Origin of the sequence: Kitasatospora sp. NPDC051853, from assembly GCF_044452665.1 — a bacterium.
GTDB lineage: Bacteria > Actinomycetota > Actinomycetes > Streptomycetales > Streptomycetaceae > Kitasatospora.
In genome coordinates this window covers 173,638-231,308 of record NZ_JBITBY010000009.1, presented here as the reverse complement: position 1 = coordinate 231,308, position 57,671 = coordinate 173,638, and the positions used below count along the sequence as shown (strand labels likewise).

39 protein-coding genes (1 of these 39 running past the window's edge) are annotated in these 57,671 nt (G+C 73.9%); 19 read left to right on the top strand and 20 right to left on the bottom strand.

What is annotated here, in order from left to right; genetic code table 11:
* Nucleotides 1-1,965 precede the first annotated feature (1,965 nt).
* Both ACIA8O_RS25745 and ACIA8O_RS25740 read right to left on the bottom strand, forming a co-directional pair.
* On the bottom strand, nt 1,966-3,669 hold the full coding sequence (locus ACIA8O_RS25745; RefSeq protein WP_396296331.1) for a sacsin N-terminal ATP-binding-like domain-containing protein: 1,704 nt from the start codon (nt 3,667-3,669) through the stop codon (nt 1,966-1,968).
* 100 nt (nt 3,670-3,769) lie between these two features.
* The gene (locus ACIA8O_RS25740) at nt 3,770-4,489 is read right to left on the bottom strand and encodes a flavodoxin family protein (protein ID WP_396296330.1); all 720 of its coding nucleotides are present in this window, start codon (nt 4,487-4,489) and stop codon (nt 3,770-3,772) included.
* 288 nt (nt 4,490-4,777) lie between these two features.
* Here ACIA8O_RS25740 and ACIA8O_RS25735 point away from each other — a divergent pair, with 288 nt between their 5' ends.
* Together ACIA8O_RS25735 and ACIA8O_RS25730 are read left to right on the top strand one after the other, a co-directional pair.
* Nucleotides 4,778-5,803 (top strand): Dyp-type peroxidase, encoded by a 1,026-nt coding sequence (locus ACIA8O_RS25735; protein WP_396296329.1) that lies wholly within the window; start codon nt 4,778-4,780, stop codon nt 5,801-5,803.
* A gap of 33 nt (nt 5,804-5,836) precedes the next feature.
* A complete protein-coding gene (locus ACIA8O_RS25730; RefSeq protein ID WP_396296328.1) occupies nt 5,837-6,631 on the top strand; it encodes a family 1 encapsulin nanocompartment shell protein in 795 nt (264 codons plus the stop codon).
* 43 nt (nt 6,632-6,674) lie between these two features.
* Here the strand turns inward: ACIA8O_RS25730 and ACIA8O_RS25725 are convergent, their stop codons facing one another.
* The 4 genes from ACIA8O_RS25725 to ACIA8O_RS25710 form a co-directional block, all read right to left on the bottom strand.
* Nucleotides 6,675-8,138, bottom strand: a complete 1,464-nt coding sequence (locus ACIA8O_RS25725) for an MFS transporter (RefSeq protein ID WP_396296327.1) — start codon at nt 8,136-8,138, stop codon at nt 6,675-6,677.
* A 175-nt stretch (nt 8,139-8,313) separates the two neighbouring features.
* Entirely contained in the window at nt 8,314-8,943 is a 630-nt protein-coding gene (locus ACIA8O_RS25720; protein WP_396296326.1) for a hypothetical protein, read from the bottom strand.
* Between the two features lie 82 nt (nt 8,944-9,025).
* Nucleotides 9,026-9,514, bottom strand: coding sequence for a DUF5709 domain-containing protein (locus tag ACIA8O_RS25715; RefSeq protein ID WP_396296325.1), 489 nt, complete (start codon nt 9,512-9,514; stop codon nt 9,026-9,028).
* 184 nt (nt 9,515-9,698) lie between these two features.
* A complete protein-coding gene (locus ACIA8O_RS25710) occupies nt 9,699-13,310 on the bottom strand; it encodes an SdrD B-like domain-containing protein (RefSeq protein ID WP_396296324.1) in 3,612 nt (1,203 codons plus the stop codon).
* A 444-nt stretch (nt 13,311-13,754) separates the two neighbouring features.
* Between ACIA8O_RS25710 and ACIA8O_RS25705 the strand changes: the two genes are divergently transcribed.
* Together ACIA8O_RS25705 and ACIA8O_RS25700 are read left to right on the top strand one after the other, a co-directional pair.
* On the top strand, nt 13,755-15,440 hold the full coding sequence (locus ACIA8O_RS25705; RefSeq protein WP_396296323.1) for a glycosyltransferase family 2 protein: 1,686 nt from the start codon (nt 13,755-13,757) through the stop codon (nt 15,438-15,440).
* A 15-nt stretch (nt 15,441-15,455) separates the two neighbouring features.
* A complete protein-coding gene (locus ACIA8O_RS25700; protein WP_396296322.1) occupies nt 15,456-18,452 on the top strand; it encodes an acyltransferase family protein in 2,997 nt (998 codons plus the stop codon).
* Nucleotides 18,453-18,505: 53 nt separating this feature from the next.
* Here ACIA8O_RS25700 and ACIA8O_RS25695 read toward each other — a convergent pair whose 3' ends face one another.
* Both ACIA8O_RS25695 and ACIA8O_RS25690 read right to left on the bottom strand, forming a co-directional pair.
* Nucleotides 18,506-19,486 (bottom strand): hypothetical protein, encoded by a 981-nt coding sequence (locus tag ACIA8O_RS25695; RefSeq protein WP_396296321.1) that lies wholly within the window; start codon nt 19,484-19,486, stop codon nt 18,506-18,508.
* 51 nt (nt 19,487-19,537) lie between these two features.
* Entirely contained in the window at nt 19,538-20,047 is a 510-nt protein-coding gene (locus tag ACIA8O_RS25690; RefSeq protein ID WP_396296320.1) for a SigE family RNA polymerase sigma factor, read from the bottom strand.
* A gap of 263 nt (nt 20,048-20,310) precedes the next feature.
* Here ACIA8O_RS25690 and ACIA8O_RS25685 point away from each other — a divergent pair, with 263 nt between their 5' ends.
* Together ACIA8O_RS25685 and ACIA8O_RS25680 are read left to right on the top strand one after the other, a co-directional pair.
* Complete coding sequence (locus tag ACIA8O_RS25685) at nt 20,311-21,540, top strand: transglycosylase family protein (protein WP_396296319.1); 1,230 nt, start codon at nt 20,311-20,313, stop codon at nt 21,538-21,540.
* Nucleotides 21,541-21,674: 134 nt separating this feature from the next.
* Nucleotides 21,675-23,324 (top strand): GDSL-type esterase/lipase family protein, encoded by a 1,650-nt coding sequence (locus ACIA8O_RS25680; RefSeq protein ID WP_396296318.1) that lies wholly within the window; start codon nt 21,675-21,677, stop codon nt 23,322-23,324.
* Nucleotides 23,325-23,393: 69 nt separating this feature from the next.
* Here the strand turns inward: ACIA8O_RS25680 and ACIA8O_RS25675 are convergent, their stop codons facing one another.
* From ACIA8O_RS25675 to ACIA8O_RS25665, 3 genes are all read right to left on the bottom strand, one after another.
* The gene (locus tag ACIA8O_RS25675) at nt 23,394-24,359 is read right to left on the bottom strand and encodes a serine protein kinase RIO (protein ID WP_396296317.1); all 966 of its coding nucleotides are present in this window, start codon (nt 24,357-24,359) and stop codon (nt 23,394-23,396) included.
* Between the two features lie 218 nt (nt 24,360-24,577).
* Nucleotides 24,578-25,267, bottom strand: a complete 690-nt coding sequence (locus tag ACIA8O_RS25670; protein ID WP_396296316.1) for a 2-phosphosulfolactate phosphatase — start codon at nt 25,265-25,267, stop codon at nt 24,578-24,580.
* Nucleotides 25,268-25,369: 102 nt separating this feature from the next.
* A complete protein-coding gene (locus ACIA8O_RS25665; RefSeq protein WP_396296315.1) occupies nt 25,370-26,143 on the bottom strand; it encodes a DUF2278 family protein in 774 nt (257 codons plus the stop codon).
* 415 nt (nt 26,144-26,558) lie between these two features.
* On the opposite strand from ACIA8O_RS25665, the gene ACIA8O_RS25660 reads away from it, so the two are divergent.
* From ACIA8O_RS25660 to meaB, 10 genes are all read left to right on the top strand, one after another.
* Nucleotides 26,559-27,833, top strand: a complete 1,275-nt coding sequence (locus ACIA8O_RS25660; protein WP_396296314.1) for an MFS transporter — start codon at nt 26,559-26,561, stop codon at nt 27,831-27,833.
* A gap of 30 nt (nt 27,834-27,863) precedes the next feature.
* Nucleotides 27,864-29,207, top strand: a complete 1,344-nt coding sequence (locus ACIA8O_RS25655) for a condensation domain-containing protein (protein WP_396296313.1) — start codon at nt 27,864-27,866, stop codon at nt 29,205-29,207.
* A 152-nt stretch (nt 29,208-29,359) separates the two neighbouring features.
* Nucleotides 29,360-32,494 (top strand): amino acid adenylation domain-containing protein, encoded by a 3,135-nt coding sequence (locus ACIA8O_RS25650; protein ID WP_396296312.1) that lies wholly within the window; start codon nt 29,360-29,362, stop codon nt 32,492-32,494.
* A gap of 11 nt (nt 32,495-32,505) precedes the next feature.
* Nucleotides 32,506-33,711, top strand: a complete 1,206-nt coding sequence (locus tag ACIA8O_RS25645; RefSeq protein ID WP_396296311.1) for an acyl-CoA dehydrogenase family protein — start codon at nt 32,506-32,508, stop codon at nt 33,709-33,711.
* Nucleotides 33,712-33,743: 32 nt separating this feature from the next.
* On the top strand, nt 33,744-35,633 hold the full coding sequence (locus tag ACIA8O_RS25640; RefSeq protein ID WP_396296310.1) for a non-ribosomal peptide synthetase: 1,890 nt from the start codon (nt 33,744-33,746) through the stop codon (nt 35,631-35,633).
* Between the two features lie 80 nt (nt 35,634-35,713).
* A complete protein-coding gene (locus ACIA8O_RS25635; RefSeq protein ID WP_396296309.1) occupies nt 35,714-37,525 on the top strand; it encodes an amino acid adenylation domain-containing protein in 1,812 nt (603 codons plus the stop codon).
* The gene (locus tag ACIA8O_RS25630) at nt 37,522-40,401 is read left to right on the top strand and encodes a condensation domain-containing protein (RefSeq protein WP_396296308.1); all 2,880 of its coding nucleotides are present in this window, start codon (nt 37,522-37,524) and stop codon (nt 40,399-40,401) included. The genes ACIA8O_RS25635 and ACIA8O_RS25630 overlap by 4 nt, the downstream gene beginning before the upstream one ends.
* Nucleotides 40,402-40,680: 279 nt before the next feature.
* Nucleotides 40,681-42,564, top strand: a complete 1,884-nt coding sequence (locus ACIA8O_RS25625) for a methylmalonyl-CoA mutase family protein (protein WP_396296307.1) — start codon at nt 40,681-40,683, stop codon at nt 42,562-42,564.
* Nucleotides 42,561-44,777 carry a methylmalonyl-CoA mutase gene (scpA, locus tag ACIA8O_RS25620; RefSeq protein WP_396296306.1) on the top strand — a complete coding sequence of 739 codons (2,217 nt, stop codon included), beginning with the start codon at nt 42,561-42,563 and terminating at the stop codon, nt 44,775-44,777. Before ACIA8O_RS25625 ends, scpA begins: the two co-directional genes overlap by 4 nt.
* A 33-nt stretch (nt 44,778-44,810) precedes the next feature.
* Entirely contained in the window at nt 44,811-45,812 is a 1,002-nt protein-coding gene (gene meaB, locus ACIA8O_RS25615) for a methylmalonyl Co-A mutase-associated GTPase MeaB (protein WP_396296305.1), read from the top strand.
* 93 nt (nt 45,813-45,905) lie between these two features.
* Here meaB and ACIA8O_RS25610 read toward each other — a convergent pair whose 3' ends face one another.
* The 9 genes from ACIA8O_RS25610 to ACIA8O_RS25570 form a co-directional block, all read right to left on the bottom strand.
* Entirely contained in the window at nt 45,906-46,562 is a 657-nt protein-coding gene (locus ACIA8O_RS25610) for a class F sortase (protein ID WP_396296304.1), read from the bottom strand.
* A gap of 28 nt (nt 46,563-46,590) precedes the next feature.
* The gene (locus ACIA8O_RS25605; RefSeq protein ID WP_396296303.1) at nt 46,591-47,139 is read right to left on the bottom strand and encodes a hypothetical protein; all 549 of its coding nucleotides are present in this window, start codon (nt 47,137-47,139) and stop codon (nt 46,591-46,593) included.
* A 660-nt stretch (nt 47,140-47,799) separates the two neighbouring features.
* Nucleotides 47,800-48,051 (bottom strand): hypothetical protein, encoded by a 252-nt coding sequence (locus tag ACIA8O_RS25600; protein WP_396296302.1) that lies wholly within the window; start codon nt 48,049-48,051, stop codon nt 47,800-47,802.
* Between the two features lie 195 nt (nt 48,052-48,246).
* Complete coding sequence (locus ACIA8O_RS25595) at nt 48,247-48,726, bottom strand: hypothetical protein (RefSeq protein WP_396296301.1); 480 nt, start codon at nt 48,724-48,726, stop codon at nt 48,247-48,249.
* Nucleotides 48,723-52,628 carry an RHS repeat-associated core domain-containing protein gene (locus ACIA8O_RS25590; RefSeq protein WP_396296300.1) on the bottom strand — a complete coding sequence of 1,302 codons (3,906 nt, stop codon included), beginning with the start codon at nt 52,626-52,628 and terminating at the stop codon, nt 48,723-48,725. Before ACIA8O_RS25590 ends, ACIA8O_RS25595 begins: the two co-directional genes overlap by 4 nt.
* Entirely contained in the window at nt 52,625-53,224 is a 600-nt protein-coding gene (locus ACIA8O_RS25585; protein ID WP_396296299.1) for a hypothetical protein, read from the bottom strand. The genes ACIA8O_RS25590 and ACIA8O_RS25585 overlap by 4 nt, the downstream gene beginning before the upstream one ends.
* A 99-nt stretch (nt 53,225-53,323) precedes the next feature.
* Nucleotides 53,324-53,701 carry a hypothetical protein gene (locus tag ACIA8O_RS25580; RefSeq protein ID WP_396296298.1) on the bottom strand — a complete coding sequence of 126 codons (378 nt, stop codon included), beginning with the start codon at nt 53,699-53,701 and terminating at the stop codon, nt 53,324-53,326.
* A gap of 72 nt (nt 53,702-53,773) precedes the next feature.
* Entirely contained in the window at nt 53,774-54,481 is a 708-nt protein-coding gene (locus ACIA8O_RS25575) for a DUF4230 domain-containing protein (RefSeq protein ID WP_396296297.1), read from the bottom strand.
* Between the two features lie 120 nt (nt 54,482-54,601).
* Nucleotides 54,602-55,318 (bottom strand): class F sortase, encoded by a 717-nt coding sequence (locus ACIA8O_RS25570; protein ID WP_396296296.1) that lies wholly within the window; start codon nt 55,316-55,318, stop codon nt 54,602-54,604.
* Between the two features lie 85 nt (nt 55,319-55,403).
* Here ACIA8O_RS25570 and ACIA8O_RS25565 point away from each other — a divergent pair, with 85 nt between their 5' ends.
* From ACIA8O_RS25565 to ACIA8O_RS25555, 3 genes are all read left to right on the top strand, one after another.
* Nucleotides 55,404-55,535 carry a hypothetical protein gene (locus ACIA8O_RS25565; protein ID WP_396296295.1) on the top strand — a complete coding sequence of 44 codons (132 nt, stop codon included), beginning with the start codon at nt 55,404-55,406 and terminating at the stop codon, nt 55,533-55,535.
* Nucleotides 55,535-56,047 (top strand): hypothetical protein, encoded by a 513-nt coding sequence (locus tag ACIA8O_RS25560; RefSeq protein WP_396296294.1) that lies wholly within the window; start codon nt 55,535-55,537, stop codon nt 56,045-56,047. Before ACIA8O_RS25565 ends, ACIA8O_RS25560 begins: the two co-directional genes overlap by 1 nt.
* A gap of 524 nt (nt 56,048-56,571) precedes the next feature.
* A protein-coding gene (locus tag ACIA8O_RS25555; protein WP_396296293.1) for an MFS transporter crosses the window boundary here: on the top strand, nt 56,572-57,671 show its 5' portion. 133 nt of this gene lie beyond the right edge of the window; only the first 1,100 of its 1,233 coding nucleotides appear in the window; the start codon lies at nt 56,572-56,574; its stop codon lies off the right edge, out of view.

Genomic DNA, 57,671 nt, shown 5'->3' with positions numbered 1-57,671 from the left:
AACGGCCCCGACGCCTCCCAACCGGGCTGCTGCAGGAGCGCCTTCGGAGCCAGGACCAGCGGCCGGCGCGGGTCGAGCACCGGCAGCACACCGGAGAGGTGCTCGGGCAGGTCGATCGGCAGGTCGCCGATCGAGAGGGCGAGGCTTCGGTAGCCGTGCACCCGGAGCGTCCGGACAGCCGCGACCAGCGCCGTCAGGGCCGTGTCGGTCGGGCGGATGCCGCCGTCGGCGTGGTCGGCCAGGGCGGCGACGGCGAGGGGCAGCCAGGGCAGGGTACCGACCACCGGCACGCCCAGGCCCGTGAGGTCATCGGTGGTGCCGTCGACCACGACGGACGGCCTCGTCCGGTCGACCAGGCGGACCGAGCCCGGGAAGATCGTTCGCAGCAGCCCGAAGACCTGCCGGGCCACGCCCGGCACCACGAGCAGGTGGTGCTCCGTCTCGCGGAGCAGACGGGCCGTCAGCGAGTCACGGTCCCCGGTGACGTAGAGGGTCCGGTCGCCCTTGCGCAGCGCTTCGAAGCCGGCAGTGGTCAGGCGCTCGCCCGACTCGACCAGCAGCTCCGCTCCGGTCAGTCGCCCGGCCACCAGGCGCGGGGCGCGGTCGCCTTCGGGGAGGGAGACCAGACCGCGCCAGGCACGCTGGTTGGCCCGCTGGGCCGTGGGCCAGTCCTCCGCCCCGACCGCCCCGGAGGCGACCTGTCGGCCCAGGTGGGCGATGAGCCGCAGACTGTCCTCCGCGCGGTCCCAGGTGGGCAGGCCCAGTGCGCGGAGCCGGATGAGCGTGTTCCCGGCATCGAGGAGACCCCGGAACCGGGGGGCCACGCTCTGCAGGAAGGCCGGCTCCTCCTCCGGCGGGCCCTGGTAGTGCCAGGCCTCCCCGGGGCGGACGAAGACGGTGTGCCGGTCCCGACCGCGCACCGGGAGCCAGGGCTGCTCGCGGACGAACGCGGCCAGCGGGGTCGGCACCAGCTGCGGGTCCGCGTCGCCGGTCCTGTCACGGGTCCACCGGCTGGTGAACTTCCGCTCGTCCCAGTGCGACAGGCCCTGCAGGACCAACCGTGCGTAGGCCAGGCGCCCGGCTTCGCCGAGGCCGTCGACGACGTCCTGCCCCGGCAGCCGGAGCGCACCCGTCCCGACGTAGGGCGTCTGCGGGTAGGACGCGGGACTGTGCGGGCGGCGGACGAGCGGTGTCCACTGCTCGGCGATCCGCGCCGACACCTTGGCCGCTCGGACCAACCAGGACGTGTGCAACTGATTCCCCTGCCCGCGCTCCAGGGCTCCGCCCGAGCGCACGGGTATCAGCCCGTCCGTGACCCCGAGCGCGACGAGGAAGTCACGCCACTCCTCCTGGCTCTCCTTGCGGCCGACGAACTCCTCGGGCGGCGCGATCAGCCGGTCCACCAGCCACTTCAAGTCCGAGGAGACCGACCGGCCCTCCTCGACCACGGCGGCCAGGTCGTCCCCGCAGGTGCCCTGCCAGCCGGCGCCGAACGCCGCACCGGCGGCCCGGATCATCGGTCCGGCGGCCGATGGAAGGTACAGCCCAAGCCCGCTGACCTCCAGCGGGCGGCCGGAGCGGTGCGAGCGGTGGAGCCGGAAGACGAACTTCAGTGCCTGGTCCCGCAGCCTCTGCGAGCTGCTCGCCGCGAGCGCCTTCCGCACGTGTCCGAGCAACTGCTGCACGTCGAACTGCTTGACCAGCCCGTGGGTTTCGAGGAAGTGCCGCACGATCGGATCCCGGCCGCCGCCCGCCCCCGCACAGGCGAGGCCGTCGTGGAGGTGGAAGAGCCGTCTGCGCAGCACGTCCGGGACGACGAGGGCGGTGTCCCGCTGCGCCGGCTGGAAGAACGCCTCACGGCGGGCCTTGCCCTCCTTGGCAGGACCGGGCTCACCGTCCCCGTTGCAACGGCCGAGCTTCCCGTCGTCCGTCAACAGCAGCTTCCGGCCCCGAAGTGACCACCCGTCAGCCGCGAAGAGCACCGCGAGGTCGGCGTAGACGCCGTCCCAGGTCCCGACCGGCTCGCCGGGGCCGGGCAGGGGCAGCAGCTCGACGATCCTCTCGACGTACTCGGCCCGCTCCGTCGACGTCGGCTCCAGGGAGCACCTCAGCGAGGTGCACACCCGTGCCAGCCGCCGCAGCCGACCGCCGCCGGGAGGGGTCCGCCACCGGGATCCCGGCCGCACCGGCGGCCTCGGCCGACAGCGCGGCGAACTCCCCCGTCGGCCAGAGCACCGCCCGCTGCGGCGTGGTCCAGGCCGCAGCCCCCTCCTCCAGGACCGGCACCAACGGCACCTCGGCGAAGGCACACCCGTGGACCCGCTCCGCGGCCGCGGCCAGCAGGCCACCCGCCCGTGCACCGGTCTCCCAGGCGACGACGTCGACGGCGGCGGCGCGGTGCCCGGCTCCGGGCAGGCTCCGCCAGCGCTCGGCGGCGAGCAGACAGGTCTCGGCCAGGGCGTCGAACAGCATCGCGTTGAGCGGGTGTTCGCGGTCGAGGTCGGTGCGGTCCATCTTCGTGAAGAACGGTGCGTTGACGTGCCCTCTCAGCGGAGCGGCCACGTCACCCCCGAGCGGGAGGAAGGTGTAGAGCTGCCCGCGCTGCGACGCCTCGGCCCCCGTCGGCAGGGCCGCCTCCACCTCGGCCACCTCCCGCCAGTCCAGCCAGGACTCGTCGAGGCTCCCCTCCGCCACGGCCTCGTCGAGGGTGGCTCGCAGCCGGAGCCCGGGCAGCGTTCCGCGGGCCACCAGGAACTCGCCCGCGGCGCCCAGGTCCACCCTGACCACCGAGACGGCCGGAGCCGACGGCCGCTCCCCCGTCCCCGGGACTTCCGGCCGGTCCCGGGCCACGGGCCGCTCCTCCCGCACCAGGTCGACCCGGTCGGTGGAGCCGTCGGCGGTGCGGTGCTCCAGCACCAGCCCACCGAGACGGCGGAGGAACAGCATGACCGGTGTCCTGGCCCCCGCCAGTTCCTCGAGCCGCCGCACCGCAGCCTGGTGGGCGACATCGCTCCGGAGCCCCAGGCGGACCACGGTGACGTGCCCGAGCGCACTCAACTCCGCGCATGTCGGCGGCAGTTCATCCACCGGAAAGGGAAGCTGGAGCGGCGGGAACTCCTTGGCGGCCCGCTCCGCCAGGGCATCGTCACCGAGCAGCACCCGCAGGTCCTCCGGCGTGGCGAAGCGGAAGCGGTAGCCGTCCAGCCCGCCCCCGCTCCGACTCCCGGGGCCGTCCGGGCCGTCGCTGTAGACCTCCGGCGACTCCGCGATCTCCAGGACGCTGCGGAAGCCCAGCCCCTTGTTGCCGATCCCGTCGCCGACCCGCTTGTCGCTCTGCGCCAACTTGCAGATCCGCTCGACCTGTTGCCACCCGAAGGGCCGGCCGCCGTTCGCCACGTACAGGGTGCCGTGCGGCCCCTCCGTCTCGTCGAGCAGGACGTGCACCTGCCCGTCGGTGCGGTCGGCGGGGTGGGCGTCGTGGCCGTTCTGCAGGAGTTCGAGCAGGAACCGGCCCGCGTAGTCCCGGGAGCTCATCAGGGAGACCGCCCGGAGCTGCTCACCCGGCTTCCAGGTGCTCGTCCCCTGCCACTCCCGGAGGATCTGCTCCGAGTACCCGCGCAGCTCACGCGCGTACCGCTCCGCCGCCCCGGCCCCGTCCCGCCCCTGCACCACGCGTCCCCTTCGGTCCCCGGTGGCATCGTTCCCTTACGCACCACACGGCTGCGGGGTCACGCTAGCCCAGGCCGGGGACAGGCGGCCTGTCGGTCCGTCAGCGGTGTTCGGGGTTCTCGAAGTCGTAGCGGCAGCCGGCGTCCCAGCCGGAGCGCTGGTTGCCGTGGGCCGGGATGCCACCGGCGTCCTTCAGCATCCGGGCAAGATGCAGGAGGTTCCAGGTCATGAAGGTGGTGTTGCGGTTGGTGAAGTCGTTCTCCGGGCCGCCGGAGCCCTCGTCGAGGTAGGACGGGCCGGGGCCGGCCGGGCCGACCCAGCCGGCGTCGGCCTGGGGCGGGATGGTGTAGCCGAGGTGCTGGAGGCTGTAGAGGACGTTCATCGCGCAGTGCTTGGCGCCGTCCTCGTTGCCGGTGATCAGGCAGCCGCCGACCCGGCCGTAGTAGGCGTACTGGCCCTGGGAGTTGAGGACGGAGGAGCAGGCGTAGAGCCGCTCGATGGTCCGCTTCATCACCGAGGAGTTGTCCCCCAGCCAGATCGGCCCGGCCAGGATCAGGATGTCGGCGGACATCACCTGGCTGTAGACCACCGGCCACTCGTCGGTCTCCCAGCCGTGCTCGGTCATGTCCGGCCAGACCCCGGTGGCGATGTCCAGGTCCACCGGCCGCAGCACCTCGACGGAGACGCCCTGCCGCTCCATGATCCCGGTGCTGACGTCGATCAGGCCCTGGGTGTGGCTGCGCTCCGGGGAGCGTTTGAGCGTGCAGTTGAGCACGATCGCCCGCAGGTCGGCGTACGAGGTCCCGGGTTCGGTGGTCATCACGTGCTCCTGGTGAACGGTCGGGGCCTGGCGGACGGTCGGTGGGCCCAGCTCACCACGCCGGGGGCCGATCACCGCTGAGGACACGCCGCCGAGGTCACGGAGTGCGGGTGGGGCAGGTGACGGAGCGCGGTCGGGGGCCGGGGGCGGGGCCGAGGATCCGTCAGGGTGGCACGGGGACTGGGCCGTTCGGGGTACCTGTCCGCCTGCCGTCGTGGGATCGGGCGGGGGCGCGGTCAAGCTTGGACGGGCCGCCCGTCGGGGGTGGCCGATGGAGGGGAGTCGGACGTGGGTGGGAAGTCGCCGAATCTGCAGCCGGTGCTGGCGGGGCCGAGCCGGGCCGCGCTGTTCCTGGTGATGACCGTGGAGGCCGGCGGTGAGCCGGTGGTGCGGGAGTTGCTGGGGGATCTGGCGGGGTTGGTGCGGTCGGTGGGGTTCCGCCGGCCGGAGGACCGGTTGAGCTGTGTGGCGGGGATCGGGTCGCAGGCCTGGGACCGGCTGTTCGACGGGCCGCGGCCGGCCGGGCTGCACCCGTTCGTGCCGCTGCGCGGCGCGCGGCACACCGCCCCCTCGACCCCGGGCGACCTGGTGTTCCACGTCCGGGCGCAGCAGGCCGATCTCTGCTTCGAGCTGGGCACCCTGATCACCCGTCGGATGGCGGGCGCCGTCCGGGTGGTGGACGAGGTGCAGGGCTTCACCTACTTCGACCAGCGCGACCTGCTGGGTTTCGTGGACGGCACCGAGAACCCGGAGGGGAACCCGGCCGTCGAGGCGGTGTACGTCGGCGAGGAGGACCCGGCGTTCGCCGGGGGCAGCTACCTGATCGTGCAGAAGTACCTGCACGACCTGGACGGTTGGGACCGGATCGGCTCGGACGAGCAGGAGCGGGTGATCGGCCGGACCAAGCTCTCGGACGTCGAGCTGCCGGACGGCGTGCAGGCCCCGGACTCCCACGTGGCGGTCAACCAGGTGCTGGACGAGGACGGCGAGGAGCGGCAGATCCACCGGGCGAACATGCCGTTCGGCTCGCCGGGGCGGGGTGAGTACGGGACGTACTTCGCCGGGTACTGCCGCACGCCCGAGGTCACCGAGCAGATGCTGCGGAACATGTTCCTCGGTACCGACGAAGCCTCGCACGACCGGATCCTGGACTTCTCCACCGCCGTCACCGGCAGCCTGTTCCACGTCCCGACCGCCGACTTCCTGGAGGACGGCCCGAGCGAGGCCGTCGCCCCCTCGGAGCGCCGACAGCCGGAGAAGAACGGCTCGTTGGGCATCGGCAGCCTCAAGTCCGCTCCCGTTCAAGCCGATTGACCGCCCAGCCCCCAGTGAAAGCACCGTGAGCACGTGGACAACCTGCACCGCGAACTGGCCCCGATCAGCGAGGCCGCCTGGGCCGAGATCGAGGAGGAGGCCCGCCGGACCTTCGTCCTGCACCTGGCCGGGCGCCGGGTGGTGGACCTCTCCGGTCCGGCCGGCCCGGCACTGGCCGCAGTCGGCACCGGGCACCTGACCCCGCTGCCGCCGCCCGCCGAGGGGCTGCGGGCCCGGGCCCACCAGGTGCGCCCGGTGGTGGAGTTGAGGACCCGCTTCACGCTCAGCCGGGACGCGGTGGACGACGTGGAGCGCGGGTCGGCGGACAGCGACTGGCAGCCGGTCAAGGACGCGGCCCGGACCATGGCCATGGCCGAGGACCGGGCGGTCTTCGACGGCTGGCCGGAGGCCGGGATCTCCGGGCTGCGGGCCGCCGCCGAGAACCCGCCGGTGGCGCTGCCGGAGGACGTCACCGCCTACCCCGACACCGTCAGCCACGCGCTCACCACGCTGCGGCTGGCGGGGGTCGGCGGCCCGTACGCGCTGCTGCTGGGCGCGGACGCCTACACCGCCGTCAACGAGACCTCCGACCACGGCTACCCGATCCGCCAGCACATCGCCCGCGCGCTGGACTGTCCGCTGATCTGGGCACCGGCGCTGAGCGGCGGAGTGCTGCTCTCCACCCGGGGCGGCGACTTCGAGCTGCACCTGGGCCAGGACCTCTCGATCGGCTACCTGCGGCACGACGCGGACACGGTGGAGCTCTACCTCCAGCAGGCGCTGACCTTCAGCCTGTACTCGCCCGAGGCGGCCGTCCCGCTGGTCTGAGCGATCGCCGGGGCGCGCGGCGGCATCAGGACCCGAGGCGGCGTCAGGCCGGGGCGGAAGCGGCGGCGCGCCGGCGGCGGCGGAGGTCGGCCAGGGCGCCGGCCATCGCCGCCGCCTCGAAGCCGAGTGCCACCAGCACGCCCACCTGGAAGGCCCCCGCCCAGGAGCCGGTGCCCGCGAGGTGGGCGAAGAACGCCGCTCCGACGCAGGCCACGCCGATCGCGGTGCCGAGCCGCTGCGCGGTCTGGATCACCCCGCCGGCCGTCCCGGCCCGGGCCAGCGGGACCTCGGCCAGTGCCAGCGCCAGGTTCGGCGCGATCACCAGGCCCGAGCCGACCCCGGCCAGCAGCAGCGGCCCGGCCGTCGCCCATCCGGCGTTCTCGCCGGGCACCAGGTGGACGGCCAGGGCGGCCAGGCCCGTTCCCGCGATGACCAGGGCCAGCCCGCCGACGATCAGGGCCCGCCCCCGCGTGGTCACCAGCCGACCGCCCACCGCCGCCGAGACCGCCGAGCCGGCGGCGAACGGGGTGACGGCCAGTCCGGCCGTGAGGGCGCTGTAGCCGAGCCCGTTCTGGAGGTAGAGGGTGAAGATGAAGAAGATCGTCGAGAAGCCCGCGAAGTAGAGCATCCCGAGCACCGCGCCCCAGACGTACGAGGCGGTGCGGAACAGCGCGAGGTCCACCAGCGGGACGCCGCCGCCACGGGCGGTCCGCCGCTCCCAGGCGGCGAAGGCGGCCAGCAGGGCCAGGCCGAGCGGGATCAGCCACCACTTCGCCGGGCCCTTCCACTGCTGCTCCTGGATCAGCGGCAGCAGCACCGCGACCAGGCCGAGGCCGAGCAGCAGCACCCCGACGCCGTCGACCCGGCGTCCCAGGGTGCCCTGGGAGGAGCCGCAGCCGGCCCGGCCGGGGATCAGCCGCAGGGCGAGGGCGAAGGCCAGGACGCCGATCGGCACGTTGACGAAGAACACCCAGCGCCAGCCGTCCGCCGGGCCCGCCGCCTCGATCAGCAGGCCGCCGGCCAGCGGGCCGACCGCCGTGGCCAGGCCGACGGTGGTGCCGAAGTACCCGAAGGCGCGGCTCCGTTCGGGGCCGGTGAACAGCTCCTGGATCAGGCCGGAGATCTGCGGGCCGATCAGGCCGGAGGCCACCCCCTGGAGGAGGCGGAACAGCACCAGGGTCAGGGCGGTCGGGGCCAGCCCGCAGGCCGCCGAGGCGACGGTGAACGAGACCAGGCCGGTCAGGAAGGCCGTCCGGCGCCCCCACATGTCGCCGAGCACCCCGGCCGGGATCAGGGTCAGGCCGAAGGTCAGGGCGTAGCCGGAGAGCACCCAGGAGAGCTCGGCCGGTCCGGCGTCCAGGCCCCGGTCGATCGAGGGCAGGGCGACGTTGACGATCGAGACGTCCAGCAGGCTCATGAACCCGACCAGCAGGCAGACCCCGAGCGCCTTCCAGTGGCGGCTCCCGTCGGGCACCGGGCCCGTGACTCCCGTCGGTGGCCTGGTCATTGACGGGTCGCCACCTCTCGGGCGGTCGGGGCCGGACGGCCGGGGCGGACCCTGCGAGTCTGCGTCCCGGCCGGGGCCCGGGCCCGTACGCCATGCCGACGCTCCCCCGGACGGCCCATCGGACGGCTCCTCGGACGGCTCGTCGGACGTCGGCCGGGCCCGGACGGCCCATCGGTCAGCACCCGGGGCGGAACCAGCTGCTGCGCCGTCGGTCGTACAGCGGGGAGGCGGTGAGGTCCGCCGTCGGGGTCGAGGCGGGCGCCTGCGCCCGGAGGGCGTGGAACAGCTCGACGGCCGGGTACGGGGTGGCCGCGGACTCGAAGGCCAGACCGTCCGCCGACGGATCGCCGCCGGTGAGGTCGACCAGGCGCGCGAAGCACCGCCGCTGCCTGGTGTTGCGCCAGCTGAACGGAAGGGCCGCCGCCACCTCCACCACCAGCACCTGCTGCTCCCCGTGCCCGGTGCGGAAGGTGATGACGTCCAGCCGCCGCATCCGGTCCCAGGTCACGACCCCGGCCCGGCGCAGCGGCAGCTTCACGCCGAGCCCGTGCGGACCGACCGTCAGGACGACCGGGCGGTACAGATCGGCCAGCACCCCGACGGCGGTCGGCACGGGCAGGAGGGCGACCAGCAGCAGGCCGTAGTCGAACCCCGGGCCACCGAAGGCGCCGCCGGGACCGCCCTCCGTGAGCACGGCGAAGGTCACCAGGGCCGCGGACCAGAGCGCCGCCCAACCGGCCAGCTGCCACCCGGCCCGCCGTCTGGCCCGGCGCTCCACCTGCAGTACGGCTGTGTACCCGGCCATCGTGTCGCCCCCCGGTCGTCACGTCTCCCCCGGCCGATGCTACCCAGCCTCACGTTGGGGACACCGACCGACGACGGCCGTCTCAGCGGTACTGGTCCCGGGCCTCGGCGAGGTCGTCGGCGATGGTGAAGGCGACGGCCTCGTCCAGGGATTCGTCACGGCTGGCGTCGGCGAACTCGGCGTCCCGGTCCTGGTCGGGGTCGACCAGGTGGACGGCGGCCTCCTCGGCGCCCGCGGCCCCGGCGTCCGGGCCGACGTCGAAGCCGGTGACGTCGTCCTCGCCGCTCAGCAGCCGGCCGGCCCGGGGTGACGGTCCGTCGGTCCAGCGGTCGTCCACCACGTCCGGCACGACGTCCGGCTCCTCCTCGGCGAGGTGCTGCTCCAGGGACTCGCCGGTCCTGGCCTCGGCTGGGGTGGTGCCGTAGGCGGTGGCGCCGTGGTAACCGTCGGCGGGGATGACGCCGGTGTCCAACGGGTCGTCGTCCAGGCGGTCGGTGAGCAGGCTGTCCGCCGGTTCGAGCACTCCGTCGTCCTCGGCCGGGAGGTCCTCCCCCTCGTCCCAGTCCGCCATCAGACACCTCCTGGTGCGACCCGGGCGCTGTGTACCCGGTCATGCCCATGCTTCGCACCAGCGCGGCGGGGTGCAACTTCACGTGCCGTGACCTGGGCCGACCGGGTGGGCGCCGGAGGGTCCGGACGCGCCGGTGGCGCCGCACGGATGCGGCGCCACCGGGTCCTGCCCCTGCTCCGTCAGTTCAGCTGTGCCTCCCGGAGCGGCGGTAGGCCACCGTGCAGATCACCAGGCCGCCGAGGACGGCGATGGTGGAGAGCACGGCGAGGAACAGGCCGGGCGTCGAGGAGCCGGTGTCCGGCAGCTCGCCGGAGCTCCGCGACGGCGACGGGGAGGGCGGCGGGGTCGGCTCCGTGGTCGTCGATCCGCTCGGGCTCGGGGAGACCGAGGGCGTCACCGACGGGGAGGGGGAAGGGGACGGAGAGGGGGACGGGGACGGGGAGGGCTGCGGCTGCTCGACGATGCCCAGGTCCAGGTCCAGCATCCGCTGACCGCCCGTCAGGGTGACGGTCTGGGTCCGCCCGGTGGCCGGGTCGGCGGAGGACTGCTTGGTGGCGTCCGGGCCCTGGGCCCGCTTGGAGACCTTGGCGCCCTTCGGAAGGGTCGTCAGGTCGAACTCCACCTGGTAGGTGCCGTTCGGCAGGTTGTCGAAGAGGTACCTGCCGCCCGCGTCGGTGACGGTGGAGACCGGTCGGCCGCTCGCGTCGAGGACCGGCTGTCCGGTGCCGTCCAGCAGGTTGACCTTCACGCCCGCGACGGGGGTGTCGCCGCCCTTCTGGATGCCGGAGTCGTCCGCGTCGACCCAGACGAAGTCACCGAGCGCGTTGTCGTTCTTCGGGGGCTGGACGATGCCCATGTCCAGGTCGAGGTTGCTCTGGCCGCCGGCGACGGTGACCTGGCGGGTGAGGCCGGTGGCCGGGTCGGCGGAGGACTGCTTGGAGACGTCCGGGCCCTGGGCCTGCTTGGAGACCTTGCTGCCGGCCGGGAGGGTGGAGAGGTCGAACTGCACCTGGTAGGTGCCGTCCGGGAGCTTGTCGAACAGGTACTTGCCGTCGGCGCCGGTCACCGCGGTGACGGGCTTGCCGTTCAGGTCGCGGACCGGCTGGCCCTGCTCGTCCAGCAGGTTGACCTTCACGCCGGCGACGGGGGTGTCGCCGCCCTTCTGGATGCCGGAGTCGTCCGCGTCGACCCAGACGAAGTCACCGATCGAGTTGTTCGGCTCGGTGGTGCGCTTGACCGCGACGCCGACCTTGGCCGGCTCGGCGGGCAGCAGTTGGCGGCCGCTCGCGTCGGTGGCGGTGTAGGCGAAGCTGTTCCAGGCGTACTCCCCGTCAGGGGCGTTGAACGGGGCGACCATCGGCCAGGTGAGCGTGAAGGAGGCCCCGGTGGCCAGGGCGCCGGGCCGGTGGATGCGGAACCAGGTGGCGGTGCCGGGGCCGGGGAAGGTGGTGGTCCAGACGGCGCCGGCGTTGCAGCCGGCCCGGTCGCCGAGCTTGCTCTCGATGCAGGGGGCGGGGTCGGTGGTGTACTCGATCACCACGGTCGGGTCGCTGGACGTGATGGCCTGGGAGAGCGACGGGGTCCAGGCGCTGTCCCGGGGCGCGCCCGGGGTGAGGACGTAGTCGTCACCGGGGGTCGGCAGCTTGTCGTAGGCGATGAACTCGGTGACCGGGTCCGGCGAGTCGTTGCGCACCGTCATCCGGTAGGACATGTGCCCGCCGGGGGTGGTGGAGCCGATCGCGGCGTAGTCCGGGTCGAGGTCGCCCTTGACCTCCTTGTAGGAGCGCAGCACGGACGGGACCTGGATCTCCACCTCGGAGGAGGCGCGGCACAGGCTCTCGGTGGTGTCGCCGTTGCCGTTGAGGTCCAGCACGTCGGGGGTGGAGCTGTCCGAGCCGCTGAACATGCAGCTGACCGGCTGGGTGGGCCGGTCCACGCCGACGTAGAGGTCGTTGGTGAGGGTGCCGCTGCGGACGCTGCCCGCCACCGTGGCGTCGAAGAGCATCCGGTAGGCCAGCTGGTCGTGCAGGTACATCATGTCCGGGGCGCCGGCCGGCCACTCCATCCGGACGACCTGGCGGCCGTCGGGGCCGGGGGTGACGGTGACGGAGCTCGGGGCCTTGGCGTCGGGGTAGTTCGGGTCCGGGCGGGCCGAGCCCTCGACGTAGACCAGGCCGGCCGGGAGCACGTCGTACAGGACGAGCGGGCGGTCCAGCGGGTGGGCGCTGCGGTTGTACGGGATCACCTGGAAGGTGACCTTGCCGCCGGGCGAGGTGACCGAGCCGGCCACCGTGGTCTTGGCGGCGCCGAGGTTGGTGGCGGCCTTGACAGTGGTGGAGGCGCAGGCGTTCGCGGTGGCGCTGGTGGTGCCGTCGGTGGCGCTGGTGTCCACGCAGTTGGTCAGCGGGTCCGGGGCGGTGCGGCCGTCGTGGCCGACCGTGGAGACCTGGGTGACCACCTGGACGGCGTTGCCGGGGCTCCAGCCGGTGGGGATCGGGCCGTTCCAGGTGAACTGGAGGCCGTCCAGCCAGCGGCCGGCCGGGATGCCGAGGACGTCGTTGGCCGGGTCGCCCGCGCCTTCGGCGAAGGTGATGCGGCGGGCGGCCGAGCCGTTGAAGGGGCTGCCGGGGGTGAAGGTCAGCCAGGTCGGGTCACCGTTGAGGCGGTACCTGAGGGTGAGTTGGATGCTGGTGGGGTTCCAGGCCTCCAGCTGGATCGACTGCGGGAAGATCCAGTTGTAGAGCCCCTCGGTGGTGCCGGCGCCCGGGTCGGTGATGGTCAGGCTGGTGGCCGGGGCCGAGGTGTTGGTGGCGGAGAGGCTGAAGGAGTTGATGTCGCCCGAGGTCATCGAGTCCCGCCAGACCTTGCTGGCGGTGACGTCGACCCCGGTGACCGGCGGCTGGAACTGGCCGGTGGTGGTCGAGTCGTCGTCGAGCTTGCGCTCGCCCTCGCCGAGCGGGGCGCCGAGCAGGTCAACGCCGTTGGTCGCGGTGGTGCCGTTGGGGAAGGCGGACTCGGGGAAGTTCACCACCAGGACGCCGGGGGTGCGGCAGCCGCCGCGTCCGTTGCCCGAGGTGAAGTCGCCGATGTCGTAGCCCCAGGTGTTGGGGCCGGGGGCGACCTGGGACCAGCCCGGGGAGCGGCCGGTGTCGACCACGGCGCCGGGCGGCAGGGTGTCCAGCAGCCGGCTGGTCGTCAGGTCGACGTTCGGCACCTGGTCGGTGGCGCAGGTGCTGAACTGGAAGGTGACGGTGCGTCCGTCCTTGCTGGAGGTCTGCACCCCCTTGGTGACGGTGTACTGCGGGGTGACCTGCGCGGTGGTGTCCGCGGTGTCGGTCTGCGGCGTCTCGCCGGTGGCCGTCATGGTGGCCGAGTTGGTCGAGGTGGTGCCGTTGGGGGTGGAGAAGTTGGGGTACCGCATCGACACCGTGATGGTGGCGGTGGTGCCCGGGGCCAGGGTCTTGAGGGCGATGTCCATGGTGCCGCCCATGGCGCCCTGGGCCGGGACGGTGGAGTTCGCCTCGTCCACGGTGGACGGGTCCGGGGTCCAGCCGACGAACTCCATGTCGGCGGGGAGGGTGTCGGTGATCTTCCCGGCATCGCACTCGGTGACCGAGCAGGTGTACCGGAGCGTGTAGGTGACCGTCTCTCCGGGGGCCACCGTCGCCTTGTCCACGCTCTTCGAGAACGAGATGGCGGCCTGGGCCGGTGTCGCCAGTACTCCGCTGCCGAGCAGTGTGCCCGCCAGGAGGGTGAGGACCGAGGCGATCCGCCCGGTGCGATGTGGAATGCGCATGCTACGAGTGGAGCCGAGCATTCGATCACTCCCTCCGCGCCACGACCCATTCCGGCGGCGATTCACCTGTGCAGCCCAGAGCGGCGTGAACCGGCGCGAACCCACGGCCAACCGCGGTGAACAGTGGATGAAGAGTCCGGCGCCCCGTGGGGCGTCCTGAGGCACCGTCACCTTCCTCCACAGGCAGGGCTTCCTGCCCGAAAGGGCAGTTCCCGAGGTCCGACGGGTGCGGGCCGGGGCCCCAACACGGCGGAATTGGGCCACTGTTGGCCCGTTCGTGGCCCTCCGATCGCCCCGCCGCACGGTGCGGGGCGCGGAATGATCAACGAGGGCAAGGGTTCACCCGGTGGTCGTCTCACCGAACAGTCGCGTGTCCATTGGTCTATACCAATTGCGGTACGGTGCCCACTGGACGCTGTCGAAACACGCGGCTGTGGGGGCCTCATGACTGTGCATCACCTACCTCAACCACCCTCCGACCAGGAGCTCTACTGGTACTTCGGACCACAGCGCCGCTGGGTGCTGATCTGCACCTCGCTGGCGTTCAGCTTCACCGCCGTGACGATGCTGACCTTCTCGCTGCGCACCCCCGCCCTCTGGGCCTTCCTCGCGGTGCTCGCGGTCAACCTGGTCGCCCTGGCGCTCTCCTCGCTCAACAGCCTGCGCTCGCGCCGGCTCACCCGGCAGTCGCACGAGGTGCTGGTCAACGCCTGGCACCCGGCCGAACTGCCCACCGTCGACCTCTACCTGCCGACCTGCGGCGAGCCGCTGGACGTACTGGCCAACGCCTACCGCGCGGTGGCCCGGGTCGAGTGGCCGGAGGCGCTCACCGTCTGGGTGCTGGACGACGCCGCCCGGCCCGAGGTGGCCGAGCTGGCCGCCGCGCACGGCTACGAGTACGTCGTCCGCCCCGACCGCGGCGCCTTCAAGAAGGCGGGCAACCTCAACCACGCGCTGACGCTGAGCAAGGCCGAGTTCGTGGCCATCCTGGACGCCGACTTCGCGCCCCGGCCGGACTTCCTGCGCCATCTGGTGCCGTACTTCGCCGACCCCGGCATCGGCATCGTGCAGAGCCCGCAGTGCTTCGACACCGACGAGACCATGGGCTGGATCCAGCGCGCCGCCGGCTCCGCCCAGGAGTGGTTCTTCCGGTGGATCCAGCCCTCCCGGGACGCCAGCGACGCGGCCATCTGCTGCGGCAGCAACGCCGTCTACCGCCGCACCGCGATCGACGCCGCCGGGGGCTTCGCCAAGCTGGACCACAGCGAGGACCTGTTCACCGGCCTCGCCCTGTACGCCGAGGGCTTCAAGACCCTCTACGTCCCGGTGCTGGTCGCCAAGGGCACCTCGCCGGACAACCTGGCCGCCTTCGTCAACCAGCAGTACCGCTGGGCGATGGGCAACCTGCACCTGCTCTCCACCCCGGAGCTCAAGCGGATCGGCGCGCCCTGGCGGATGCGCCTGTGCTTCTACGAGGGCGTGGTCGGCTACCTGACCACGGTGGTGAACATCTTCGCCGCGCCGCTGCCGCCGCTGGTGATGATGTTCTGGTACCCGGACGAGATCCGGCCCTGGCACGTGCTGCCGCTGCTCGCGCCGCTCTGGCTCTGGCACGTGCTGCTGCCCCGGATCAGCCGCACCCGCTGGCGGGTCGAGGTGATCCGCGCCAACGTGCTGATGAGCGTCGCCGCCGGTGCCGCGTTCTGGCACACCCTGCGCGGGCGCAGCGCCGCCTGGGTGCCGACCGGCTCGGCCGGACCGGGGAAGAGCAAATCGGGCAGGCTGGCCCGGCAGGTCACCGTGGTCTCGCTGCTCTGGCTGGTCGGCTCGGTCGGCGCCGCCGCCGTCGGCCTGGCCCTCGCGGTGGCCGAGCACGGCATCGCGCCCACCTGGGGCCTCGGGCTCTACCTGCTGGTGCAGTTCCAGATCAGCCTGCCGCTGGTCCGCGACCTGCTGATCGAACTGGTGCCGGGCGCTTCGGAGACGGTCGAGTCCCGCAACGCCACCCGGGCCCGCCGGGCGATGCTGCCCCGCCGCTGGCCGGAGGCGCTCGCCGCCACCGCCGCCCTCGTCCTCGTCGCTCTGCTCGCCTCCGGCTGGGTCCGCCCCATGCTGCCCTGGCTGGGCTGAAAGGTCGTCACACCGATGTCCTCGTCCGTGGATTCGGACCTCCGTCCCACCTCCTACGTCATACCCGCGCAGCGGCCCGCGCCCCGGCGCGACCCCGCCCGCACCCGGCCCTCCGGCTTCCGGGGCGACATCGAGGGCCTGCGCGCCCTCGCGGTGCTCGCCGTGCTGGCCTTCCACGCCTCGGTGCCCGGCCTGGCCGGCGGCTTCGTCGGGGTGGACGTCTTCTTCGTCGTCTCCGGCTACCTGATCACCCACCTGCTGGTCCGCGAGGCCGTCACCACCGGCCGGATCCGGCTCGGCGAGTTCTTCGCCCGCCGGGCCCGCCGCCTGCTGCCCTCGGCCGCGCTGGTGCTCGGCGTGGTCGCGCTGGCCGGCGCCTGGCTCACCGTGCCGCTGCGCCGCACCGACCTGGAGTACGACGTCCTGGCGGCCGCGCTGTCGATCGGCAACTGGCGCTTCATCGCCCAGCAGACCGACTACCTGGCGGCCGGACGGGACGAGAGCCCGCTGCTGCACTTCTGGTCGCTGGCGGTGGAGGAGCAGTTCTACCTCTTCTGGGGCCCGCTGCTGGCCGCCGTGGTCTTCTTCGCCGGACGGGCCGCCCGCCGCGGCCGCTCGGTGCGCTCGGTGACCACCGTCATCGCCACCGGGCTGACGGCCGCCTCCTTCGCCCTCGCGCTGGTCTGGACCCAGGGCTCGGCCTCGCTGGCCTACCTGGCCACCCCGTCCCGGGCCTGGCAGTTCGGCGTGGGCGCGCTGCTCGCGCTGCTGCCCTGGCACCTGCTGCCCTCCACCCGGACGCTGCGCCGACTCTGCGGCTGGAGCGGCCTGCTGGCGATCGTCGCGGCCGTGCTGGTCTTCGACGCGTCCACTCCGTACCCCGGCTACGCCGCCCTGCTGCCGACCCTCGGCACCGCCGCCGTGATCCTGGCCGGCACCCCCGACCGGACCGGCGCGGGCACCGACCACGGCGTCAACCGCCTGCTCGGCACCCGGGCGCCCCGGGCGATCGGCCGGCTCTCCTACAACCTCTACCTCTGGCACTGGCCGGTGCTGATCCTGGCCGAGGCCCGGTTCGGCGCGCTCTCCTGGCCGGTCAAGGTGGCGCTGACCGCCGCCGCCGCGCTGCCCGCGGCGGCCGCCATGCGCTGGATCGAGACGCCGCTGCGGCACAACCGCACCCTCTCCGAACTCCCGCGCCGTGGGCTGTCGTTGGGCCTCGCAGCGGTCATCGTGCCGGTGGTGCTGGCACTGGTGGTCGGCACCGGGACGCTGCGCCTGCTCGGCCCCGCCAAGCCGGTGGACCTGCTGGGCCTGCCGCCCGGCTCCCCCGACGGCACCTCGCTGCTGGTGCCGACCGCCGGCGCCGCCAAGGGCGGTCCGGTGGTGCCCGATCCGGTGCAGGCCCGGCAGGACTTCCCGCCGGACGGCGAGTGCGAGGTGGCCCCGACCGCGGTGAGCAGCCCCGCCTGCCTGTTCGGCGCCACCACCAGCCCCGACCGGATCGTGCTGCTCGGCGACTCGCACGCCGGCCAGTGGTTCTCCCCGATGCTGGCCATCGCCGCCGAACGCGGCTGGGCGCTGGAGGAGTTGGTCAAGCAGGGCTGCCCGCTGCCCGAACTCACGGTGGTCAACCCCCAGTTGGGCCGCACCTACCACGAGTGCGACACCTGGCGGGCGGCGGCGCTGGACCGCATCGCACGCGGCCCCAAGCCCCGGCTGATCGCCGTCTCCACCCTCAACCGCTACACCGACGACCGCGAACTCCTGCTCCGGGGCTGGGAGAAGACCCTCGCCCCGCTGCGCGCCCTCGGCGTGCCGGTGGTCTACCTCCAGGACACCCCCGTCCCCGGCACCGACGTCCCGGCCTGCGTCTCCGGTCACACCGCGGACCCGGCGGCCTGCGCCTTCGACCGCGCCAAGGCCGAGTGGCCCGACCCGCTGGCCGAGGCGGTCGCGGCGGGCCGGATGCCCGGGGTGCACAGTGTCTCGGTCAACTCCGTGCTCTGCCCGGGCTCCGGGAAGACCTGCCCGGCGGTGCTGGAGCGCATCCTGCTCTACCGGGACGACGCGCACATCACCAACGTGGCGGCGGTGGTGCTCACCCCGCGCCTGGAGCGGCTGCTCACCGACGCCGGGCTGGTCCCGGTGCGCGGCGGCGCAGCGGTGACCCCGGTGGCCGGCGGCTGGACCCAGCTGCTGCGGGACGACTTCGACGGCCCGTCCGGCAGCCGGCCTTCCGCCGCCAACTGGCAGTACGACCTGGGCACCTGCTACCCCGGCTGCCCGGCGCCCCAGTGGGGCACCGGCGAGGTCGAGACCATGACCGACTCCACCGCCAACGTCCGCCTCGACGGCAAGGGCGCCCTGGAGATCGTCCCGACCCGCGCCGCCGACGGCACCTGGTCCTCCGGCCGGATCGAGTCCCGCCGGGCCGACCTCAAGCCGCAGCCCGGCGGGGTGATGCGGATCGAGGCCTCGATCGCACTGCCCGACGTCACCGGCCCCGCGGCGGCCGGGTACTGGCCCGCCTTCTGGACCCTCGGCGGCGAGCTGCGCAACGGCTACACCGGCTGGCCCGCGATCGGCGAGCTGGACGTGATGGAGAACGTCAACGGCCGGGACGCGGTCTTCGGCACCATGCACTGCGGCGTCCTGGACGGCGGCCCCTGCCAGGAGCCCAAGGGCCTCGGTTCGGGTGAGGTCCCGTGCGGCGGCTGCCGGTCCGGCTTCCACGCCTACGCGGTGGAGGTCGACCTGACCGCCGGGGCCGAGCAGGTCCGCTGGTACCTGGACGGCCGCGAGTTCCACCGCGTGGAGGCCTCCCGGATGGACCGCGCCACCTGGGACCGGGCCGTCGGCAAGGGCCTGCTGCTGATCCTCAACGTGGCCGTCGGCGGCAACCTCCCCACCGCCTACGGCGGCACCGTCGGCCCGGCCACCGAGCCCGGCCACCCGATGCGGGTCGACTACGTCTCGGTCACCACCAAGGCGGCCGGTACGCGGAGCTGACACCGCCTCACCCCGCGGGGCCCCGTCGGATCCGTCCGGCGGGGCCCCGCGCGTCACTGCCTGGGCGCCGAGGCCGAGGAGGTCGGCGAACCCGTCGGAGAGCCCGTCGACGAGTCCGTCGACGAGGACGGGGCCGACGGGGTCCGTGAGGAGGAGGACGAGGCCGAGGACGAGGCCGTCGCCTCCAGGCCCGAGGGCTGGGGCGACGGGCCGCCGGGAGAGATCTCCTGGGTGGCGAGCAGCGCCGTGTGGACCGGGGCCTGGCTGACCAGGTCCACCAGTTCGGTCAGGGTCATCGCGGCCCGGCCCGGTGCCGTCGGGTTGATGACGGAGAGCCCGAAGACGGTGCCGGTCCGGGAGGCGAAGGTGGCGTCCAGGCGCGGGTCCTTCCCGCCGTAGCGGGCGATCCAGCCGCTCGAACCGTCGCTCAGCACCCGGTGCACGCACTCGGTGGCCTGCTGCGGCCCCACCCTGGCGCAGGGCGAGTCCGTGGACTGCCCCGGTGCGACCCGCAGACCGCTCCTGACGCCCAGTCGGACCCCGTCCGACACGGACCCCGGCGACGGGGACGGGCTCCCCGGCTCCGTCAGGAGGAGCTCGGTCACCCCGGACCGGACGAGGTGCATCACCGACAGCCGCTGCGGCGCGGCCACCCGGACCGCCCCCCACAACTGCAGGTACCTGGTCTCCATCGTGTCCGGCCGGACCGATCCGGTCGGGCTGGGGCCGCCGCTCGGGCCGCCGCTGGGGCTGGGCGGGAACGAGACCGTCTCCGCCGTCCCGGTGCCCGGCCCCAGGGTGACCGGCCCTCCCCCCGAAACCGTCACGTTCGCCACCAGCAGCACGGCGGCCCCCGTGAACGCCGCGCCGAGCAGCCCGGCCCTGGTCCGGCGGGCCCGGCGCAGCCGCCGCCCGCGCTCGCGCACGGGTTCCAGCACCGGCGGCACCGGCGGCTCCGGGTGGTCCAGCATGCTGCCGAACAGGGCGGTGGCCAGCCGGCCCTCCTGCTCGGGGCCGGGGTCAGCTGCGGTCATCGTCCTTCTCCTCACTGGTCGTCATCGTCGTGGTGGTGGAGCATCGTCCGGTCAGTCCGCGACCAGGTCGAGGACCGCATCACCCAGCACCTCGCGCAGCTTGGCCAGCGCGCGGTGCGCGTCGGAGCGCACCGTGCCCTCCGCCAGCCCCAGCACCCGGGCCGTCTCCGCCACGGTCTGGTCCTCCCAGTAGCGGAGCACCAGCACCGCGCGGTACTGCGGGCGCAGCTCGGCCAGCGCCGCGCGCAGCGCCAACTGCCGGTCGCTGTCCGGCACGTCGGCGGCCGCGGTCTCGGGCGGCTCGGGGATGCTCAGCTCCGTACTGGAACGCCGCCGCAGCCCGTCGATGTGGTCCCGCACCATCACGGTGCGGGCGTACGCCCCGGCCTTGTCCGGCTCCCGCAGGCGCCGCCAGCGCGCGTACAGCTTCACCAGCGCCCCCTGCACCAGGTCCTCCGCCGCGTGCCAGTCCCCGCACAGCAGGTAGGCCGTCCGCCGCAACGCCGGATACCGCGCCGCCACGAACTCCTCGAACCCGGCCTCACCGCTGCCCGCACCCATCCGCACTCCCCCTGGCTCCGTCCCGGGGGTTCGGTCCCCCACCCTCTCTGACGCATCGAGCCTCCCGTTCCGCTGCAACCGCACCCCGATGACGTCCCGTCAGGGGTCCGGTGGCCCGATGAGTCCAAGGCCCGTTCCGTCCAGCCGGATCCCCTTCTGCCGGGCATCCGGCACCACAAAGATGGTGGTCACAGGCCGGACGGCGCCGCGGGGGAAGCCCGCGGGCCCGGCACTTCCAGCTCTCGCAGAATTGGGGAACCACCATGTCCGCACACCGTCCGAAGCGCCTCGCCACCGCCCTCGCGGCCACGTCCGTCCTCGCGGCGGTCATGACGGTGGGCGGCCAGGGCACCGCCTCGGCGGCCTCGGTCGCCACCTGGGACAAGGTGGCCTTCTACGAGAGCACGAACAACTGGTCCATCAACACCGGAAACGGCTACTACGGCGGCCTGCAGATCAGCCTCTACAACTGGCAGCACTACGGCGGGACCCAGTACGCGGCCCGGCCCGACCTCGCCACCAAGACGCAGCAGATCCTGATAGCCGAGAAGATCCTCGCCGACCAGGGCTACAAGGCGTGGAGCTGCTGGGAGAAGGCCGGTCTGGACAAGGACCAGGCGGACCCGTTCCCGGTGTCGGCCAACACGGTGCGCCTGGTGAACCTGAAGCCGGACCACACCCTGCAGAACGCCGAGGGCGACTTCAGTGCCGGCCAGTGGTCGAGTTGGAGCGACATGGGCGCCAACTCCGTGACCGAGGTCACCAGTGCCGCCACCGGCTCGGTGAACCGGATCTTCGCGATCCGCGACGGCCAGGTCTACGAGAAGGACGGCAACTACGCCACCGGCCAGTGGAGCGGCTGGTTCCAGCCCGCCACCGGCAACCTCCCCGGCGGAGCCACGGCCGTCTCCGCCTCCTCCATCGGCAACACCGTCCACCTGGTGGCCATCGGCGCCGACGGACACCTCTACAACGCCGACGGCGACTTCGCCGCGGGCCGCTGGACCGGCTGGACCGACCACGGCGGCAACCTCAAGCGCGTCACCAGCGCCACCACCAGCGACAACGTCAACCACATCTTCGCCACCAGCGCCACCAACGGCCAGGTCCTGGAGCTCGACGCCAACTACGCCACCGGCACCTGGAGCTCCTGGTCCAACGCCGGCTCCAGCGCGTTCACCGCTCAGGACGTCGCCGCCTCCGCCTCCGGCCGCACCGTCCACCTGAGTGCCGTCGCCCCTGACGGCACCTGGTCCAACACCGACGGCGACTTCGCCACCGGTCAGTGGAACGGCTGGTTCAAGATGCCCGGAAGCAACCTCAAGCGCATCACCAGCGCCACCGCCAACAACGTCAACCACGTCTTCGCCACCGACACCGCCAACCGCCTCCAGGAGATCGACGGCGACTACAACACCGGCACCTGGAGCTCGTGGGCTCCCGCGGCCGGTGGCACGGACTCCCTGAGCGCCACCGCCGCCTTCACCGGCTGACACACCGGCAGCCGGCCCCGGGCCTTCGCCCGAGGGCCGGCGCCAGGTGCTCCGCATACACCCCACGGCCTTCTGTACCGACCCCCGTGAACACCGCGCTGCCGCCGCCCGGCCGTGCCGGACTTGGAGATGACATGCCCCGCCTGACCGCCCTCGCCACTGCCACCGTCCTGTCGGCGGTCGTCGGGTGCACCGCCATCGTGCCCGCCACGAGCAGCGCGGCCGCGAGCTTGAGCCCCGCCGCCACGAGCGCCCTCGCCGCGAACGCGCCCGTCGTCCGGGTGCTGTCGCTGGGCGACTCGATCACCTTCGGCCGCGGCAGTTGCACCGGCAACGGGTACCGCGGGCCGCTGCAGGACCTCGCCACCGCCGGTGGCCGCTACGCGATCGACTTCGTCGGCTCCCAGCTCAACGGCGTGATGAACGACCCGGCGAACGAAGGCCACCCCGGGTACACGGTGCGGCAGATCCGCGACGGCGTCTCCAGCGGCTGGCTGTCGGCGGCCCGCCCGGACGTGGTGCTGCTGCACGCCGGCATCAACGACCTGAACCAGTACGCCGACGGCACGACCACGGCCAACGAGGCGGTCGCCCTGGTCAACCAGATCTTCGCCACGCAGCCGGGCGTCACCGTCATCATGCAGGGGCTCATCACCTCCACCACGGGCATGAACAACCCGATGCCCGCCGACCTCGCCGCGAAGATCGACACCTTCAACCGCCGCCTCGCGGACGAGGAGTCGGCCCAACAGCTGGCGGGCCGTCACTTCCGTTTCGTGGCCGCCCCCGACCTGGGCCAGTCGAGGATGAACGACGGCCTGCACCCGAACGACGCGGGCTACGCAGCCTTCGCCCAGGGCTTCTTCACCCCGCTCGACCAGGCGTACAGCGCCCACTGGTTCTCCGGTGGCAACACCCAGCTCCCGCGCCCCGAGGACACGGTGCGCCTGGTCAACCTCAAGGACGGCCGCCTGCGCAACGCCGAGGGCAACTTCTCGGCCGGGCAGTGGAGTTCCTGGAGCGACATGGGCGCCGACTCCATCACCGAGGTCACCAGCGCCGCCACCTTCTCGGTCAACCGGGTCTTCGCGATCCGCGACGGCCGGATCCACGAGAAGGACGGCAACTACGCCACCGGCCAGTGGACCGGCTGGTTCGAGCCCGCCTTCGCCAACCAGCTCCCCGTCCGGCCGGTCTCGGTCTCCGCGTCCGCGCTCAACCACTCCCTGCACCTGGTCGTGATCGGCGAGGACGGACACCTCTACAACGTCGACGCGGACTACGAGGGCGGCCGCTGGACCACCTGGACCGACCACGGCGGCAACTTCAAGCGCGTCGCCAGCGCCACCACCACCGACAACGTGAACCACATCTTCGCCGTCGACGCCGCCACCAACCAGGTGGTGGAGAAGGACGGCGACTACTGCGCGGGGAAGTGGAGCAGCTGGACCGTCTCCGGCGCGAGCCCCTTCACTGCCCAGGACGTGGCCGCCTCCGCCTCCGGCCGCACCGTCCACGTCAGCGCGGTCGCGCCGAACGGCACCTGGGCCAGGACCGACGGCGACTTCGCCGCCGGGCAGTGGAACGGGTGGACCCCGATGCCCGGCAGCGGCATCAGCCGGATCACCAGCGCCACCGCGAACAACGTCGAGCACGTCTTCGCCACCAGCGGCGGCCGGCTCAAGGAGCTCGACATCAACCACACCACCGGCACCTGGAACAGCTGGGGCGAGCCGGCCGGCGGTGCGGACTCGAAGAGCGCCACCGCCGCCTTCACCAGGTGAGGCCGTGCGGTTGACGCCGCAGGGGGCGGCCGGGGAGACCCGGCCGCCCCCTGCGGCGTTCCTGTCCGCTCAGTCGAGGCGGGCGTCGAAGGCGAGGGTGTCGACGAGGGTGTCGACCGAGGATTCGGGGAGGCCTCGGGAGACGAACCAGGCGCCGATGTTGCGGACGTCGCGTTCGAGGAAGGAGCGGCCGCGGGGGTTGGCGATGACGTCGACGATCTGGGGGACGTCGATGATCACCAGGCGGCCCTCGTGGACCAGGGTGTTGTAGGCGGAGAGGTCGCCGTGGGCGTAGCCCTGGCGGGCGAGGACGGAGAGGCTGCGGCCGAGCTGGTCCCAGAGGTCCTCGACGTCGACCTCCTCGGCGGCGTACTGGGCGAGCCGGCGGGCGGCCACGCCGTGTTCGTCGCCGACGAACTCCATCAGGATCTCGGTGCCGGTGATCTGCACCGGGTAGGGCACGGCGACCCCGGCCTCCCAGAGGCGGCAGAGGGCGGTGAACTCGGCCGCCGCCCACTGCCCGGCGATGGCCTCCTTGCCGAAGGAGGTCCGCTTGGCCATGGCCCGGCTGATCCGGGACTCCTTGTGCTGGCGGCCCTCCAGGTAGCCGGAGTCCCGGTGGAACATCCGGTGCTGGGCGTCGCGGTAGCGCTTGGCCGCCATCAGGGTGCGGCGGCCGGTGCCGGGGACGGCGCGCTCCAGCAGGAAGACGTCGGCCTCCTTGCCGGTCTTGACGATGCCGAGTTCGGTGTCGACGGCGGCGAGCTCGGTCACCACCCAGTCCGGGCGGGGCTCGGGGCCCTTCTCGGTCGGGGTGGACTGGTCCCAGGTGGACCAGCGGTCGCCCTCCGGCGGGCCGTCGCCGGCGGGGGTGGTGGGTTCGGCGTCCTCCTCGGAGAAGGACTCGGTGAAGGACTCGGGGAAGAAGTACTCGGGCTCGACGTCGTCGAACCGCTCGTTCCGGCGGCCGCGCCGGGCGCCGCCCTTGGGGCGGATACGGGAGAAGGAATCACTGTCGGCGAAACGCTCGCGCACTGCGGGGGCTCCTGAGGAGTCGGCCCACCGGGTGCGTCGGAGAAGGGTGACGCGTCGTCAGCCGGCGGGCTGGGAACGGAAGAAGGCGTATGGCGCGCACGAAGAAGCGCGCCGCGACACGGCGGCAACCATTCGGACACACCTCCTCGGAACTTCCGGACTCACAACAGCTCGGTCACCATAACAGCGGCCCCGCGGGCGGGCGCAAGTGGTTTTTCTCAGGCCCCCGCCGGGTGCCCCGCAGGGTGCGGTCGCAGCACCGTCAGCGGACCCTCCCGGCGGGCGACCAGGGCGAAGGGGAAGCGGTCGACCTCCAGGCAGAGCGCCACGTCCTCGGGGTGGGCGCCCTCCCTCACCCCCTGCGCGAGTTCGGCGGCGGCCGAGGAGGAGGCCGCGCGCCGCAGGTAGGGGGAAGGGTCGACGGGCCCCTCGGCGAGGCGGGCCACGTACTGGGCGCAGGCCAGGTCCTCCTCGGCCCGGCCCCGCTCCCCCGTGACCACGAAGGTGACCTCCTCCGCGCCGTGCGCGCGCAGCGTCCGCGCCGTCGCGCCCGCCACCGCGAAGCTCGCGCAGAGCACCAGCGGGGCGTCCTGCACGGCGAGGACACCGACCGTGCCGGCGGTGGTCTTCTGGACGACGGTGCGCCCGGCGAGGTCGGCCGTGCGCAGCAGGGCGGGCGAGTTGACGGCGTCGAAGCCGGGGGCGGCCGGGCCGTCCTTGAGCGCGACCCACCCGGGGTGACGGGCCTTCAGTTCCCGGGCCTCGTCCAGGGTGGCGGCCGGCACGATCCGTTCGGCGCCGCGGCCGAAGGCCCAGGCGGCGGTGGTGAAGGCCCGCATGACGTCCACCACCACGGCCACGGCGGGGACTTCGGTCAGTTCTTCGATGGCGAGGAAGCGCGCGTCCATCCGTGGACCCTCGCACGGACGCGCCCCGTCGCGCCGGGTATTTCGGCGGGACCGGCCGGGCGGGGGCGGCCCAGCGGGGGGAACCGCCCGGCGGGGACCGGCTCAGATCGGGTGGCCGGAGGCGTCGGTGTGCAGCGACTGGGTGTTGAACTTGATCTGCCAGACCACCACCTGGCCGCCGGGCCGTTCGCACATCACCGCGCCGTCCTGCCAGGGCCCGTTGCTCGGGTACCACTGGCTCCCCACCGGGTCGCCCTGGTTGAGGTGGACGTCGTGGACGCCGAGGCCGTTGGTGAAGGCCTGGCCGAAGACGTAGATCCGGGCGGCGGCCTCCAGGTGCGGGAGCAGCACGTCCAGCGCGTTGTCGCCGTTGCTGGCGATCCAGGGGAAGAACCGCAGGTAGGGGCGGAAGTGGTCGAGGCCGCCGAGGCCGAGGATGCGGCGGCGCAGCTTGGTCACGTTGGCGGCGAGGGTGTCCGAGAGGTCGGGTCCGAACATCGGGCTGCCGGGCGGGTGCGGTGCCAGGGTGTGGTGGAGGCGGGCGGAGGCGGCGGTGAGCCACTCGAACCAGAGGCGGTTGCGCAGCAGGGGGCTGCGCACGTAGTCGAGGGCGCCGGAGGAGGGGGAGGAGACCAGGTGGTGGAAGCCGTCGGGGCGGTTCCGCAGGCCGGTGATGTCCGCTCCGGTCAGGTCGTCCACCAGGCGGTAGCTGACGCCGACGCTGCCGGGGGCGTCGACATCGAGGGCGGCCCGGTAGACGCCGACGGGCGTCTGCAGGAAGAGGTGCCCGTGGTACCACTGGCCGAAATCGTGGGTCGGGTCGCGGGAGAAGTCGTGCAGGCTTCCGATCGCGACCCCGTAGTTCGGAAGAGCCATACCCCCACTCTCCGCCCTCCACGACCCGGCCGCAGGCCGAACGGCCTACGGCGGCGGCCCCGTCGGGGCACCCGCGACCGCTCTGAGCTGCCCGAACGGGCAGTCCTTCGTCACTGTCCGCCGACGGCCGGAAACGGTCAGGCACTCTGTTCCGGCCATGTTCTGAGAGACCGTCCGGTGACCGGAAAGTGAAGGCCCGGATATCGGACGCCTCGGTGGACGCCCCGCCTGGGCGGCGGCCGCCGGGGATCGCCGCTGGTCCTGGACGCCTGCCGTCCGAATGGTGAGACGGAAGTGGTCGGCGCGTGGCCGGCCGGCGGGCCCCGGCGGGGCGTCCGGTACCGGCCGGTACCGGTGGGCCGGAAATGATCGAAGTGGTTGCTCCGTGTCGAACGCGTCACCGAGAGTCGATCGAGTGAACGAAGAACCCCGTCCGCCCCAGGACCGCCTGCTCGCCCACCGCGACTTCCGGCACCTGCTGCTCGGAGCCGCCACCAGTCAGGCGGGCAGTCAGGTCACCCTGGTCGCCCTGCCGTTGGTGGCGGTGCTGGAGCTGCACGCCACGGCCTTCCAGGTCGGTCTGCTGACCGCCGCCGAGACCGCCGCCTTCGTCCTGGTGGGCCTGCCCGCCGGGGCCTGGCTCGACCGGATGCGCAAACTGCCGGTGCTGATCCGGGCCGACCTGGTGCGCCTGCTCGCCGTCGGCTCGATCCCGCCGGCCGCGCTGGCGGGCGTGCTGACGATGGCCCAGCTCTACGCCGTCGCGCTGCTCACCGGGGTGGCGACGGTCTTCTTCGACGTGGCCCACCAGTCGTACGTGCCGGCGCTGCTGCCGCGCGAGCGCCTGGTGGCCGGGAACGGCGCCCTGGAGACCGTCCGGTCCTCCGCCCAGATCGTCGGCCCGGGCCTGGGCGGCGGGCTGGTCCAACTGCTCGGCCCCCCGCTGGCGATCGTCGCCGACGCCGTCGGGTACCTGGCCTCGGCCCTGCTGCTGCGGCGCATCCGCGCCGTGGAGGAGGAGCCGCGGGCGGAGACCGGTGCCTCGCTGCGGGCCCAGGTCGGCGAGGGGCTGCGGTTCGTGCTGGGCCACCCGCTGCTGCGGACCATCGCGGCCGCGACCGGGCTGTCCAACCTGTTCGCGGCCGTGCTGATGGCCGTTCAGACCGTGTTCTGGGTGCGGGTGCTGGAGCTCTCGCCGGGGGCGATCGGCATCCTGCTCTCGGTCTCGGCGCTCGGCGGGCTGGCCGGCGCGCTCTGCGCCGGACGGCTGGCCGCGCGGTTCGGGCAGGCCCGGGTGATCTGGCTGTCCGCGCTGGCCGGGGCGCCGTTCGCGCTGCTCTGGCCGCTGTCGGCCGGGCCGGCGGCACCGGTGCTGTTCGCCGTGGGCTCGGCGGCGGTGCTGTTCGGCGCGGTGGTCTACAACGTCGCCCAGGTGAGCCTGCGTCAGGCGCTCTGCCCGCCGGAGCTGCTGGGCCGGATGAACGCCACCATGCGCTTCCTGATCTGGGGCACGCTCCCGCTGGGCGCGCTGCTCGGCGGCACCGTCGCCGACGCGGCCGGACCGCGCACCGCCCTCTGGGTCTGCGCCCTCGGCTTCCTCGCCGTCCCCGTCCCGCTCCTGCTCTCGCCCCTGCGGCGCCTGCGCGACCTGCCCGCCGACGAGGCCCGCGTGGCCGCGCCCGCCACCTGACCCGCCCGGCAGCCCCGAAAGGAGACGACCGTGCACTCCGGCATCACCACCGCCTACCTCGCCCGGTACCGCAAGCTCGCGGAGACCGCGGGGGCGGACCGGCTGCTCCCGCTGACCGGCGCGCAGCGCCGCTTCCTGCTCACCCGGCGGATGCGCCCGCAGGCCCGCCCGGACACCGTCCCGCTGTTCTTCCGCTTCCCGCGCGGCACCGTGGACCCGGCCCGGCTGCACCGTGCCGCGCTCCGCCTGGCGGCGCGTCACCCCGCGCTGCGCGGCCGGTACACCACCCTGCGCGGCACCCCGGTGCTGCGGCTCGGCGAGCCCTCGGTGGAGGTGGCCGAACTGGCCGTCGCCCCCGGGACCCCGGCCGAGGAGACCGTCCGCCGGGCGCTGCTCGCCTGGCCCGCGGAGGGGCCGGTGCTGCGGCTGCTGCTCGCCGCCGACCCCGGCAGCGGGCAGGAGCTGCTGACCGTCGCGCTCGACCACGCCGCCTGTGACGAGCAGTCACTCGGCCTGGTCACGGCCGGACTGTCCGAGGCCTACGCCCCGGACGGCGGGGCCCCAGCGGCGGAGGACGGGCTCGCGGCCTACCGGGAGGCGGTGGAGCTCCAGTTGGCCGCCGAGCAGGAGGCCGCCTCGCCCGCCGCCCGGGCCCACTGGGCCGCCCGGCTCGGCACGCTCGACGAGGGGCCGGCCGCACCGGCGCCGACAACGGCACCGACCCCGACACCGGAACCGGAGTCCGTCCGGCCGACCGGGGCGCTCGCCGAGCGGCTGCCCGCCGTCACCGGGGCCGCCCGCGGCGCGGTCTTCCCGGCGCTGCTGGACGCGGTGGGCGCGGCCGGGCACCGGCTGCTCGGCACCCGGCGGACCCTGGCCGTCGGCTACCCGTGGGGCGGGCGCCCGGCGGGGGCGGCGGAGGTGCTCGGCTGCTTCCTCAACACCCTGGTCCACCCTGCCGCGCCCGACGCCCCGCTCCACCCGGGCACCGGCTCCCCCGGCGGCCTCGACGCGCTGGCCGACGGCTGGTGGGACGACCTGGAGCACGCCGGGACCCCGTTCGACGAGGTGGTGCACGCGGCCCGCTCGGGCGGCGCCCACTGGTCCGGCACCCTGGACGGGCTGCTCACCTTCGAGGACCTCCGCCGCCGGCCGCCGCTGGTGCTCGACGGCGTGGCCGGGGTGGAGGCCCACCCGGCCGGGCGGCCGATCGGCGCCCCGTTCGCGGTGGCCGCCTCCAACGGGGAGCGGGAGCTGCTGGTCCGGCTGGTCTGGGACCGCGCGCACTGCCACGACCGCGACGCCGAAGCGGCGTTCGACGTCCTGCTCCTGACCCTCCGTCACCACCTCGCGCCGGTGCCCGCCGCCCGCTGAGGCGCCGGCACCCGCACCAAGAGCCACCGGACCTCCGTGTCCGGCCCCCACGCGACCGTCGGGCGCCATCACCCCGGCGCCCGGCCGGGGGCACGCACCCACACACCGGCGCGCCCCGACCACACGCACCAGTCACAGCAAGGGAACCCACCATGTTCGACCTCTCCTCCTCGCAGGAGATCGTCTGGTTGCACGAGCAGATGCTCCCCGGCAGCCGCGCCTACAACTTCACCGCTGCCCTGGACCTCTGGGGCACACTCGACACCGCGGCCCTGCGGGCCGGCCTGACCGCCGTACTGGCGCACCACCCCGGCCTGCGCCTGGAGCTGGTCCAGCGCCCGGAGGGCCTGCCCGGGCAGCGGGTCGGCGAGCGCACCGAGCCGCGGCTGCGCACCAGCGACCTCTCCGGCGAGGCCGACCCCGAGGGCGCCTTCCGCACCCTGCTGGCCGCCGAGGCCGAGGAGCCGCTGGACACCGAGCAGGCGCCGCTGCTGCGCTGGCACCTCGTCAAGCTGGACGAGACCCACCACCGGCTGGTCCACGTGGAGCACCACCTGATCCACGACGGGCACTCCTTCGCGATCCTGCTGCGCGACCTGTTCACCGTCTACCGGGCCGAAGTACTGGGCGAGCAGGCCGAATTGACGGCCGCGCCGTCCTACGAGGAGCACGCCAGGAAGGGCTCCGACCCCGCCACCGCGGACGCCCGGGCCGAGGCCCGCGCGCGCAGCCTGGCGTTCTGGCGCGAGGAGCTGGCGGACGCGCCGATGGACCTCACCCTGCCCGGGCTGGCCCGCCCCGGCGCCGTCCGCCGCCACCACGGCGGGCAGCTGCGCCAGGCGGTCGGGGCCGACCTGGCCGAGCGGCTGCGCGAGCGCAGCCGGGCCGACGGCCACACCCCGTTCAGCACCCTGCTCGCCCTCTTCGCCGAACTGCTGCGCCGTCACAGCGGCCACCGGGAGACCGTGATCGGCACCGCCGTCGGCAACCGGCCGCTCGGCTTCGAGGGCACCGTGGGCATGTTCGTGAACACCGTGCCGCTGCGGCTGCGCCTGGACCCGGCCGCGCCCGGCACCGAGGCGGTGGACGAGGTGACCGAGGTGCTGCTCCGGGCGCTGCCCCACCAGGACGTCCCCGTCCAGGAGTTGACCCGCACGCTCGGGCTGCACACCACCGGCGCGGACAACCCGCTGTTCGACGTGATGTTCAGCGCGCACGACGCCTCGCTGCCCGACATCCAGGCGCCCGGCCTGGAGGTCTCGCTCTACGAGGGCTTCAACACCGGGACCACCCGCTTCGACCTGGACGTGGTGCTGCTGCCGGACGACCGCCGGGTGGTCGGCGAGAAGCACGGCGCGGCGGGCATGACGCTGATCTGGGACTACGACGTCGACCTGTTCGGCCAGGCGGTCGCCGAGCTGCTGGCGGAGCGCCTGGTCGACCTGCTCCGCGCCTACCTGGACCGGCCCGGCGTGCCGCTGGCCGAACTGGCGGTGGCAGCGGAAGAGTTCGAGCCCGTGGAGGTACTCGACGCGCCGGACGGGATCGACCTGCTCGACCCGTCGGCCGCGCACGACCCCGGGGCGCCCGCCCTGGTCGCCGGTGCCGAGCGGCTCACCTACGGCGAGCTGGACCGCCGGGTCGGCGCCCTGGTCGAGCGGCTGCGCGCCGCCGGGGTGGCACCCGGCCAGGCCGTCGCCACCGTGCTGCCGCGCGGCACCGACAGCGTGGTGGCCCTGCTGGCCTGCCTGCGCCTGGGCGCGGTGTACGCGCCGCTCTCCACCGAGGACCCGGCCGCCCGCCTCGGCCTGCTGATCGAACGCCTGGCCCCCGCACTGGTCCTGAGCACCCGTCAGAGCGCGCTCGCACTGCCCGCCACCGGCGTCACCCCGGCCCTGCTGGACGGCCCGGCCGCCTTCCCGCCGGCCGCACCGGCCGCCGTGCTGGACGGCGCCGCGTACGTGATCCACACCTCCGGCTCCACCGGCGTGCCCAAGCCCGTCCTGGTCGGCCGCCGGGCGCTGGCCCGCTACGTCTCCGGCGTGGTGGGGCGGTACGGGCTGACCGCCGACGACCGGGTGCTGCTGTTCGCCCGGCCCTCCTTCGACGTGGCGCTGGAGGAGGTGCTGCCCTCGCTGGCCGCCGGCGCCGCCCTGGTGCTCCCCCAGCGCGAGGTGCCGACCGGCACCGAGCTGGTCGCCGTGCTGGCGGCCCGCGGCGTCACCGTGGCCAACCTGCCGACCAGTTACTTCCTGGCCGTCCGGGAGGAGCTGCGGGAGGCGCTGGCGGACGGGCGCTGGGCGCCCCGGCTGCTGGTGCTCGGCGGCGAGCGGCTGCCGGCCGCGGCGCTGCGCGAGGCCACCGCGGCGACCTCCGCCACCGTGGTCAACGCCTACGGCGTCACCGAGGCCACCGTCACCTCCACCACCCACGAGGTGACGGCCGCCGACCTGGAGGCCGCCGAGATCCCGCTCGGCACCGAGCTCCCGGGCGTGCGGGTGCACGTCCTGGACGACGGGCTGCAGCCCCTTCCGCCGGGTGCGGTGGGCGAGTTGGCGGTGTCCGGCGAGGTGCTCGCGGAGGGCTACCCCGGGCTGCCCGAGGTCACCGCGGCCCGGTTCGTCGACGTCCCCGCGCTGGGCGGCGAGCGGGTCTACCGCACCGGCGACCGCGGCTACCGCGACCTCTCCGGGCGGCTCTGGTTCCTCGGCCGCCAGGACAACCAGGTGAAGCTGCGCGGCTTCCGGATCGAGCTGGAGGAGATCGAGGCCGCCGCCTCGGCCGAACTCGGCGGCCGCTCCTGCGCGGTGGTCCTGCACCGGGACGAGGCGGGCGCCCCGCGCCTGCTCGGCTTCCTGGAGGGCGCCGAGCAGCCGGACCGGACCGCCCTGCACGCCGCGCTCTCCGAGCGGCTGCCCGCCGCGCTGGTGCCGGACCACTGGACGGCGCTGGCTGCCATGCCGCTGCTGCCCGGCGGCAAGCCCGACCGCGCCGCGCTGGCCCGTACCGCCGCCGAACTGCCCGCGGCCGGACGGGAGTCCGTGCCCGCGGCGGTCTTCGAGGACCCGGCGCAGGAGCTGGTCGCCCGGGCCTGGCGGGCGGTGCTCGGCCACGACGCCTTCACCGCCGACTCGCACTTCTTCGAGGCCGGCGGCCACTCCCTGCTGGCGGCCCAGCTCGCGGCCCAGCTGGAGCCCCTGCTCGGCACCAGGCCCGCGCTGCGCACCCTGTTCCGGCACCCGGTGCTGGCCGACCAGGCCCGCGTCCTGACCGGGGGTGCGAAGTGACCGCCTCCCCCGTGACCGCCTCCCCCGTGACGGCCCCGCGCCCGCTCTCCCCGTCCGCCGTCCTGGCACAGGACCACCGGGAGCTGGTGGAGGCCTTCGAGAGCTTCATCCGCCGCGAACTCGTGCCGCTGGCGGCCGAGTTGCCCGAGACCGCCGACCAGGTGCCGGCCGACCTGCGGGCCTACGTCCGCCGCCGCTCCGCCGCGCTCGGCTTCTACGCGGGCGACCAGCCCGAGGAGCTCGGCGGCTCCGGGATGCCGTTCACCGCCGTGGTGCTGCTGCACCACGCGGCCGGGCGCAGCGGCTGCCCGCTCGCCCCGTACGCGCTGGCCGGTTCGGACGGGCCGAGCCCGCTGCTGCGGCACGGCACGCCGGAGCAGATCGAGCGCTACCTCGTCCCGCTGGTGCGCGGCGAGTCGGCCCGCTGTCTGGCGCTGACCGAGCCGCACGCCGGTTCGGACGCGTTCCGCCTGACCACCACCGCCGTGCGCACCGGCGGGGGCTGGCGGATCGACGGCCGCAAGACCTTCGTCTCCAACGCCGACCGGGCCGACATCGTCCTGGTGGTCACCGCCACCGACCTCGGCGAGGGGGCCGGGCCGACGGCCGGGGCCACCGCCTTCGTGCTGCCGATGGACACGCCGGGCCTGCGGATCGGCCAGCGGTACGAGGGGATGTCCGGGGAGCCGCTGTTCGAGCTGCTGCTGGACGGTGTGCTCGCCCCCGAGGAGGCCGTGATCGGCGGCGAGGAGGGGATCGGCGCGGCCGCCGCGCTGGCCATGGACAGCCTCTCCCGGGGCCGGCTTGTGGTGGCCGCGATGTGTGACGGCGTCGCCGAGTACGCGCTGCGGCTGGGGGTGGAGTACGCCCGCGAGCGGGAGGCCTTCGGCTCCCGGATCGGCGCCTACCAGCACGTCCAGGAGCACCTGGTGACCACCCGGGCCGAGGTGGAGGCGGCCAAGCTGCTCACCCTGGCCTGCGCCCGGCTGGTGGACGAGGGCACCGAGGCGCCGGAGAACGCGGCGCTCGCCAAGCTGACCTCCTCCGAGACCGCCGTCCGCGCGGTGGACCGGGCGCTCCAGGTGCACGGTGCCACCGGCTGGGTACGCGGCCATCCGCTGGAGCACCTGTACCGGTACGTCCGGATGATGACGATCATCGAGGGGACCTCCGAGGTCCAGAAGGTGATCATCGCCCAGGCCATGGGCCTGAGTTGACCGCCCCTCACCCGCTCCTTGGAGACCTCACGATGACCTCTGCGACCACTGCGACCACTGCCCCGCTCCTCAGCGCCGCGCACGGCGCTCCGCACCAGGACGCTCCGGTGCTCGACCTGTTCACCGACTGGGCCCGCCGGACCCCGGACGCGCCCGCCCTCGTCGATGGCGGTAGCACCGTCAGCTACGGCGAACTCGACCGGCTGGCCGACGAGTTGGCCTCCCTCCTGCGCGACCGGGTCCGCCCCGGAGAGCTGGTCGGCCTCTGTCTCGACCACTCCGCCGCGCTGGCCGCCGCGGCCGTCGCGGTGGCCCGGCTCGGGGCCGTCGCGCTCCCGCTCGGGCCGCGCCCCGGCGAGCGGCGCCTGCAGGCCGTCGCCGAGAACCTCCGGCTGGCCTGCCTGATCGGCGAGGCCGGGGTGCTGCCGCCGGCCCACCGGGACGGCGAGCACCTGACGCTGCCCGTGCCCGTCGGTGCGCCCGCCGGTGCCGTGCTGCCCGCCGGTGCCGTGGTGCCCGCCGGTGTGGTGGCCGCCTTCGCCGCGGCCCCCGAGGGGGCGGTCGGCGCTCCGGAGGGCACCTTCTACGCGGTGCTCACCTCCGGCTCCACCGGCACCCCGAAGGCCGTCGCGGTCGGCGAGCCCTCGCTCGGCTCGCTGCTGCACTGGTACCGCGGCCTCACCGGCCTCGGCCCGGGCGAGCGGCACAGCCTGCTGATCGGCGTCGCCTTCGACCCGCACCTGATGGAGCTCTGGGGCACGCTCACCTCGGGCGCCGCGCTGCACGTCGCCCCCGAGGCGGTCCGCTGGGACTCCGCCGCGCTCACCGACTGGTGGCGCGAGGCCGGCATCACGGTCTCCGTACTGCCCACGCCGCTCGCCGAACCGCTGCTGGACCGCCCCTGGCCCGCCGGGCTGACCCTGCGTCACCTGATGATCGGCGGGGACCGGCTGCGCCGGACCCCCGGCCCGGACGTCACCGCGACCGTCCACAACGCCTACGGCCCGGCCGAGGCGACGGTGGCGACCACGGTGCACACCATGGCCCCGGGCGCCGACCACGGCGCGGGGGCGCCGCCGATCGGCCTGCCGGTGCCCGGCGCCGTCGTGCTGGTCACCGACCAGGACGGCCGTCCGGTCGAGCGGGGCACCACCGGTGAGCTGCGGATCGGCGGGCACTGCCTGTCCCTCGGCTACCTGGACCCGGAGCTGACCGCCCGTCGTTTCGTGCCCGCGCCGGACGGGTCGGGCACCGACGGGCGGGTCTACCGCACCGGGGACCGGGTGCTGATGCGTCCCGACGGCGTGGTGGAGTTCCACGGCCGGCTGGACGACCAGGTCAAGGTCAGCGGGGTGCGGATCGAACCGGCCGAGGTGGAGGCCGCGTTCGAGCGCGACCCCCGAGTCCGGCGGGCGGCCGTGGCGGCCCGCCCCGGACCGGCGGGCGGGGTCCAGCTGCTGGCCTTCGTCCAGCCCGCGCCGGAGGCCGCCCCGCCCACCGGCCCCGAGCTGCTCGCCGGGGCCCGGGCCTGGCTGCCGGAGCAGGCCGTCCCGGCGGTGGTCCGCCTGGTGGACGCCTTCCCGCTCGACGCCAACGGCAAGGTCGACCGGGCCGCGCTGCTGGCCGCCGAGGAGGCCACCCGGTCCGCCACCGCCGGTGGCGCCGGGCAGGGTGACACCGAGACCGAGCGGTTCGTGGTCCGGACCTGCCGGGAGCTGCTCGGCCGGGACGGGCTCGGCCCGCAGGACGACTTCAAGGACGCGGGCGGCACCTCGATCGCCGCCGCCCGGCTGCTCGCGGCCCTGGAGCAGGAGTACGGCGTGCGGCTGCGCGCCGCGCAGCTGCTGCGCTGCCCGGACCTGCGCGGGGTCGCGAAGCTCGTCGACGAGCGCCGCCCCGTGGCCGCCGCCGCCCACTCCTGACCCCTCACCGCTCGCGGCCGCCTTCGCGCCGCACCAGGGCGCCCCGGCCCACCGGCCGGGGCGCCCGGAAGGGAACCACCATGTCCGCTCCCACTCCTGACGGCCCCTCGCCGTCCCTCGGCTCCGTACCGGCCCTGGTCGCCGCCCGGGCCGAGCTCTCGCCGCAGGCACTGGCCGTCACCGACGGGTCGGCCGCCCTGACCTACGCCGAACTCGTCGGCTCCGCAAGCCGGTTGGCCGCCGAGCTGACCCGTCGCGGGATCGGCCCCGGCAGTGCCGTCGGCCTGCTCGCCGCCCGCTCCACCCGTCTGGTGGTGGCCCAGCTGGCCGTCTGGTGGGCCGGTGCCCACAGCGTGCCGCTGGACCCGGCCTACCCGCGCCCCCGTACCGCCGAGATGATCGCCGACGCCGGGGTCCGCCTGGTGCTCGGTGACAAGTCCCTGCTCGCCGAGGCCCGGCTGACCGCCGGCCAGGGCCTGGAGCTGACCGAGGACGACCTCCTCCCCGAGGGTCCGTCGACTCCCCCGGCCGGCAACGGTCCGGACGGGACCGCGATGGTGTTCTACACCTCCGGCTCCACCGGCCGCCCCAAGGGCGTCCTGGTGCCGCACCGCGCCGTCACCGACCTGGTCACCGCCGACGACGGCATCCCGCTCGGCCCCGGCCACCGGGTGCTGTTCCACTCCCCGCTCACCTTCGACGCCTCCACCTTCGAGCTCTGGGCCCCGCTGGCCCGGGGCGCGGCCGTCGCGGTCTCCCCCGCGGACCGGCCCACCGGTGAGGAACTCGCCCAGGACATCGAGCGGTTCGGTGTCACCCACGCCTTCCTCACCACCGCGCTCTTCCACCACCTGGCCGCCCGCCGGTCGCGGCTCTTCGGCGTGCTGCGCACCCTGGTGACCGGCGGCGAGACGCTCTCCCCCGAGTACGCCGGCTCCGTCCTGCGGGCCTTCCCCTGGCTGGAGTTGGTGAACGCCTACGGCCCCACCGAGGCCACCACCTTCACCACCCTGCACCGCGTCTCCCCCGCCGACCGCACCGGCCCGGTGCCGATCGGCCGCCCGTTCGGCGGCGTCACCACCGCCGTCCTGGACGAGCACCAGCAGCCCGTGCCGTCCGGCGAGCGGGGCGAGCTGTGGATCGGCGGCACCCGCACCGCCCTCGGCTACCTCGGCCGCCCCGAGCTCACCGCCGACCGCTTCCGCGAGCTCCCGGGCCTCGGCCGGATGTACCGCAGCGGCGACCTGGTCAGCCAACGCCCGGACGGCGCCCTGGACTTCCACGGGCGCGCCGACCAGCAGGTCAAGGTGCGCGGGTTCCGGATCGAGCCCGGCGAGACCGAACACGCCCTGGTGCAGCTGCCCGAGGTCGCCGAGGCCGCCGTGGTGGTCCGCAACGCCGGCCGCGAGGACGCCGCCCTCACCGCCTACGTGGTCCCCGCCGAGGGCCACCGCCCGGCCGGGGAGGCGCTGCGCCTGCGGCTCGCCGAGCGGCTGCCGGCCCACCTGGTGCCGACCGCCTGGACGGTGCTCGACCGGCTGCCGCTGACCGGCAGCGGCAAGGTGGACCGGCGGGCGCTCGCCGAGGAGACCGCGGCCACGGCCCCCGCGGCGGCCCCGTCGGAGGTCGCGCTCACCCCCATCGAGCAGGCCGTGGCCGAGGCCTGGTCGCGGGCGCTCGAACGGCCCGTCACCGACCCGGCCGCCGACTTCCTGGCCGAGGGCGGCCACTCCCTGCTCGCCCTGTGGGTGGTCGACGACCTGCGCGAGGACCTCGGCGTGGAGCTGACCCTGGCCCAGTTCTTCGACCACCCGACCGTGGCCCGTCAGGCCGCCCTGGTAGAACGGGCCCTGCTCGCCGACACCACCGCTCCCAGCGAGGAGGGCCGATGACCGACACCGCGCCGACGAACGACACCGACCTGAGCGCCCGTCAGGCCGAACTGCTGCGGCGCGCCCGCTCGGGCGGTGGCCGGAGCGCCCTGCGCCCCGGACCGGCCGGCCCCGCACCGCTCTCGCACGCCCAGCACCGCATGTGGCTGATGGACCGGCTGGGGCAGGGCGGCGCCCTCTACAACGTGCCGGTGGCCGCCCGGCTGCGCGGCCCCCTCGACACCGAGGCGCTGACCGCCGCCCTCACCGCCCTCACCGAGCGGCACGCGATCCTGCGCACCCGCTACGTCCGGCCGTCCGGCGACGGCGGGACGGCGCCGTACCAGGAGGTCCTGCCGACCGCACCCGTCCCCGTCGAGATCCGCCCGGCCGAAGCCTCGGCCGCGCTCCTCCGGGCGGAGGCCTCCCGGCCCTTCGACCTCGAGAACGGTCCGGTGCTGCGCGCCCTGGTCCTGCGGCACGGGCCCGAGGACCACACCCTCCTCCTGACGGTGCACCACATCGCGGTCGACGGCTCCAGCCTGCCCGTCCTCACCACCGACCTCGCCGCCCTCTACGCCGCGGCCCGTACCGGCACCCCCGCCGATCTTCCCGAACTCCCGCTCCAGTACGCCGACCTCGCCCGCTGGGAGCGCGCCCGCGACCCGGAGTTCACCGCCGCGGCCGAAGCCCGCGCGGCGGAGCTGGCCGGGGCCCGTCCGCTCCCGCTGCTGCGGACCGTCCCCGGCGGCCCGCGGGCCCGGACCGCCGCGCTGCACGACGCGCCGCTGAGCCCGCGGACCCTCGACGGGCTGCGCCGCCTCGCCGCCGCCCACGGCGCCACCCTCTACACCGTGGTGCTGGCCGCCGCGCTGGCCACCCTGCACCGCGCCACCGGTGAGCACGACCTCACCGTCGGCCTCGCCAGCGGCCACCGGGCCCGTCCCGAACTGCGCCGCCTGGTCGGACTCGGCGTCAACACCCTGGCCGTCCGGGCGGACCTGGGCGGCGACCCGGAGTTCACCGAGGCGCTCGCCCGGGTCCGGACCGCCCTGCTCGACGCGCAGCAGCACCACGACCTCCCCTTCGACCTGGTGGTCGAGCGGCTGGGCGCCGAGGCGCGCGGCGAGGACGGCGGCGCACTGCTCAACGTCACCTGCGACCTGGTCCAGCCGGTCGCCCCGCTGGAGCTGCCCGGGCTGACGGCCGAGGCCCTCCAGGTCGACCTCGGGCTGGCCAAGTTCGGGCTCGGTCTGCTCGTCGAGGACGGTCCCGAGCCGCGCTGCCTGGTCCAGCACGACACCGACGCCCTGGACCGGGCCACCGGCGAACGGCTGCTCACCGCCTTCGCCGCCGTGCTCGACGCGGTCGCCGCCGACCCCGCCGACCGGCTGAGCGCCCTGCCCGGCTCACCGCTCACCACCCCCGCCGCCGCCCCCACTGCCCCCGAACACCCGGCGGTGGCCCTGCTGTTGGCCGACCCCTGGGTCACCGACGCCGCCGTGGTGACCGCCGAGGGCCACCCCACCCTCGCCTACGTCACCCTGCGCGGTCCGTTCGGGCCGAGCGCCAACGAGCTGATGACCACCCTGCGGCGGCGCCGCCGCCTGACGCCGGAGCAACGCCCGTCCGCCATCACGGTGCTGGACACCATGCCGCGCTCCGCCGACGGCACCCTGGACCCCACCCGGCTCCCGGGCGCGCGCGTCCCCGTCACCACCCCCAACCCGTTCAGGGGACCGCTGGACGCGGTGCTCGCCACCTTCGGCGAACTGCTCGGCAGCCGTCCCGAGCCCGACGCGGACTTCTTCGTCCTCGGCGGCCACTCCCTCGTCGCCGTCCAACTGGCCGAACGGCTGCGCACCCGCACCGGCCTCCCGCTCACCGGCCTGGACGTCCTCGAACAGCGCACCCCGCGCGCGCTCAGCGCCCTGCTCGCCGACCGCGACTGGGAGCGCCGGGCCGCGTCCGCCCGGACCACCACGGCCTCACCCCGCCCCGCCACCCCCCGTACGGGGACCGTCCTGCTCACCGGCGGCACCGGGGGCGTCGGCGCCGCCGTCCTCCGGGAACTGCTGGCCCAGGGACGGCCGGTACGGGCCCTGGCCCGGCCGGAGTCCGCCCACCTGGTCGCCCTCGACGGCGTCGAGGTCACCGAGGGCGACCTCACTGACCCCGACAGCCTGCGCCGCGCGGTCGAGGGGGTGGACGCGGTGATCCACGCCGCCTGCACCTTCACCGACCACGAGACCGACATCGCCGCGATGCGGGCCCTGCTCGACGGCTGGACCGGCCGCAGCTTCGTCTTCGTCAGCTCCACCGACGCCTACGGCCGCCCGGCGACCGCCGAGGTCCCCGAGGGGGCACCCCCCACCGAGCCGGTCACCCCGTACGGACGGGCCAAACTCGCCTGCGAGCAGCTTCTGTTGGACCACACTTCCACCGGCCCCCGCACCGGCACCGTGGTCCGGCCGCCCATCGTCTGGGGCCCGCAGCGGCGCCTGCGCGACCAGCTCCGCTGGGGCTCCACCGGCGACCTCTACCAGGCCGCCCTGGCCGGCCGCCCCTTGGTGCTCCCCGCCCCCGGCGCCGGCGGCCACCCCTGGCACGGCGCCTCCTGGGTGCACTCCGCCGCCCTGGCCCGCACCGTGGTCGCCTGCACCTCGGGCACCACCACCGGACGGATCGTCAACGCCGCGACCGGCCACGTCTCCTGGGCCGACTTCGGCACCGAACTGGTCCGCCTGCTCGGCTCCACCTCGGAAGTCGTCCTCACCGCCGACCCCGACCCGGAGCTGATCCGGCCCTGGCACTACACCGCCGAGGCCCTGGCCGACACCCTCCGCCCCGCACCGGGCGAGGACTGGCGCACCGTCCTGGCCGCCATGACCGGCTGACCCGCCGCCGACCCACCGGCCGGGCCCCGCACCTCCGCACACCGGGGCACGGGGCCCGGCCTCCCTGCGGGGCCGGTCAGCCGGGACACCGGATCCCGCCACCGGCGCACCTCCCGACGACCGGAGGCCCGGCGACGGAGCGCACCGGAAGGAGTGACGTGCCGTCGGGGCTCCCGGTGAGAGCCTCCGAGGCACTGGGGGGCGCGTGGAGTGCAGGGAGGTCAAGGTCACACCCCCTCCATCTGATGATCGTCGGCTAACGGGCATTAACCTTCGGCTATGACGGTCCTGCCCCAAGGGCTCCCTCTGGCCGCCGAGTTCCCGGAGACTTCCCGCGAGCGGTGGCAACACCTGGTCGAAGGCGTCCTGCGCAAGTCCGGCGCGGACGTCTCCGGAGCACAGGCGGAGGAGGCGCTCTCCACCGAGCTTCAGGACGGACTCCGAGTCCGTCCGCTGTACACCGCCGAGGACGGCGCGGCTGCCGCCGAGGCCGCCGGCCATCCGGGCTTCGCCCCGTTCGTCCGGGCCGGACGGCCGGAGGGTTCGGCCGTGGCGGGCTGGGACGTGCGGCAACGGCACGCCGAGCCGGACCCGGTCCGGGCCAACGAGGCGGTGCTCGCCGACCTGGAGAACGGGGTGACCTCGCTCTGGCTGGAGCTGGGCGGCGCCGGGCTGCCGGTCGACGGGCTGGGCCGGGCGCTGGACGGCGTGTACCTGGACCTGGCCGGGGTGACCCTGGACGCCGGGACCGAATTCGGCGCGGCGGCCGAGCAGTTCCTCCGCGTCCTCCAAGAGCGCGGCGTCCCGGCCACGGCCGCCACCGGTAACCTCGGGGCGGACCCGCTGGGCCTGCTGGCCCGCACCGGCCGGGACGTCGACACCGACGCGCAGCTGGCGGAGGCCGCCGCCCTGGCGGCCCGCTGCGCGGAGCAGTACCCGGGGCTGCGCGCCCTGGTGGTGGACGCCCTGCCGTACCACGAGGCCGGGGCCTCCCCCGCCCAGGAGCTGGGCTGTTCGCTGGCGACCGGTGTCGCCTACCTGCGGGCGCTGACGGCGGCCGGTCTGGATGTGGACGCGGCCTGCCGGCAGCTGGAGTTCCGCTACGCGGCGGACGCGGACCAGTTCCTCTCGATCGCCAAGTTCCGTGCCGCGCGCCGTCTCTGGGCCCGCGTCACCCAGGTCTCCGGCGCCGCCGCGGACACCGCGCAGCGCCAGCACGCCGTGACCTCGGCCGTGATGATGACCGAGCGGGACCCGTGGGTGAACATGCTGCGCACCACGGTGGCCTGCCTGGCCGCCGGGGTCGGCGGCGCGGACGCGGTGAGCGTGCTGCCCTTCGACAGCGCGGTGGGCCGGCCGGACGCGTTCGCGCGCCGGATCGCCCGCAACACCCAGTCGGTGCTGCTGGAGGAGTCGCACCTGGCCCGGGTGATCGACCCGGCCGGCGGCTCCTGGTACGTCGAGCAGTTGACGGAGGAGCTGGCGCGCTCGGCCTGGGCCTGGTTCCAGGAGATCGAGCGGGCGGGCGGCCTGCGGGCCGCGCTGGCCGACGGCACGGTCGGCGAGCGGATCGCCGCGACCTGGGCGAAGCGTCAGGTGGCGCTGGCCAAGCGGCGCGAACCGGTCACCGGTGTCAGCGAGTTCCCGAACCTCGGCGAGCAGCCGCTGGTGCGCGAGCCGCTGCCCGCACCGGTCGGCGGGGGCCTGCCCCGGGTCCGGCTGGCGGGTGCCTACGAGGCGCTGCGGGCCCGTTCGGACGCGCACCTGGCGGCGACCGGGGCCCGGCCCCGGCTGACGCTGGCCGCGCTCGGGCCGGCCGCCGCGCACACCGCGCGGCTGAGCTTCGCGGCCAACCTGTTCCAGGCCGGCGGCATCGAGACGGTGACGGCCGCGGGTGACGAGGCGTCGGGCGCCGAGGTGGTCTGCCTCTGCTCCAGCGACAAGGTGTACGCCGAGCAGGCCGTCGAGGTGGCCGGCGCGCTGAAGGCCGCCGGAACGCGGCGGGTGCTGCTGGCCGGCCGTCCCGGCGAGCTGGGCGAGGCGCTCCGGGCCGCCGGGGTGGACGAGTTCGTGTACGCGGGCGGCGACGCCGTCGCCCTGCTGACCTCCCTGCTGGACGACCTCGTCGGCGGGTCCGAGGAAGAGAACGGAGCGGACCGGTGATCCCTGACTTCACGGAGATCGGCCTCGACCAGGAGGCGGCCCCGGCTGCCTCGGCGGCCTCGACCGACGCGCAGTGGCGCGAGGCCTGGCGGGAGGCGACCGGCAAGGACGTCGAGGAGCAGCTCTGGGAGACCCCGGAGGGCATCGGCGTCAAGCCGCTCTACACCGCCGCCGACCTGGAGGGCCTGGACTTCCTGGGCACCTACCCGGGCGCGGCCCCGTACCTGCGCGGCCCGTACCCGACCATGTACGTGAACCAGCCGTGGACGGTGCGCCAGTACGCCGGTTTCTCCACCGCCGAGGAGTCCAACGCCTTCTACCGGCGGAACCTGGCGGCGGGTCAGAAGGGCCTGTCGGTCGCCTTCGACCTGCCGACCCACCGCGGCTACGACAGCGACCACCCCCGGGTGACCGGTGACGTCGGCATGGCGGGCGTGGCCATCGACTCCATCTACGACATGCGGCAGCTGTTCGACGGGATCCCGCTCGACCGGATGTCGGTGTCGATGACGATGAACGGCGCGGTGCTGCCCGTGCTGGCGCTGTACATCGTGGCGGCCGAGGAGCAGGGGGTGCCGCCGGAGAAGTTGGCGGGGACCATCCAGAACGACATCCTCAAGGAGTTCATGGTCCGCAACACCTACATCTACCCGCCGCAGCCCTCGATGCGGATCATCTCGGACATCTTCGCGTACACCTCGCAGAAGATGCCCCGGTACAACTCGATCTCCATCTCGGGCTACCACATCCAGGAGGCCGGGGCCACGGCCGACCTGGAGCTGGCCTACACCCTCGCCGACGGCGTGGAGTACCTGCGGGCCGGGCTGGAGGCGGGGCTGGACGTGGACGCCTTCGCGCCGCGCCTGTCGTTCTTCTGGGCGATCGGGATGAACTTCTTCATGGAGGTCGCCAAGCTGCGCGCGGCCCGGCTGCTCTGGGCCAAGCTGGTGAAGCAGTTCGACCCGAAGAACCCCAAGTCCCTTTCGCTGCGCACCCATTCGCAGACCTCGGGCTGGTCGCTGACCGCCCAGGACGTGTTCAACAACGTGACCCGCACCTGCGTGGAGGCGATGGCCGCGACCCAGGGGCACACCCAGTCGCTGCACACCAACGCGCTGGACGAGGCGCTGGCGCTGCCGACCGACTTCTCGGCCCGGATCGCCCGCAACACCCAGCTGATGCTCCAGCAGGAGTCCGGCACCACCCGGGTGATCGACCCGTGGGGCGGCAGCGCGTACGTCGAGCGGCTGACCCACGACCTGGCGGCCCGCGCCTGGCAGCACATCCAGGAGGTGGAGGCGGCCGGCGGGATGGCGAAGGCGATCGACGCGGGCATCCCCAAGCTCCGGGTCGAGGAGGCCGCCGCGCGCACCCAGGCGCGGATCGACTCCGGCCGCCAGCCGGTGATCGGCGTCAACAAGTACCGGGTCGCGGCCGACGAGCAGATCGAGGTGCTCAAGGTCGACAACTCGGCGGTGCGGGCCCAGCAGATCGAGAAGCTGCGCCGGCTGCGGGCCGAGCGGGACGAGGCGGCCTGCCAGGCCGCGCTGGCCGCGCTGACCGCCTCGGCGCGCGAAGGCGCCCGCACGGGCGGCGGGTTGGAGGGGAACCTGCTCGCCCTGGCGGTGGACGCGGCCCGGGCCAAGGCCACGGTCGGCGAGATCTCGGACGCCCTGGAGGAGGTGTACGGGCGGCACTCGGGCCAGATCCGTACCATCTCCGGTGTGTACCGGGACGAGGCAGGACAGTCGGGCTCCGTGGACCGCACCCGCGAGCTGGTGGAGCGGTTCGAGCGGGCGGAGGGGCGGCGGCCGCGCATCCTGGTCGCCAAGATGGGCCAGGACGGCCACGACCGCGGCCAGAAGGTGATCGCCACCGCCTTCGCCGACCTCGGCTTCACGGTGGACGTCGGCCCGCTCTTCCAGACCCCGGCCGAGGTGGCCCGGCAGGCGGTGGAGGCGGACGTGCACATCGTCGGCGTCTCCTCGCTGGCGGCCGGTCACCTGACCCTGGTCCCCGCGCTGAAGGCCGAACTGGCCGAGGCGGGACGGGAGGACATCACCATCGTGGTCGGCGGCGTCATCCCGCCGCAGGACTTCGAGGCGCTGTACGAGGCGGGGGCCGCCGCGGTCTTCCCGCCCGGCACGGTGATCCCGGAGGCCGCGTACGACCTGCTGACCAAGCTGGCGGACGAGCTCGGGCTCGAACTGTGAACTCCGGCAAGGTGGTTGGGGGAGCCTGACCCGATGGCCCGGACGATCGACATCGAGCAGTACGCCGCCGGGGTCCGTGACGGCTCGCGCGCCTTCATCGCGCGGGCCATCACCCTGGTGGAGTCCACCCGGCCCGACCACCGGGCGCTGGCCCAGCAGTTGCTGGCCGAACTGCTGCCGCTGAGCGGCAAGGCGGTGCGGATCGGCATCACCGGCGTGCCCGGCGTCGGCAAGTCCACCTTCATCGAGGCGCTGGGCACCATGCTCACCGGCCGCGGGCACCGGGTCGCGGTGCTCGCGGTCGACCCGACCTCCAGCCGCACCGGCGGCTCGGTGCTCGGGGACAAGACCCGGATGGAGCGGCTGGCGGTCGACCCGAACGCCTTCGTCCGCCCCTCCCCCACCTCCGGCACGCTCGGCGGGGTGGCCAAGGCCACCCGGGAGAGCATGGTGGTGATGGAGGCGGCCGGCTACGACGTGGTGCTGGTGGAGACGGTGGGCGTCGGCCAGTCCGAGACCACCGTGGCCAACATGGTGGACACCTTCCTGCTCCTCACCCTGGCCCGCACCGGGGACCAGCTCCAGGGCATCAAGAAGGGCGTCCTGGAGCTGGCCGACCTGGTCGCGGTCAACAAGGCGGACGGCCCGCACGAGACCGACGCCAAGGCCGCCGCACGCGAACTCGCGGGCGCGCTACGGCTGTTGCAGGCACCGGACGCGGTCTGGAACCCGCCCGTGCTCACCTGCAGCGGCCGGGACGGCACCGGCCTGGACGTGCTCTGGGAACGGATCGAGCAGCACCGCACCACCCTGGACGCGGTGGGCGCACTGGCCGCCCGGCGGCGCGACCAGCAGGTCTCCTGGACCTGGTCGATGGTGCACGACCAGCTACTGTCCCGGCTGCACGACCACCCCGCGGTACGGGCGCTGGCACCCGAACTGGAACGGCTGGTGCGGGACGGCGCGGTGACCGCGACCACCGCCGCCGACCGACTGATGGCAGCCTTCCACCGCCCCGTGGACGGGAACGACTGACGGCTGCATTTCCCCAGCATTCACGATTCACACCGAATGCCCCGGCCTGCACTGCGGCCGGGGCATTCGGCTGTCGTCCATTCCGGTGCGGGCTCAATGAGCGTCCGTCAGATGGGCGAAAAGGATGACATTACTGGTGTATTCACGGTCGGCCCGGTCGAATCGTCCACCGCAGGTGATGATCCGCAGTTCCGCCGCCTGGGTCGGCCCGTAGACCAGGGTGTTCGGAAATGCCTTCCGGGGGAAGGTGCGGACGTCGTCGACGGTGAACACCGCCGTGGAGCCGTCCAGCCGGGTGACCTCCACGGTGGCCCCCGCCTTCACAGTGGACAGCGCCCAGAAGACGGCCGGTCCGTCCGGCGTGTCCACGTGCCCGGCCACCACCGCGGCGCCCTGGGCGCCCGGGGTCGCCGAGTCCCGCAGCCAGCCCGCCGTGCCCGGCATCGAGAACGGCGGGAGTTCGGGCCGCCCCTTGTCGTCCGAGCCGAGCGCCAGCAGCGGCGCCGCCACGCCGATCGCGGCGATGGTGATCCGGATCGGCGTGGACGGGGCGAGCGGGGCTCGGCCGCCCGGGGTGCGGTGCTCGGGCCCCGGTGACGGAGCGGCCTGCTGAGGGGTCGTCAGGCCGGGGGCCGGATGCGGGACGGCCGCCGCCCGGGGAGCGGGCGGGGACGTGCCGCCGGAGCGGCCGGCGTCGCGGACGGCCCCGACCAGCGAGACCAGCAGCAGGGCACCGGAGAGGACCGCCATGGCCGGTTGGACGCGGCGCGACCATCCGTCAGGCACCGTTCACGGCTCGGCCCCGCCGTCGCCGGACCAGCCGCACCACGGCCGTCCCCGCCGCCCCGCCGGTCAGCGCGAGCGCCCCGTAGCCCGCCAGGCCCGGCTCGGGCCGCTCCTTCCCGTCCTTCCAGCCGCCCCCGGTGGCGGGGGCGGCTGGGTCGGCCACCGTGACGGTACCGACGGCCACCGGACGGCCGTCGCAGTCGGCGGTGACCGGGTAGCTCCCCGGCACCGCGCCCACCGGGACGGTGAGCTGACCGCCGGAGCCGCCCGGCGGGAGCTGGACCGGGGCGGTGAGCACCGGCGAGGTGACGGTGGTGCCCGGGCAGGCGGTGCCGGTGTTGATCTGCACCGTCCCGCCCGGGCGGGTCACGCCCGGGTCCACGGTCAGCGGCGCCGGGGAGGCCAGGGCGGGGGCACCGGCCGGTGCGGGGGCACCCGGATCGCCCGGGTCCGCCGGGTCTCCCGGGTCCGCGGGGTCTCCCGGATCGGCCGGGTCTGCGGGGTCCGCCGGGCCGGCGGGTGCGGCCTGGGTGCTGGGCACCGCCTTCGGCGCCTGGGCCCTCGGGGTCTCCCCGCACCGGACGGGGTGGACCGCGCACCAGCCGGGCGGCATTCCGTCGCGCGGTGCGGCGAATGCCGGGCCACCCGTTCCCAGAAATGCTGCCGTTACTGCGGCACCCGCTAGTCCCATAGCGAGCTTCGCCATCAAACCGGCTCCTTTCACAGCCGAAGCCGAGCTGACCCGAAGTCACACCCGGCTCCTGCGCGAACAATTACGCAATGGTTGTGAAATCGACCCCCGCGCTAAACCCGGCTCCTCCGGCTGCCCAATGATCAACACCCGGCTGGACGGCCCCTTCAACCCACTCGGCCCAGCTTCCGCCCGGTGCGCCCCCCGTGCGCCCCGCAGCCCACCCAACACCCCCCGAACAGCTCAGGGTTGGCACTGGTACCCGGTCCGGACGGCCCCGACCGCGTCCGCCCCGGCCGGACAGGCCTCCCCACCGTCGTCAGTGCAGGCCATCCCGAATTCGACCCGGACATTGGGATGGTCCCGCTGGTTCAGGTGACCGTCCACGCAGCCCTGGCAGGTCCCGCGGAAGCGGTGGTGTGCCCGCGCCGCGTAGGTCCGGATCCCCGCGCACGGGCAGGGCCCGTTGGCGGTCAGGGCGCGGTGGAGACGGCCGCCGGTACCGGTGACCTACGGGGTGGCCACTCCGTACGCCCACAGGGCGTGGCCGCGCTGGACGTCCGGCCGAACACCCTGGACGGTGGAGTACTCGGCGGAGGTCGGGCAGCCGAGGGCCGAGCCCGGCTCACCCACCGAGCGGCACTTCTGGAAGACGCAGCCCTTGACCGGTCGGCTGTCGAAGGACCGGTCGCCCTTACCGAAACCACCGGTGTGGAACGAGGCGTCCGGCTCGGTCGGGTCCGCACAGCCGCGCACCGCCAAGTACGGGCATTCATCCGGGCGTTCCGGCGGCTCCCGCCCCTCAGACCGCTACTCGCGGACGATGCCGAGCACGAGGCCGCCCAACGCCTCCCCGACCGGGACGATGGATTCGCCGGTCTCCTCACTCCGGTCGGCGGACCTGTCCTCCTCGATCTCGTCCCGGCGTACGGATCCTCGTCGCGGCAGCGGCCACGCTCAGCCGAGCGAGACGCTGAACACGTCCCCCTGTCCTGGCCAGTCGTCGCGCTCCTCCTGGTTGTCGACCACCAGGGCCGCGACCTTCGTGACTTCCGCCCGGTACTCGAGGTAGTCGCTCTGGTCGGATTTCACGGTGAGACCGACTGAGGCGGGAATCAGCTCGGCTACTTCGTCCCAGGTCAGGTACTCGGAGAATTCGACTGCTTGAGCGTCATGCCACCGCTTCGCCAGACCGTCCACGACGGAGAGGCGGTGGATTTCGACCGAGGCCCCGACCACCACCCATTCAGGCCCGTCGTTGAAGTAGACCTCGACGAGCCCGTAGTCCCTGCGCAGGGAAAGGTTCGGCTCCTCGTCGAAATCGTCGATGTAGTCGACCTTGAACGCCCTGTCCACCTCGGCCAGCGAGGAGCCGACGCCCACTCCGTGAAGCCGCCCGGTGGCGATGAATGAGGCGATGAACTCGGCACCGTTCACGGAATTATGCTCTCCAGGTAGTCGATCAATTCCTGCATCTCATCGGCACGATTGTGCTTGTTGCCCCAGTTGTTCCCGTTCTTCATGTGCTCCTGCGCCGATTTCGCCTTGGCCAGCAGGTCGGCCGCGAGCTTGGGGTCAGAATTTACCAGGTCGACCGCGGTCTTGACGCTCTTCGGTGATGCCATCCCGTGGGACAGCCGAATTCCCTCGCCCTTCAGAACGCCGTCCTCCATGTAGACGCGCACCTCGTCCTGTCCGACATGGATGTGGGCGCCCTTGGTGGCCCAGTCCGGGGCCACCGGAGACACGTGGGGCTTGTCCTTCCCCTTCTTGTGCGGGGAGAGCCCGAAGGGGTCGGTCCACGTGTGGGGGTTGGAGACGTAGCTGTCCGGGTTGGGCGCGGGTGCCAGGCCGAGCGGGTCCGGAGAGGTGTAGCGGGCGGTCTCCGGGTCGTAGTACCGATTCACGTTGTAGTGCAGCCTGGTCTCCGGGTCGAAGTACTGACCCGGGAATCGCAGTGGTGTGTAGGTACTGCTGTCGGCCGGCCAGGTGGTCTGGCCCCAGAGCGTGGGTGTGGCCCGCCAGGCGATCGCGTCGGTCAGCGGATCCACCAGTTCGACAGGGGTCCCCACCAGATCGGTGACGATGGCGAAGAAGCGCCTGTCGACCTGGGCCTGCGGCGTGTCAGCGGTGGCCGGCCTCACGATGCTCTCACTCTGCGAGATCGGCTCGATGCCGTGGTGGTCCCAGGTGAGCGTGTGCGGCCCGGGCAGGTACGGCGCGTGGGTGGTCTGCTCGGCGAGGGTGTGACCGTCCCAGGTGAAGTCCGTTCGCTCCTCGACGGTGTCTCCCTCCGCTCCGAGACGGAGCTTCGCGATGCGGCGGGCGAACGGGTCGTAGAGGTACTGCCATCGGGTGCCGTCCGGTGTGGTGACCTGTGTCAGGTGGTCCTCGCCGTCCCAGACGTAGTGCCAGCTGTCGGGTTTCCTGGAGAGGCGCGTGACCTGACGCAACGTCGTACGACCGACCGCGTCGTACTCGTACCGGACCCTACCCGCCGCGGCCAGCTGGGTCCCGTGGTAGCTGCGGGTGCCGAGTGCCGCCTCACTCGTACTGGTCGCCGGCCAGTCGGCGTCGGTGAGGTTCCCGGCCTGGTCGTAGGCGTACCTTTCGGTCCAGCTCACGGCCTGGACGGCGGTGACCCGCCCGTCGGCATCCAGCTCGAAGCTCCGGGAACCCGTGAGTCGGTCGTCGACACCGACCAACGCACCGTCCAACTGGTAGCGGTAGGCCCGGCGCTGCAGCTCGCCGGTTCGCCCGCGCACGGACTGGCCGACGAGACGGTGTCGGACGTCCCAGCTGGACGTGAGCGTCAAATGGTCGCCGATCGTGCGCCGTTGTTCGCGGCCCGCGAGGTCGTAGGTGAACGTCACCCGGCCGTGGCCGGTGGCGAGGGCCGTCGGACGCCCGGCGGGGTCGTAGGTCCAGTGGCTCGTGTGGCCGCTCGGCATGGCACGGCCGGTCCGGCGGCCGAGCACGTCGAGGGAGTGGGTGACGGTCCGTCCGTTGACGCTCTCGGAGAGCAGGTTGCCCAGCGGGTCGACCTCCCGGATCACGTCCGCGTCGGCGTTCGTGGCCCTCACCAGATGACCGGTGGTGTTGTAGCCGTAGGTCGTCACCCGGCCGTCTGCCTCCTTGACCACGGGGTGGCCGAGGAGGTCGTGCGTGAAGCGGGTCACCTGCCCGAGGTCGTTGACGATCGACTCGATCTGCCCGGCCGCGTCGAACTGGTAGACCCTGGTGCGTCCTTGGAAGTCGGTCTCCCTGCTCAGGCGGCCTGCCGCGTCGTAGCTGTAGGTCCACTGCATGCCGAGCGCGTTGGTGACGGCGGTCAGCTGCATGTCGGCGTCGTGGGTGAAGCTCATCCGGTTGCCCTGCGGGCCCGTACGGGCGGCGAGTGTCTCGAAATGGGTGTACTCGAAGGTGGCGATCCGGCCGAGCTCGTCGGTGTACGACACCAGGTTGCCCTCGGGGTCGTAGGTCCACGACTCCGCGCCACCGTCCGGAGATATCCTCGTTGCCGGGTATCCCTCGGTGGTCCAGGTCATCCGGGTGACCGCGCCGAGGGCGTCCGTGGCGGCCACCACCCGCCCGAAGGCGTCACGTGCGTAGAGGATGACCGCGCCGGTGGCGTCGTCGACCCGTACCGGGAGCCCGGCGGCATCGCACCGGACCGAGGTGGTGTGCCCCATCGCGTCCGTGACGGACGCGAGATGGCCGAGCTCGTCGTAGCCGTACGAGGTGACGGCGCCCAGCGGATCGGTGAGCGAGGTGCGACGGCCCGACTCGTCGTACGTGTGCACCCAGGTCGCGCCACCCGCTTCGGTGACGCTCGCCGGCTGGCTCGACTCGCCGTGGTAGGTGGCAGTCGCACGCTCCCCGTCGGGACGGATCACGGCGACCAGGTCCCCCGCGCCGTCGTACGCGTAGCGGGTGGTGCGGCCGAGCGGGTCGGTCTCGGCGAGGAGGCGGTCGTACTCGTCGCGTTCGAAGTGGGTGGTGTGGCCCAACGGGTCGACCTGGGCGGTGACTTGGGCGTGTTCGTTGATGTGGTAGCGGGTGGTGTGGCCGAGGGCGTTGGTCTCGGAGTGGACCTTGATGCCGGTGGTGGGGTCCGGGTCGCCGTAGTCGAAGTGGAAGCGGAGGGTGCCGTCGGCGCCGCCCTCGTCGACGACGCGGTCGAGGGGGTCGTAGGTGTAGAGGTACCGGCTGTCGTTGCGGTCGGTCCAGGAGGTGATGCGGCCGGTGGCGTCATTGGTGAAGCGCATCGGCTTGCCGGAGGAGTTGTAGACCGAGGTGAGGTGGCCGTCGGTGTAGCCGTAGCGCGTCAGCAGGACGTCGCCGCCGTCCTCGGCGGCGTCGGCCAGGCGCAGGGCGGTGATCCGGCCGGTGTCGACGGTGGTCAGGAGCCGGTAGCCGCCGGAGTGGGTGAGGGAGAGCGGGGTGCCGTCCTCGGCGTAGGCGAGGTCGTAGTGGCGGCCGAAGCGGTCGCGGACCCGGGTGAGCAGGGCCTCGTGGCCGTCGGGGGTGGTGGTGAACTCCCGGACCAGGCCCTGGGAGACGTCGGTCAGGGTGTAGCCGCCGGCGGCCGGGTCGACGGCCAGGTCCCAGCGGGTGCCGGCACTGGCCTGGGAGGGCTCGTCCGGTTCGGGGTGGGGGTAGGCCTGGGCGGAGCGGTCGGCGGCGAGGTAGACGACGCCCTCCTCGTCGATCTCCAGGCGTTCGTCGAAGGGGCAGACCCAGCGGGGGCCCATCCAGCGGCCGGCCAGGTACCCGGACTCGAAGGTGCGGGTGTACAGCAGCGGGAGGGAGCCGGGGAGTGCGACGTCGACCTGGTCGATGTACATCCGGCCGGTGGCCATGTCGACCGGCTCGCCGCCGCCGCAGATGGAGTCCTCCTTGCGGCCGGACTCGCGCGGGCTCTTCACCTGGTCACGGCCCTTGCGATCCGGGCGGGGGCCGTTGCGGCCGCCGGGGCGCGGACCGCCGCGGCCGGGGGACTTGGGGGTGTCACCGCCCTTGGCCCCGAACTTCTTCAGGTCGTCGAGGATCCGCTGCTCGTTGGCCTTGTGGTTGCGGCTGGTCTGCTCCAGGCCCCGGCCCATGTCGGCGAGGTGCTTGCGCAGCGCCTTCTGGCCCTGCTCCATCGAGTCCAGCAGCTTGCCGATGCCCTGTTCGGCGGCGGCCGCCAGCCCGCCCTTGCCCTTGGTGCGGCCGAAGGCCGACCGGGCCCGGGAGTGGTGGCGGCGGTGGGAGTCGTCGAGGTCGTCCGCGTGCCGGCCGAACTTCTTCGCCAGGTTGTCGATCGCGTCCGGGTCGTGCCGGAACTCGCCGCTCACGCCGCGTTCTCCCCATCGCCGGCTGCCGCGTCCTCCAGCAGGTTGATCACCAGGTCACCGGCCATCCCGGCGACCGCCTCGATCACCGCTCCGGTGGCCATCTCCATGAGCTGATCGACGATCATCTGCTGCGCCTCCTTGAGCAACCGCTTGACGATCACCCGGGTGGCCTGGGTCGCCCCCAGGGCTCCGACCTCGGAGAGTCCGAAGGTGAACGGCGCGGCGGCCTGGGCGGCGATCACCTCGGCCGCCAGGATGCCCAGTTGGACGACCGCGGCGATCTTGGCTCCCTCGATGACCACCGCCACGCCGTCCAGGCAGACGGCCACCAGCCGCCCGCCTTCGGCGAGTTGGTGCAGGTGGGTGCCGGAGATCTTGCCCCAGTGCGCCTCGAACGCCTGCACCGCCAGCCCCGCGTTGGAGCCGAGCATCTCCTGGACCGCGCCGTGCGCATCCGCGACACCGGTGTCGATGTCGGACGCGAACTCCCGCAGCGCGTCCGCCATTTCCCGGTAGTCGTCCTCGTCCACGTTCGGCCAGTTGATGCCGATCAGATCGAGGACCCATGCCAACTCGTCCGGCAGGACGACACCCATCCGCTCCACCCCCGTGGCGACGACATGCCAAAGCCCCGGCAGGCTATCCGCCCGTGCCGCGGCCCGCCCGGGCTCGCGCACCTTCGTACAAGAACCCCTTCAACGGACGTCCGGACTCCACTCGCGCGCCACCGCGATGCCGAGGTCGAGGGCACGCGTGCGGAGCCGGTGGGCGAGGGTTCCGTCCGGCAGGCGCACCAGCCCGGCCCAGAGGCCCACCAGGTCCCGTTCGAAGAGGGCGCGCAGCGTCGCGCGCGAGCCGCGCGCCGTCCAACCGTCCGCCCGCAGGCCGTCCAGTACGGTGGCGGGCACCCCGCCCCCGTCCGCACCCCCGGGCTGCGGCGCGGGGTCGAGGGAGAAGACCACCCACTCCTCGCCGGGTGCCGACCGGCCGGCGTCCACCACGGCGAGCAGGAAGGCCCGCTGACGCGCGTTCAGCCCCGCCCAGATCTCCTCGGGAGCCCTCCTCTTCGCCATCCCGCCGTCCCACCCGCCCCGCGCCGTCTCCGTGCCACTCCCCTCGGCGGCCGCGCCAGAGTACCCGGCGGCTCAGACCACCGTGACGGTGACGTCGGTGAAGCCGGTCGAGCGCAGCAGGCCGCCGAGCATCTCGCGGGTGCTGTCCTCCGCCTGCCGGGTCAGTTCGGTCTCCTTGGCCGCCTGTTCGATCTTCTGCACGGCGAGTTGCTCGACCTGGTGCTGGTTGCCGGGGTTGCCGCTGAAGAAGTCGCCGATCCGGTCGAAGAACCCGCGCTGCTGGAGGTAGACGTAGGAGCGCTTCACGTCGACGGCGGGCGGGGCCAGTCGGGCGTGCGGCACCTTCACCGTCACGCTCCGCCGGTCCTCCGAGACGGCCACCGCGTCCGCCCCGAGCCCGCCGAGGTCGACGTAGGCGTCCACCGATCCGGCCGCCACGTAGAGGGTGCGGTTGCCGAGGATCTGCGAGGGCAGGAAGGCGGCCTCGTGGTCGAGGTCCACGATCACCTGGAAGTTGCCCTGGGCGCCGGTGAAGCGCTTCATCTGCTGGATCGACTGGAGCAGCACCGGCTGGCTGCGGTCGACCGTCCTGCGCTCGAAGGGGTTCGGCAGGCTCGGGAAGAGCCCGGCCTGCGCCCCGGCCAGGAACAGCGCGAGGATCACGGCGAGCGTGACGGGCAGGCTCAGGTACCACGGCAGCCCCCGGCGCCCGTTCCTCCCGGAGGGCGAAGGTTCGTCGTCGGGGCGGGACTTGGGGCGGGAACGGCCGTTCGAGGTCATGCCGTGCGTCTACCCGGGGGTCGGCGGTTCAAGCAGATCGATCGCCAACGACCGGAGGGGGCAGGGAACTTGGGGCCACCCGCACCGGCCGCGGGAAAGCGGCGGGCCCCATCGACGGGATCAGGCGTGGACGGGCAGGAACTCGGTCAGGTGGCCGTACACGACGACGTTGCCGCGGTAGCCGGTGGCCTTCGAGTAGCCGCCGCCGCAGGTGATCACGCGCAGCTCGGGCCGGGTGGTCGCGCCGTGGACCCGCTCGGTGGGGAAGCGGTCGTTGGGGTACACCTCGACGGCGTCGACGGTGTACCGGGCCCTGCTCAGGTCGGCCCGGGCGATCTCGATGGTGTCCCCCTTGTGGAGGGCACCGAGGGAGTAGAAGACCGCGGGCCCCCGACCTGTGTCGACGTGACCGACGAGCACGGAGTTCCCGGTGTTGCCCGGGCCGGCGCTCTCCCGGTACCACCCGACCGGCTCACGGCCGTCGTCCGGCGGGACGAGCCGTCCGGAGTCGTCGAGGTCGACCCCGGTGATCGCCGCGTCCACGCCGATCGCCGGAATCCGGATACGGGTCGGGCTGGAGTAGGCCGTGGCGGCCACCACCGGCGCCCCGGGCGGGGCGCTCGGCAGGATGGCGGGCGAGGTCCCGGGCGCCGCGGTCCCGGACGGGGGCGCGAACGCCTCGGCGGCCGCCGGAGTGGGCGGGGACGTCGTGTGCGCCCCACCGTGAACCATCCAGGCTCCCAGGGCGACGGCGGCACCGGCCGCGACCAGGGACGGGAGGGCGGAGCGTCGGCGGGGGCGACGGTGGGAGCGGTACTGGGAGTGGCGGTGGGACATGGCAGGGACTCCCCGTTCTTCGCGGTAGCGCCACCATCCCCGGCCGCACCCGGTTCCTGACGCATCGACGGGCACCGTGGCCCGGATGGCCGCACAGCGGCCGGTGGCTGCGGACGAGTACCCGTTCGGCGGCGCTGGGCGACGGGCCGCCAGGGAACTCATCGGATTTATGGACCGGTGGATCGACCGCCGGCCCGTGACCTTCGAGGAGATCTGATGTCGGTTCTGACCAGGAGGAAGTCGTTCGGGGGTGCCATGGCGGTCGGCGCCGTCGTGGCGATCACGGCCTTCTCCAGCCCCGCGTACGCGGACGGTACGACCCTGTTCCAGGGCCGGACCGAGGGCGGCAGCCTCATCGTGAAGAGCGGGGACATCATCGCCTGCGCAGGGGTCGGCGACGTACGGGTGGCCGACACCACCGGCACCGAGCACCGGACGGACGGAGCGGGCACCACGTTCACCACACCGGCCGGGGCCCACGTCGAGACCCTGCACCCCGGGACCGTGAAGGTGACCTTCCACGGAGCCTCCGCCGACGTCACGTGCGGCCCGGAGGAGTTCCCCACCACCAGCGCCCGGGTGCCGAAGGGCCCCTCGCTGGCCGGTGTCGGCGGCGGGGTGTCCGAGGCGAGCACGGTGCGGACGGTCGGCGGCGCGGCCGTCGCCCTGGCCGGTGGCACCTTCGCTGCACTGACCCTGTACCGCCGCCGTACGGCGGGGAGGAACTGACCCCACCTCAGCCGGCCGCCCCGGTCCCCGTGACCGAGCCCACGCTCGGCACCGGCATCGGAGGCGGTCGGCGGACGTCTCCCCGGACGCCGTAGCTGCCCCGGCGCGAACTGCCCAGAATACCAAGCCGGTTGACGTGGACGTCGCCCGAGACGCGCACGCCGTTGTCGGAGCTGCACACCCCCACGTTCCCGTAGGAGTCGGCCGGCGGGGTGAGGCACCCACTGCCGGCCGTGGCCATGGCCGCGACGAGGGTCGACATCGGCCTTGTCCCCCGGTCCGTCGTGAGTGCGGTGCCGGTGGCGCGCACTCTACTGACGGGGCCGCACCAAGTGGCAGGACGGGCTCCGCTTCGGCCGCGAGGGTTGTCCGCCGCCCTGGAGATCGCTAGTGTCCGCTCCCATGGACGTCTCCGATCCGCACTGACGGAACCCGCACCGCCGCCCGCACCGGGCGGCACCTCGGTCCGTCGTGCCCGCGCGCAGCCCGGAGTGCTGCGCCATCCCCTCTGGAGACGTTTTCCCATGTCCGGCCCCGATCGGGGCGGCGCGACCTTCCGCGCCGTCCTCGCCCTGCCCCATGCCCGCCGCCTGTTCACCGCCGCGATGCTGGCCCGGTCCTGTTACGGCCTGTTGCCGCTCCCGCTGCTGCTGGCCCTCCAACAGGCCACCCGCTCCTACACCTTGGCCGGTGCCACCGCCGCGGCCTCCGGCCTGGCCACCGCGCTGCTCGGCCCGTACCGGGCCCGCCTGGTGGAGCGTCACCCCCGGGCCCTGACGGTGTTCGCGCTCTGCTACGCCGCCCTGCTGACCGCCGTCGCCGTCGGCTGCGCGGCCGGCGGGCCGGTACCGCTCACCCTCGGCCTGGCCGTGCTGGCCGGGACCTGCCCGCCGCCGGTCGGACCGCTGATGCGCACGCTCTGGGGCCGGCTGGCCCGGGGCGAGGCGCAGCAGCAGGCCGCGCTGAGCCTGGACACGGCGGCCGAGTCCACCGTCTTCGCCCTCGGCCCGGTGCTCGGCGCCCTGCTGGCGGCCGCGGTCACCCCGCCCGTGGTGCTGCTGCTCTCCGCCCTGCTGGTGGTGATCGGCTTCGGGCTGCTGGCCCGGGCGCTGCGCGGGGCGCCGGAGCGGGTCCGGGTGTCCGGCGCGGCGGGCGGTGGGGGCGCGTCGACTCCGCTGCGCCGTCCGGGGTTCCTGCCGCTGCTGCTGGTCGTGCTGGCCACCGCCTCGGGGCTGTCGCTGTTCGAGCTCGGCGTACTGGCGGCCTGGGGCACGGTGGCCACCGGCGTGCTGGGCACGCTGTTCTCGGTCGGCGGTGTGCTGGGCGGTCTGCTGTACGGCCGCCGCCGCTGGCCCGGGCCGCTGACGCGGCGTCCGGTGGTGCTGGCGGCCGGGGCGGCGGCCGCGTACGGGCTGCCGGTGCTGCTGCACTCGGCGCCCACCGCCGGGGTGGCGCTGCTGCTGGCCGGCGCCTTCACCGACGTCCTGCTGATCACCTCCTACCAACTGGTGGACCGGCTGGTCCCCGAGGGCTCCCGCACCGAGGCCGGTGCCTGGGTCAACACCGCCTTCAACCTGGGCGCGGCCGCCGGCTCCGCCCTCGGCGGCACCCTCGTCGACCGCTC

Coding starts and splice junctions, on each gene's coding strand:
- ACIA8O_RS25695 (WP_396296321.1), bottom strand. CDS start 19,486: ATGACCGCAGCTGACCCCGGCCCCGAGCAGGAGGGCCGGCTGGCCACC.
- ACIA8O_RS25625 (WP_396296307.1), top strand. CDS start 40,681: ATGACGGTCCTGCCCCAAGGGCTCCCTCTGGCCGCCGAGTTCCCGGAG.
- ACIA8O_RS25580 (WP_396296298.1), bottom strand. CDS start 53,701: ATGGCGAAGAGGAGGGCTCCCGAGGAGATCTGGGCGGGGCTGAACGCG.
- ACIA8O_RS25680 (WP_396296318.1), top strand. CDS start 21,675: ATGCCCCGCCTGACCGCCCTCGCCACTGCCACCGTCCTGTCGGCGGTC.
- ACIA8O_RS25570 (WP_396296296.1), bottom strand. CDS start 55,318: ATGTCCCACCGCCACTCCCAGTACCGCTCCCACCGTCGCCCCCGCCGA.
- ACIA8O_RS25690 (WP_396296320.1), bottom strand. CDS start 20,047: ATGGGTGCGGGCAGCGGTGAGGCCGGGTTCGAGGAGTTCGTGGCGGCG.
- ACIA8O_RS25685 (WP_396296319.1), top strand. CDS start 20,311: ATGTCCGCACACCGTCCGAAGCGCCTCGCCACCGCCCTCGCGGCCACG.
- ACIA8O_RS25720 (WP_396296326.1), bottom strand. CDS start 8,943: ATGGCCGGGTACACAGCCGTACTGCAGGTGGAGCGCCGGGCCAGACGG.
- ACIA8O_RS25610 (WP_396296304.1), bottom strand. CDS start 46,562: ATGGCGGTCCTCTCCGGTGCCCTGCTGCTGGTCTCGCTGGTCGGGGCC.
- ACIA8O_RS25650 (WP_396296312.1), top strand. CDS start 29,360: ATGTTCGACCTCTCCTCCTCGCAGGAGATCGTCTGGTTGCACGAGCAG.
- ACIA8O_RS25630 (WP_396296308.1), top strand. CDS start 37,522: ATGACCGACACCGCGCCGACGAACGACACCGACCTGAGCGCCCGTCAG.
- ACIA8O_RS25725 (WP_396296327.1), bottom strand. CDS start 8,138: ATGACCAGGCCACCGACGGGAGTCACGGGCCCGGTGCCCGACGGGAGC.
- ACIA8O_RS25700 (WP_396296322.1), top strand. CDS start 15,456: ATGTCCTCGTCCGTGGATTCGGACCTCCGTCCCACCTCCTACGTCATA.
- ACIA8O_RS25715 (WP_396296325.1), bottom strand. CDS start 9,514: ATGGCGGACTGGGACGAGGGGGAGGACCTCCCGGCCGAGGACGACGGA.
- ACIA8O_RS25575 (WP_396296297.1), bottom strand. CDS start 54,481: ATGACCTCGAACGGCCGTTCCCGCCCCAAGTCCCGCCCCGACGACGAA.
- ACIA8O_RS25670 (WP_396296316.1), bottom strand. CDS start 25,267: ATGGACGCGCGCTTCCTCGCCATCGAAGAACTGACCGAAGTCCCCGCC.
- ACIA8O_RS25635 (WP_396296309.1), top strand. CDS start 35,714: ATGTCCGCTCCCACTCCTGACGGCCCCTCGCCGTCCCTCGGCTCCGTA.
- ACIA8O_RS25705 (WP_396296323.1), top strand. CDS start 13,755: ATGACTGTGCATCACCTACCTCAACCACCCTCCGACCAGGAGCTCTAC.
- ACIA8O_RS25665 (WP_396296315.1), bottom strand. CDS start 26,143: ATGGCTCTTCCGAACTACGGGGTCGCGATCGGAAGCCTGCACGACTTC.
- meaB (WP_396296305.1), top strand. CDS start 44,811: ATGGCCCGGACGATCGACATCGAGCAGTACGCCGCCGGGGTCCGTGAC.
- ACIA8O_RS25740 (WP_396296330.1), bottom strand. CDS start 4,489: ATGACCACCGAACCCGGGACCTCGTACGCCGACCTGCGGGCGATCGTG.
- ACIA8O_RS25585 (WP_396296299.1), bottom strand. CDS start 53,224: ATGGGTGTCGTCCTGCCGGACGAGTTGGCATGGGTCCTCGATCTGATC.
- ACIA8O_RS25710 (WP_396296324.1), bottom strand. CDS start 13,310: ATGCGCATTCCACATCGCACCGGGCGGATCGCCTCGGTCCTCACCCTC.
- ACIA8O_RS25560 (WP_396296294.1), top strand. CDS start 55,535: ATGTCGGTTCTGACCAGGAGGAAGTCGTTCGGGGGTGCCATGGCGGTC.
- ACIA8O_RS25565 (WP_396296295.1), top strand. CDS start 55,404: ATGGCCGCACAGCGGCCGGTGGCTGCGGACGAGTACCCGTTCGGCGGC.
- ACIA8O_RS25640 (WP_396296310.1), top strand. CDS start 33,744: ATGACCTCTGCGACCACTGCGACCACTGCCCCGCTCCTCAGCGCCGCG.